The sequence below is a fragment of the Streptomyces sp. NPDC048516 genome (genome assembly GCF_043199875.1).
Lineage (GTDB): Bacteria > Actinomycetota > Actinomycetes > Streptomycetales > Streptomycetaceae > Streptomyces.
The window spans coordinates 225212-281827 of the sequence record NZ_JBICWS010000004.1; the positions used below are offsets into that span (position 1 = coordinate 225212).

The following is a 56616-nucleotide window of genomic DNA, read 5'->3' on the forward strand; positions in this document are numbered from 1 at the left end:
GTCACGCACCGGGACCGCCCCGGGGAAGCCCTCGGAGACCTCCACGCAGTTGGCGTCGCCGCCATTGCTGTAGCTGCTCTTGCGCCACGCGAGGGCGGCCGGGTTCAGGATCGTCTTCACGGCTTGCTGCCTTCCCCTCGTCCTCAACTCAGTTGGTCCGCCTTGACGGTGGCTATGAACGACGTCCACGCCTCTGCCGGGAAGAGCAGCACGCCGCCGGACGGGTTCTTGCTGTCACGGACCGGGACGGCGCCGGGGAAGCCATCGGAGACCTCGACGCAGTTGTCCTCTCCTCCGTCGCTGTAGCTGCTCTTGCGCCATGCAACACCTGACAGGTTGGGGATCGTCTTCATGGCCTGCTGTCCTCCACCAACTGCTGGATGAATGTGGATGAGGCACACGGCGGCAGTGCCGCGTCTCGCAGGCGATCGTAAGACAATCGGTATCGCTCGATTTCTGCTGGATCTTCGACCAACTCCCCTGACCTGTTGCCCTCCAGGTAGGCAACAGCACTGCCGTCCGCCATCCAGAGGAGCGAGAGTGGCCCGCCAGTGAGGCCCTGCACCCCGGCAGACAGCGGAAGCACCTGGATCGTCATAGTCGGAGCTTCGGCAGCGCCCTCGATCCGGGCAAGCTGGTCATGCCAGACCTTGGGATCGGGTGCCGGGCGCCGCAGAACCGCCTCGTCGAGAATGATCCGGACGCTGGGCGGAGGGGTGCGGCGCAACAGTTCCTGCCTACCGATACGAGCAGCGACGTCGTCTTCGAGCTCGTCCGGACTTTTCGAAGTTGGAGACGACGACAGCACGAACCGCGCGAAGCCCTCGGTCTGCAAGAGGCCAGGGACGACCACCGCGTACTTGTGAATAATCGTGGCCTTCGCCTCAAGCTTCATGAACTCCCGGTACTTGTCCTTGAAGGCATCCAGCCGCGCCAGCCCCCACAACCGCACCAGCAGCTCACCCGTCCCGTAGACCCGGTCCAGCGCCTCCATGACCGGGAGCTTGGAGAGTCGTTCGCCGGTCTCCAGGCGGTGCAGGTAGGTGCGGTCGTAGTTGGTCTCCTCGGCGAGCTGGGCCAATGATTTGCCCGACGCCTCCCGTAACCGCTGGAGTTCGCAGGCGAGGACCCAGCGAGCCGAACCCACGTACTCCTCGGAATTCTTTTCGACCATTCCCCAATACCCCTGTTGTCCTGTCCCTACGGCAACGCCAACTCCCTGTCGGAAGCGGCCCGTTGTGACGACTCTAGGAGTGTGAAAGGGCTTTTGCAGCCCAGTCAGGACTCGAACCCAGAAGAGGGAGAAGAAGAAATGGGAATGGCGGAGCGCGGGCCGGCGGCCGGGAAGCGCAGGGACGCGGAGCAGGCGTGCGGCGAGCTGCGGACGGCGCTGAAGGGGGCGGGGATCACCCTGCCGTCGCTGGCCGTGGACCCGGTCTCGCTGGCGGATCACTTTCCGCAGCCGCTCGTGGAGCTGGGCCGCTGCACCCCGGACGTCGCACGCCGGCTCGCGGAAGCGGTGCGGACGTGCGCCCCGTGAGCACCGAGGCAGACGAATCCGCGAGTGCCCAGGAGCCCGGTCGCGAAAACGTGAAGGCCGACCGCGATGACGAGCCTGCGGAATCGGCAAAACGTCGCGAAGAATTAGCAAAAAGGGTCCGCGAGGCCAATCACTTCAGCGTGCATTGGCCTCGCTGAAAAGGCTGCGGATCCATTGCACGGCCTCGTCCGGACCCGCCGCCACCGGCACCCCGTCGGGCAGCGGCGGCCGCCGGACGACCACCACCGGTACGCCCGCCTCACGCGCCGCCGTCAGCTTGGCGGCGGTGGCGGTCGCGCCGCTGTCCTTCGTGACGACGACGTCGATGCGGTGGTCCCGGAGGAGCTGCCGTTCGCCGTCCGGGGTGAACGGGCCGCGGGCCAGGAGGGTCGTCATCCGGGGCGGGTGCGGCGGCTCGGGGGCGTCGACGGAGCGGACGAGGAACCAGAGGTCGGTGAGGTGGGCGAAGTGGGCCAGGCCCATGCGGCCGGTGGTGAGGAAGATGCGGGTGCCGAGGGCGGGGAGGGCGGCGGCGGCCTCGTCCAGGGAGGTGACCTGGTGCCAGTCGTCGCCGGGTCCCGGTACCCAGCCGGGCCTGCGGAGGGCGAGCAGGGGAACATGGGCGGTGGCGGCGGCCAGGGCCGCGTGGTGACTGATCGTGTCGGCGAAAGGATGGGTGGCGTCAATGAGCGCGTCCACCGCATGCTCCCGCAGCCAGCGGGCTTGGCCCTCGGGGCCCCCGAACCCGCCGATGCGGACCTCCCCGGCGGGCAGCCGCGGCGCGGCGACCCGGCCGGCGAGCGAGGTCGTCACGCGCAGGGACGGCTCCGCTGCCAGGGTGGCGGCCAGGCGGCGGGCCTCCGTCGTGCCGCCGAGGATCAGTACGTGGCGCGGCGGGCGGGCTGCGTCGGGCATGGGATGTGGGTTCCTCCGTGGCTGAAGCGCAACCGCAGGGTACGGGGCATACGGGTACCGGGCATACGGGGCCGCAGGGTACGGGCAAGGCCGCGGGCGGGCGCAGCGCGCAGCTCGCGCACACCGGGCTGCGGCACGGCTGGACGACCGGGGCCTGTGCGACGGCGGCGAGCACTGCCGCGTACACGGCGCTGCTGAGCGGCGAGTTCCCGGACCCGGTGACGATCACCCTGCCGAAGGGGCAGACGCCGTCCTTCGCGCTGGCTGTGGAGAAGCTGATGGTGGAGGAGCCGAGGGCAAAGGAGCCGACGGTAAAGGAGTCCGCGCCGGGGTGTACGGCCGCCATGGCGGGGGTGGTGAAGGACGCGGGCGACGATCCCGACGTGACCCACGGGGCGCTCGTCCGGGCCACCGTGCGGGCGCTGCCGCCCGGGTCGGGGGTCGTGTTCAAGGCCGGGCCGGGGGTCGGGACGGTGACCCGGCCCGGGCTGCCGCTGGACGTGGGCGAGCCGGCGGTCAACCCCGTACCGCGGCAGATGATGCGAGAGCACCTGGCCGAGGTCGCGGCGCGCTACGGCGGCGGTCCGGGGGCGGCTGCCGACGTCGAGGTGGAGATCTCCGTCGATCACGGGGAGGAGATCGCCCGCAGCACCTGGAATCCGCGGCTGGGGATCCTGGGCGGGCTGTCGATCCTGGGAACCACCGGGATCGTGGTGCCGTACTCCTGCTCGGCCTGGATCGACTCCATCCGGCGCGGCGTGGACGTGGCACGGGCGGCGGGGCGGCGGCACGTGGCCGGGTGTACGGGATCGACGTCGGAGAAGGTCGCCGTCGCGCTGCACCACCTGCCCGAGGACGCGCTGCTGGACATGGGGGACTTCGCGGGGGCGGTGCTCAAGTACATCCGGCGCCACCCCGTGGAGCGGCTGACCATCTGCGGCGGGTTCGCCAAGCTGTCCAAACTGGCGGCCGGACATCTGGATCTGCACTCCGCGCGGTCCCAGGTCGACAAGGGATTCCTGGCGGAGCTGGCCCGGCGGGGCGGGGCGGACGAGACGCTGGCACAGGCGGTGGCCGAGGCCAACACGGGCCTGGCGGCGCTGCAGTTGTGCGCCGCGGCGGACGTCCCGCTGGGGGATCTGGTGGCGGCGACGGCGCGCGACGAGTCGCTGGCCGTGCTGCGGGGGGCGCCCGTCGCGGTCGACGTCATCTGCATCGACCGGGCGGGCATGGTGGTGGGGCGGGCGGAGCCGCGGGGGCCGGTGGACGCCCGTCAGGGTGGCCGGCTCCGGTGAAGGGCTCGCCCCACCTCCGCACCTGTCAGGTAGTCAGGTACGCAGCCCGTACCGGCTTGCCACGCAGTCGCTGCCGCGGCCGGTGAGCCTGCCCAGCGCCGTGCCGAGGGCACAGGTGGTCAGCTGCAGCGGGTTGTCGCGGAACCGCCCGTTGCGGTCGAAGCCTGCTTGCCTGCGGTCGTAGCGCCCTGCCGGACGGTTGTTCACGCGAAGCGGCCGGTCGTTCATCGCGGCCGGGCTGTCGTGCATCCACGGCGAGCTGTCGTGCGTCTGTGCCGGGGTCTCCGCCGCCGTCGCCTGCGTGGTGTGGTCCCTGCCGTCGGCGCCGGCGACGTTGCCGCCGAAGAGCGTCAGCAGGACGGCGGCGCCGACCGCACCGGCGGCCAGTCTGGTACGCATCGTGGCGCACTCCTTTGCTCGGCCCCCCTTGGGTCTCGCAGCTTCCTTACCGGCCCCCGGTAGCCGAGTAACGGACATTCACCCCTATGCGGTCGTATGGTCAGCCGGACGGGCCCGGGGAAGTCGGGTCTGACGGGGCCGGGCTTCAGACCCGGGGACAGGTCCGGGGACAGGCAGTGGGCGGACAGAGAGAGGGCACCAGGCGGGCGCCCGTAAACGGATGTGCCGCCTTTCGGTGCGGAACCTTCACCGAAAACCCATAAACCGAATCCGGAAAGCGGAAACTGAAAGCGCGACTGCGACTGCCATCGCGAGGGACGTGACGCACCCCCGGCAACCCAAAGGGCATTTCAGGGCTTCGGCGTAAATTCATAATCCCTGCGACAACCAGCATGACAACCCGCGCCACAACCCGCGTTACGCGGAAAATGCAGACATCTCACACCATCCCACTCGGCGGATACCCGGTGCGCCCCATCAGGCAAGAACCGGACAAAGATGCACGTCAGGGCGGTTGTGACGTCGCATTTCACGCCGATGAAAAACGGGCCGGCAAGTTGCCGCGAAACCCCTCGCCGTGATTGCATTTCATGAACACGCGGACGCCATTACGCGCGTCATTCTCCCGGTGTCCGGTTTCCGGTGCCCGGTGCCAGGCGCCCGTGTTGCGGACGGATTACTCCACAATTCGGCCTGTGTTGGTTCAGAATCCACAGCATTGACGAAAAGGGCACACCATGCGCAACGACTTCACCGCCGCCACGGAGATCTCCGACAGCGAGCTCGAGAACATTTCCGGTGGTCTCGTCGCCGGCGGCGCCAACACGGGTGCCGAGATCGCCGGGCACGGCGTCTCCGCGAACGTCGGCGGCTTCCTCGGCGCCGGCGCGTCGGTCTCCCCCGAGGGTGCCTCTGCGCAGGTCTCCGGCTCCGTCATGGGCGCGGTGCACACCACCAGCCTCTGAGAGCGGCACGCCACGCATCAGCAGGACGCAGCGGAACCCCGGGACATCCCGTCCCGGGGTTCCGGTGTGTCTGTGTCTGCGTTTACGTCTGGGTCTGCCCGGGTTCAGGGAGTGGCAGGAGCGCCTGCTCCGGCCTCGCCTGCACCACACCCACCGTGCGGCCGCTCCCGGTCCGCCGAGTAGAGATGGCTGTCGCGGAACTGCTCGGCGCCCAGGGTGCGGCCGACCATGATGACGGCCGTACGGACCACGCCCGCGGCCTTCACCTGGGCGGCGATGTCGGCGAGGGTGCCGCGCAGGACCAGTTCGTCGGGGCGGGAGGCCATGGCGACGACGGCGGCCGGGCAGTCGGCGCCGTAGTGCGGCAGGAGTTCGTCGACGACCCGGTCGACGTACATCGCGGCCAGGTGGAGGACCAGCAGCGCACCGCTGCGGCCGAGAGTGGCAAGGTCCTCGCCCTCGGGCATGGGGGTGGCGCGTTGGGCGACGCGGGTGAGGATGACGGTCTGGCCGACGGTGGGGACGGTCAGTTCGCGCCCCAGGGCGGCGGCGGCCGCGGCGAAAGCGGGCACGCCCGGCACCACGTCGTACGGCACCCCGGCCGCGTCCAGCCTGCGCATCTGCTCGGCGACGGCGCTGAAGACGGACGGGTCGCCGGAGTGCAGCCGGGCGACGTCGTGGCCCTCCTCGTGAGCGCGGACCATCTCGGCGGTGATCGTGTCGAGGTCCAGCTGAGCGGTGTCGATGAGCCGGGCGCCGGGCGGGCACTCGGCCAGCAGCTCGCGCGGCACCAGGCTTCCCGCGTAGAGGCAGACCCCGCAGGAGGCGAGCGTACGGGCGCCGCGCACGGTGATCAGGTCGGCGGCGCCGGGACCCGCGCCGATGAAGTGGACGGTCATGGTTGCTCGGTCTCCTGGGGGCGGGAGGACGGGGGCAAGGACGGAGAAACGGCCGGGGACGGAGAGACGGCCGGCGGCTTCACGGCCGACCACTGGGTGACCGGCATCGCCTGCCGCCAGCCTGTGAAGCCGCCGACCGGCACCGCATGGGCGACGGCGAGCCGGACCAGTTCGCCGCCGTACCGCCGGTGGCAGTCGGCGAGCAGCGCCTCGGACTCCAGCGTCACCGTGTTCGCGACGATCCGGCCGCCCGCGGGCAGCGCCTCCCAGCACGCGGCCAGCAGGCCGGGGGCGGTCAGCCCGCCGCCGATGAACACCGCGTCCGGGGTCGGCAGTCCGTCCAGGGCGGCGGGCGCCGATCCGTGGACGACGCGCAGCGCGGGGACGCCGAGCGCGCGGGCGTTGCGGCCGATCCGCTCGGCCCGTACGGCGTCGCGCTCGACACCGATGGCGCGGCAGGTGTGGTGCGCCCGCAGCCACTCGATGGCGATGGAGCCGGAGCCGCCGCCGATGTCCCACAGGAGTTCGCCGGGGGCGGGCGCCAGCGCGGCGAGGGTGGCGGCACGGACATGGCGCTTGGTGAGCTGGCCGTCGTGTTCGTAGGCCGCGTCGGGGAGGCCGGGGACGGGGGACAGCGGTGGGGTGCCGGGTGCGCGGCGGCAGTCGAGGGCGATGACGTTGAGGGGGTCGGCGGGCGGAGCGTCCCAGCCGTCGGCGGTGCCCTCCGCCATCCGTTCGCGCGAGCCGCCCAGTTGCTCCAGTACCCGCATACGGGTCGGGCCGAAGCCGTGGGCGCGCAGCAGGGCGGCAACCTCGGCGGGGGTACCGGCACCGGCGGACAGCACCAGCAGGCGGTGGCCGTCGTACAGCCCGCGGGCCAGGTTCTCGGTGGGCCGCCCGACGAGCGTGATGACCTCGGTGTCCTCCAGCGGCCAGCCGAGGCGGGCGCAGGCGTAGGAGACGGAGGAGGGGTGGGGGAAGATCCGGAGCCGGGGCCCTGACGGGGGCGCCGCTACCGCTTCCCCTGCTGCTTCCTCTTCCGCGGCGGCTCCCCCTTCCGCTGCCCCTTCAACTGCTGCTCCCCCTGCCGTTTCCGCCAGTACCTCGGTCAGGGTCCGCCCGATCCCGTAGAACATCGGATCGCCGCTGGCCAGCACGCACACCCGGCGCCCGGCGTGCGCGGCGAGCAGTCCGCGGACGGCGGGGCGCAGGGGGGACGGCCACGGGACGCGCTCACCGGCGCACTCGTCGGGCAGCAGCGCGAGCTGGCGGGGGCCGCCGATCAGTACCTCGGCGCTCCGCAGCTCCTGCCGGGAGGCGGCGGGCAGTCCGTCCCAGCCGTCGGCCCCGATGCCGACGACGGACACGGGTTCAGGAGCGGCCGGGGCGGGTGGTGCGGGGCTCACTGCCGAATACCTCAGAGGTCGGGAGGGGCCGGACCCGAGGAACCCGTCGAAGACGAAGGGGCACCGGTCCGGGGGACGGGAGCCGAACTTTACTGACCGGTCGCCTCGCGCGGTCCCGCTGCCCCCCGTCAACCCGCGTCAACCCGCGCGGCGGCCCCATCCCCTCACACCGGCACCACGAGTCACCTCAGCGCCACGAGTCACCCCAGCGCCACGAGTCACCCCAGCGCCACGAGTCACCCCAGCACTGCGAGTCATCTCAGCGCCACCAGCTAACCCAGCACCACGAGCAAGAACTGCCACGCGAACAGAAACGCCGCGCAGAAACCCACTCCGGCCGGCAGCCACTGCCAGAGGCCGCGCGGGGAGTCGAAGCAGACCAGGTAACCGAGCACGGCGACCACACCGGTCAGCGCACCCAGCCAGAAGGGGAGGCCGTCGTGGTAGCCGTACAGGATCGCGACGGCGGCCAGCAGGCCGAGCACCGCCAGGATCTGGCCCTTGCCGGGTGCGGGCCGCACGGTCTCGCCCGTAGCGCTCATAGCGCCGGATGCTACCGGGGCACAAAGGCTCCGGCGGCTTCCCACGCCAGCCGGGAGCGGACATCCGAGTTCCGTTTTCCACCCCGGCTCCCCTTCCCGCCCGCACCGCTCTGACCAGGCACGACAGTCCGTTCGACGGTAATGACAACGGTCACCGATGCAGCCTTTGGATCTTTTGCTGAAGTGCGGTTTGCTTCGGAGCAAGGAGCCAGGAAGGAGCGCGCCCATGACCGGACACGCCCACAGCCACGGGCACAGCCACAGCCACGCCCACGGGGTCTCGCCGGACGCCGACCGGCGCTGGCTGCGCAGCGCGCTCATCCTGCTCACCGCATACATGGCGGTCGAGGTCGTCATCGGTGTCCTGGCGCAGTCCCTGGCACTGATCTCGGACGCCGCCCATATGCTCACCGACGCGGTCTCGATCGTGCTGGCCCTGGTCGCGATGCGGCTGGCGGCGCGGCCCGCGCGCGGTGGGTACACCTACGGGCTCAAGCGCGCCGAAATCCTCTCCGCACAGGCCAACGGCATCACGTTGCTGCTGCTGTCGGTCTGGCTGGCGTACGAGGCGGTCCAGCGGCTGATCTCGCCGCCCGCGGTGACCGGCGGGCTGGTGCTGGTCACCGCGCTGTCCGGGATCGTGGTGAATCTGATCTGCACCTGGCTGCTGTCCCGCGCCAACCGCTCCAGCCTGAACGTCGAGGGCGCCTACCAGCACATCCTCACCGACCTGTTCGGCTTCGTCGCCACCGCTCTCGCCGGTCTGATCGTGCTGACGACGGGGTTCGAGCGGGCGGATGCGATCGCCTCGCTGGTGGTCGTCGCGCTGATGCTGCGGGCCGGTACGGGGCTGGTGCGCGAATCCGGACGGATCTTCATGGAGGCCGCACCGGCCGGGGTCGACCCGGACGCGCTGGGCGAGCGTCTGGTCGCCATGGACGAGGTCGTCGAGGTGCACGATCTGCACATCTGGCAGATCACCTCCGGGCAGCCGGCGCTCTCCGCGCACATCCTGGTGGCGCCGGGCGGTGACTGCCACAAGGTCCGCCGCGGTCTGCAGGAGCTGTTGAGCGGCGAGTACGGCATCAGCCACGCCACCCTCCAGGTCGACCACGTCGGCGAACAGGGCTCGCCGGACGACGTACTGACGCTGGGCCCGCGGCCCGGCGCCGGAGCGGAGGAGCAGGCCGGCCATTGCGAGGACTCCCACGGTCCGGTCCACCGGTCGGGGCCGCACCGGCGTTGACGGGTCCGGTGCGGCGGCCGGGGCCGCACCGGCGTTGAGCGGCGGCCACCGCCCCTCACTCGGGTGAACCCGGCCCGGGAGGAGGCCGCCTGCCGCCGGTGACGGGGGCCGCGGTGCTCGGATGACGGCATGAGAACCGCCGTTGTCTGCGCGCTGCTCTGCGCCGCCCCGCTCCCCGGACCGTCCGCCGCCGCGTACGCCCCGCAGGCACCGCCCGTCGGCGCGTACACCCCGCGGGCACTACCCGTCGCCGCGTACACCCCGCGGGCACTACCCGTCGCCGCGTACATCCCGCAGGCATCGTCCGCTGCCGCGTACATCCCGCAGGCATCGTCCGCTGCCGGGTACGCCCCGGCGCCCCCCGCCGTCTCGGTCACGGTGGCGGTGACGGACGGACGGGACGACGCCGAGGCCGGCAAACGGCTCGACTACCGCATCACTGTGCACAACCTCGGCCCCACCGCCGTCCACGGGGCCCGCATCGAGCAGGAGATGCCGGCCACCACCACCTCCGCCACCGCGCCCGGCGCCACCGTCGAAGGGCGCGGCGTGGGCCGGCAGAAGGCGGTCTGGCGCTCCGACCTGCCCGCACACGACATCCAGGTGTTCACCGCCTCGGCCGTGCTCGGCGACCGTGCCGACCGCGCCGGCAGCGCCGCCCCCGGCACCCTGCGTGCCGCCGCCACGGTCTGTGTCTACGTGGACGAATCCTTCGCCCCCACGGCCTGCTCCGGCGACCTGGACGATCTGCCGGAGACCCGCGCGGACGCCGGGGCCGGCGGCGGCTGGGGGTGGTGGGCGGCGGCGGCCGCGGCCGCCGCGCTGCTCGGGCCGGGAGTGGTGCGGGCGGTACGGCGGCGGCGCGGCGCGGCGCCGCGCTGAGGCCACGGATCGGTCCGAGCCCACGGGCCGCGCGCCGGGTCACCCGTTGGCACCGGCCCCGCTCGCGGGCGGCGGGGGTTCGCACTTGCCTGGAAGCAGGCCGTAGGGCGCGTTGCGGGGGACTTCCCGTGCCCGGCCGGGCCAGGGGCTCACCGGCAGGAACTGCCGGACCGGCACCGAGGTCTTCCCGAGCCCGGCCGGTCCGCGGGACGCGCCCTTGTCCGCCCGCCGGGCAGGAAGGACCAGACGCGATGTCAGCGAACGCTCCCCTACGCCCGGGCGGGCGGATGACGGAGCGGGAGCGCTCGCCGTGGCGGTGCGGGCGGGCGGTGGCCGGTGGGGTGCTGCTGCTGTTGGGTGCCTTGCTGCTGCCGCTGAGTCTGGCGGCGACCTGGGCACGAGCCGAGCTGACCCAGACCGACAGCTACGTGGCGGCGGTGGCACCACTGGCCGGGAATCCTGCCGTTCAGAACGCGGTCGTCGACGATGTGACGGACGGGGTGATGGCGCATGTCCGGCTCGACGGGCTGCTGGACGCCGTACCGCGCGCCGAGCGTCCCGCGCTGCGCAAGCACTTCACCCGCGGCCTGCGCCAGTTCGTGGACAAACAGGTACGGCAGGTCGTCACCGGGCGCGGCTTTCCCGCGGTGTGGAACGGGGTGCACCGGACCGCCCACCGGAGCCTGGACGGCAGTCTGACCGCGTCCGGCCGCTCCGCGGTCACCCTTGATCTCACACCGGTCGTGGAGCGGGTCAAGCGTCAGCTGTCGCACAACGGCATGGGGCTCGACCTCCTCGGCCGGGTGCCGCGGGCCGGGGTGGAGATCGTGCTGCTGAAGGCACCGGACGTGCCACGGATCCGGGCCGTTTACCGGGTCGTGCACACCGGGGCGCTGCTGTTGCCGCCCGCCGCGGCGCTGTGCCTGACCGGCGGGCTGCTGCTGGCCCGGCAGCGGCGGCGGGCGCTGATCTGTACGGGACTGGGCTGCGCGGCGGCAGCCGCCCTGCTGGCCGCCGCGCTCGCGCTGGTCCGCGGCCGGGCCCTGGACGCGCTGCCCGCCGTGATCTCCCGGCCCGCCGCGGGCGCCTACGCCGATGCGCTCACCGGCCCGTTGCTCACCGGCGTCTGGCTGGTCGTCGGTGCCGGCACCCTGACAGCGGCGCTGGCCGCGGCGGGGCCGCCGGCGGCCCGGACGCTGCGGGCGCGCCGCCTCGCCCGCGCCGCCGCAGGCCCCTGAGCTCCGCTCAGATCGCCAGGACCGTCTTGCCCTGCGCCCGGCCGCTGCGGCTGGCTTCCAAGGCCTCCGGCGCCTCCTCCAGCGAAACCTCGCGTCCCACGAGGACCGTCAGACGGCCCGCGTCGACCTGACCGGCGAGGATCTCCAGCAACTGCTGGGAGGGGCGGTTGACGAAGTTGAAGCCGCGCAGGTTGTTGTCGGTCAGCTCGTCGGCGTCGGCCGAGCCGAGGAGCGAGACGGCCGTGCCGCCGTCGCGCACGGTCCGGGTCAGCTCGCCGAACTCGGCGGGCCCGCCGATCATGTCGATCAGCACGTCGACGCCGTCCGGATGAGCCGCGAGGACCTGGTCGGCGAGCGGGCCCGCGGCATGGTCGACGGTCTCCGCGGCGCCCAGCGTCCGCATCAGCTCCGCCTTGGCCGGGCGCGCGGTGGCGATCACCTCGGCGCCACGGCCGGCCGCGAGCTGGGTGACGAAGGTGCCGACGCCGCCGGTCGCGCCGACGATCAGCACCCGGGTGCCCTCGGTGACCCGGGTCTCCTCGACCAGGTTGTACGCGGTCATGCCGGCCGTCGGCAGCCCCGCGGAGGTGGCGTAGGTGACGCTCCGGGCGGCGTGCGCGAGGCGGCTCTCGTCGGCGACGGCGAGCTCGCAGTAGGAACCGCCGCCCTGCTCCGGCCGCTGGAACTGCCCGAACACGGCGTCGCCGACGGTGAATCGCCGTACGCCGTTCCCGATCGCAAGTACCTCGCCCGCCCCGTCCGACCCCAGGACGAGGGGGAAGGCCGCCGGCACGGCATCGCCGAACATGCCGTCGGCGATCTTCCAGTCGACGGGGTTGAGTCCGGCGGCGGACAGCCGCACCAGAACCTCACCGGGCCCTGGCTCGGGCTGGGGCAGATCCATGAGCTGCGGCTTTTCACCGAATGCGCTGACTGCTACGGCTCTCATCGTGGCGTTCCCTTCCACCCTTCCGAACGGTGGCCGAAGGGGATCGTAAGCACGCGGGTGGGGCCGGACGCGGCAGGAGGAGAGGCGGTGCGGCGGAAGCAACTCGTACGGCCCCGCGCACCGGGGCTGTACGGCCCTCCGTTCGACGGGACGCGGTCCCAGGGGCCGTCGGTCCGGCCCGTAGGTCCCCGGCCCCGGCGGCCACCCGATTGCCCGTGTGACGGGTCCGTTCACGAGCCGCGGGATTCAATGGCGCAATGATCCGGTTCGAGTCCGTCACCAAGCGCTACCCCGACGGGACCACCGCTGTCGACGACCTCTCCTTCGAGGTCGGCGAGGGGGAGCTGGTGACGCTGGTCGGACCGTCCGGCTGCGGCAAGACGACGACCATGATGATGGTCAACCGGCTCATCGACCCCACGCACGGCCAGATCTATGTCGACGGTTCGGACGTCGCCGGTGTCGACCCGGTCGCACTGCGCCGCCGGATCGGCTACGTCATCCAGCAGACCGGTCTCTTCCCCCATCGCACCGTCCTCGACAACACCGCCACCGTGCCCTTTCTGACCGGCTGGAAGAAGGGCAGGGCCCGCGAGCGGGCCGCCGAACTCCTGGACCTGGTGGGCCTGGATCCTGCGGTCCACGGCTCGCGCTACCCCGACCAGCTCTCCGGTGGCCAGCGTCAGCGCGTCGGGGTGGCCCGTGCGCTCGCCGCCGACCCGCCGGTGCTGCTGATGGACGAGCCGTTCGGCGCGGTCGACCCGGTCGTCCGCGACCGGCTGCAGAAGGAGTTTCTGCGGCTGCAGGCCACCATGCACAAGACGGTGCTGCTGGTCACCCATGACATCGAGGAGGCCATCCGGCTCGGCGACCGGATCGCGGTCTACGGGGAGGGCCGGATCGAGCAGTACGACACGCCCGCGAGCGTCCTCGGTGCCCCCGCCACCCCCTATGTCGCCGAATTCGTCGGCACCGACCGCGCGTTGAAGCAGCTCTCGGTCACCGGGATCGACCGCGGCGATCTGGAACGCCCTCCGCTCGTGCGGCTCGGCGAACCCGCCGCGGACGCCGGAAGGCGGCTGCGGGCCGAGGGCGCCCGCTGGGCGGTGGTGCTTGACGAGGAGGGCGCGCTGCACGGCTGGGCGGGCACGGAGGAGTTGGCCGGAGTGGCGGGCACGGTCGCCGGGCATGCCCGGCGGATGGAAGCCTGGGTGCCGGTGACCGGCACTCTCAAAGCAGCCTTCAGCGAGATGCTCAAACACGATGCCGGCTGGATCGCGGTCCTGGACGGCCACCGTTTCCTGGGCGTCCTCACCCCGACCAAGCTCCATGAGGCGCTGCGCCGCACCATCGACTCCGACGAGCGAGGGGTGCCGCGCGAGCGGGCCGAGGTGGATTCCGTTCCCACGGAGTGAGGGCGCGGGGCGGAGTGGCCGTTTCACGTGAAACGCCTGCTCTGCCTGCCCGAGGGACCGGCCGGAGTTTCACGTGAAACCCCCCGCCACCTCACCCGCCCGCTCCCTCACCGCCCCGGCAGGCGTCATTCCTTGGGCAACAGCCCTGTGGACCGGAGGTAGTTGCGGGCCACATCCGCCGGCAGCCGCCGCCAGCTGTCCACCTCCTCATTGAGGTGCGCCAGATCGGCGGTGGTCAGGACCTTGTTGAGTTGGTTGAGCGCGGCGGCCGCCCGTGCGCTGCCCGCACGGGCGCGGTTGACGACGGGGACGACGTAGTCGGCGTTCTGGAGCTTCTTGTCATCGGCGAGCAGCACCAGGCCGAACTGGTCGAGGGTGGCATCGGTGCTGGTGGTCAGCACCATCTGGTCCTGGCCGTTCTGGACGGCCTGCTTGGCGGGCGTGGTGCCGACGCCCTTCGGGTCGATGGCGGTGATGTTGATCCCGTACTTCTTCTTGAGCCCCGGTGCACAGAACGGCCGCTGGACACACTCATCGCCCGCCGCCAGACGCACCGGCAGCTTGGCGCGGCCCAGGTCGCTGAGGGTCTTGAGGTGATGTGTGCGGGCGTAGGCGGCGCTCACCGCGAAGGCGTTCTGGTCGACGGCCCGGCCGGCCGGGAGCACGGTCAGACCGCGGGGGCCGGCGAGGCGGCGCAGCGCGGCCATGGTCGTGCCGAGGTCCGGCGAGGCGACCGGGGCCGCCTTGGACCCCTTGCTCTTGGCGTTGAGCCAGTCCGCGAAGGTTGCGGCGTACTCGGGAACGACATCGATCTGCCCCGCCTCCAGGGCCGGTTCGTACAGCTCACGGTTGCCGACCGTCAGGACGTGGGTGCGGTAGCCGGCCCGCTGGAGCAGGGCCGCGTACATCTGGGCAAGCAGCTCGCTCTCCGTGAAGCCCGCAGAGCCGATGGCCAGATCGTGGCTGTCACCCGGGGAGGCGGTGATCGCGGAGCGGTTCTCCAGGGAGGGGCCGCCGGCGCAGGACGAGAGCCCGAGCGCGGTAAGGACCACAAGTGCCGCGCCACCAGCCGCCCTCACCGGGTCCTCCCCCGTGCCCAGCCCGGCGCGCACCGCTGTGCCAGCTCGAATGCGGCCTCCATCAGCAGCGCGAACACCGCGACCAGGACCGCACCGGCGACCACCTGAGGCGTGCTGGCCAGGTTGAACCCCGCGGTGATGATCCGGCCGAGGCCACCGCCGCCCACCAGCGCGGCGAGCGTGGCGGTGGCCACCAGCTGGACCGCGGCGATCCGGATGCCGGTCAGGACGAGCGGGAAGGCCAGCGGCACCTCGACCCGCCACACCAGCTGCGTCCCGGTCATCCCCATGCCCCGCGCGGCCCGCACCACGTTCCGGTCCACCTCGCGCATCCCGACATACGCATTGGTCAGCAACGGCGGGATGGCGAACAGCACCAGCGCAATGATCGTCGGCCACTGCCCGTGCCGTCCGAGGGGAGTCAGCAGAAGCAGGACGAGGACGGCGAAGGTCGGCACCGCGCGGCCGATGTTGGCGAGGTTGACGGCCAGCGCACCGCCCCGGCCGAGGTGCCCGAGGGTCAGCGCGACCGGCAGTGCGATCAGGGCGCTGATGACCAGGCAGGCGAAGGTGAGCACGAGGTGCTGTTCGAGGCGGTGCCAGACACCGTTCTCACCGGACCAGTTGGCAGCGGTGGTCAGCCAGGCCCAGACCGCGGAGAGGGTGTTCATGTCCGCCGCCCGGCGGCTGTGACCAGCCGCTTCACTCCTTCGCCGGCCCGGGTCCGCCGCCGTGCCCGATGTCCGGCCCGGCGCCACGGGGTGAGCAGCCGTTCCGCGCCGAGCAGCAGCAGATCGAAGGCGACCGCGATGATCACGCACAGCACGGACGCGGTGAGCACCTGCGCCTTGAAGAAGGAGTTCATGCCGGCGTAGATGAGGTTCCCCAGCCCGCCGTACCCGACGATCGCCCCGACGGTGGTGAGCGCGACCGCCGAGACGGTGGCGATCCGCAGCCCGGCCATCGCGGCCGGTACGGCCAGCGGCAGCTCGATGGCCAGCAGTTGGCGCGTCGGCCCGTATCCCATGCCGCGGGCCGCTTCCTTGGCCTCGGCGGGAACACCGTCCAGACCCGCCAGGATGTTCCGTACGAGCAGGGTGAGCGAGTACAGGGCGAGGCCGACCACGACGAGGGTGGCGGACAGCCCGTAGACGGGCAGCAGCAGCGAGAACATCGCCAGCGACGGAATGGTGTAGAGGACCGTGGTGATGCCGAGCACCGGCCCGACCGTCCAGCGCCTGCGGCGGGCCAGCAGCGCCAGCGGGACGGCGATCACCAGCCCGAGCGCCACCGAGATCACCGTCAGCTGGATGTGCTGGACGACCGCGTCGAGCAGGATCTGCCGACGGGTGCTCAGGTAGTCGCCGCAGATCCAGTCGTTACGGGCCAGACAGTCGTCCGGCGAGGGTCCCGTCACGGTACGAGTCCACCCCGGCGGGGGCGGGGTGTCGCGGCGGACGCGTCCGATCGGGGTGGGCGCGGACGGCCGCCCCGACGGCCTCGGTGCCCACCCGCTTCCTTTCCTGCCGCACCTGCGCAGCCCACCTAGACACCCCACGTATACACGTGGCGTATACACCCTATGTATAGTCCCTCTCGGTTGGCCCCCTGTGATCGAGGGGCGGCGCGAGGCGGTGATGCCGCCGTACGCGTCGGCTTTGCCATGCGCAAAAACGCAGGTCATGGGCCCGCTGTTGCCCGCACCGCCCGAAGAGAGGCCCGCATGCCGAAGCAGATGCCCACGGCCCGCCGTACGTCCATAGCCGGGCTACTCGCGGCCACCACCCTGACCCTGGCCCTCAGCGGCTGCGCCACCTACGACGTCACCGCCCCGGCCGACGCCCGCGCCGACGCACCGGCCTCCGACATCAAGGCGAAGGACGCCCGCCTCGCCGCGGCCAAGGACGCAAGGAACGCGGACGGCAAGAACGCGGAGGGCAAGAACGGGGACGCGAGGAACGGGGGCGCGAGGAACGGCGGACGGACCACGGCCGGGAACGGCGACGGCGACGGCGACGTCGACTGCCGCAAGGCGAAGTGCGTCGCGCTCACCTTCGACGCGGGCCCCAGTGAGCACACCCACCGCCTGCTGGACATCCTCAAGAAGGAGAAGGTGCACGCGACCTTCTTCATGCTCGGCCAGAACCACGTCGACAAGCGCCCCGCCGAGGTGAAGCGGATCGACGCCGAGGGCCATGAGCTGGCCAACCACACCTGGTCGCACCAGATCCTGACCGACATCAAGCCCGAAGAGGCCACCCGCGAGCTGTCCCGCGTCCAGGACGCGGTCCGCAAGATCACCGGCAAGACGCCGAAGCTGATGCGCCCGCCGCAGGGCCGGACCGACGAAAACGTATCCGGGATCAGCAAGCGGCTCGGCCTGGCGCAGGTCCTGTGGAGCGTGACCGCCAAGGACTACCAGACCAACGACCCGGCCCTGATCACCAAGCGGGTGCTCGACCAGACCGAACGCGACGGCATCATCCTGCTGCACGACATCTACAAGGGGACCGTGCCGGCCGTCCCCGGCATCCTCAAGGAGCTCAAGAAGCGCGGCTACACGGTCGTCACCGTCTCCCAGCTGCTGTCCCCGGCGAAGCCGGAGCCCGGGATGGTCTACCGCCCGTAGTACCCGGCACGGGGCGGACGCCACAGAACAGGGCGGACCGGCGGCACGGGACGGGACGGGACGGGGACGGGACGGGCCGGGGACCGGACGGGCCGGACGGGCCTACGGAGCGGACGCCTTGGAGGCCGTGGGCGGCTGCTGCCCCACCGCCGCCCCCTTCCCGTTGAGCCGGTGCCACCAGTGACTGCGCCGCGGATGCACCGCGCGGCCCAGCCGGCGCCCCAGCAACAGATACCCGATCAGCGCGCCGGCGCAGTTGAGGATCACATCGTCGATGTCGAACGCCCGGCCGGTGATCAGCGCCCCCTGCACCAGCTCCACCAGCAGCATCACCAACGCCGTCGCCACACCGACCCGGAGCAGCCCGCGCGCCTGGGGCAGCAGCACCGGCAGCAGCACCCCGAAGGGCACCCCCAACAGGACGTTGCCGCCGAGCTGCTTGACCGTATCGGCCAGGTGCGGTTGCGCCAGATAGCTCCGGATCGAGTCGCCGGGGCGGAGGTTGGGGTGGGTCAGCGGCACCGAGGCCGCCGACGGGGTCAGCGTGACCCGCGCCAGCGCCACCGCGAAGGCCACCATCGCGGCGAACGCCAGCACCAGCAGAAGGATCCGGACGGCCAGCGGGGCCCGCGCGGCCACGGGGGACCACGCCGCCTCATCGCCCTGTTGCGTACGCGCCATGAGGTCACTCCCGGGGGTGCGAGGTGCGCTGTGCGCCGATGGGACATCCAGTTACCCGGGGTCCCGCGAATCATGTAGCCGGGAACGGACGCCGCGCCACGTGGCACACCCGTCCCCCCACACACACCACAAGGAACGCCACACGCAACAGGGGCGCCGGACAGCTCCGGCGCCCCTGCTCTCAGTTCCGCTGCGGCTCACCCCCGGGGGCGCTCCGCCTCCACCCGTCGACGCCCCTTGTCGTCGGACGCCGTGGGCGCCTTGGACGGCCCGGCCTGCTGCCCGGAGCCCGGAGCGCCGCCCTTCCCCGGTGCACCCGCGCCCGCCCCCGGCTTTTGCGACGGGGAGGCAGCCTGGGTGTCCTGCGGGAACGTCAGCTGCTGGCTCTGCCACTCCAGGGCCGGCACGACCTCGCGCCGCCAGGTCGCGAACTGGTGGCTGCCCTGCGGCAGGATGATCGAGTCGACCGACATCGGCGACTTCGCGGCATGGATGAACTTCATGGTCTCGCCGTAATCCGCCTCGCCCTTACGGCTGCTGGCGACCAGCGCGGAGATCTGCGGCGCGGGCAGGTTCTTCAGCCGCCACAGCAGATCGTGCTCACGCTCCCGCTGGGCGCCCTCGGGGCCGGGGCCGAAGAGGCTGCCGGTGGTCAGGTCGTCCTTGATCGCGTAGTCACCCGAGAGCGAGACCGCCGAGGTGTAGGCATTCGGGTTGCGCATCGCCAGCTGCAGCGAGCAGGAACCACCGGACGAGTACCCGAACGCACCCCAGGCACTGGGGTCGTGGCCCACCCGGTAGGCCGACTTCATGGCGTCCGGCAGGTCCTTGGTGAAGAACGTCTCGGCCTGCGGCCCGCCCGGCACATCCACACACTCGGTGTCCCGCGGCGGCGCGATCGTCGGCCGGACCATCACGATCACCGTCGGCTGCATCTTGCCCTGCGCGATCAGCCGCCCCGCGTTCTGCGGCACCTGGAGGTGCTGCGCGAGGTTCATGATCCCGCCGGGGTAACCGCTGATGACGACCATGACAGGGAACCGCTGACGGCGGAACTGCTGCTGGAAGTACTGCGGCGGCAGGTAGACGAAGCCGGGGTTTATGGCCCGGCTACGACGGCCGACGATCCGTACGGACTCGACCTTGCCCACCTTGTCCGCGGGCCCCTTGGGCAGTCCGGTCACCCGGTCGAGGCCCTGCGGACCGGCCGGCTGGACCAGCCCGCCCTTCATGTTGCCGACCGAGGCGTACTGCCCGCCCCCCTCGCTCACGGACACCGGGGCCTTGTCGTTGTTGCCCAGCAGCTCGTCCCAGTTGCCGTAGAACTCGAAGTTCGTGTTCACGGCGAGGGCGAGCGCACACACGATGGACACCTGGGTGACCATGATGGCGCCCAGTCTGCCCAGGACGGGGCCCACCCCGCGCCGCGACAGCCGAGGCCAGAGCCACACCGTGGCAGCGACGCAGGCCACCGCCAGCACGATCACCGTGTATTCGAGCGACTGACTGGTCAGCCCCATGCGCCCACATCTCCCGTCACCCTCGAAAGGGTTCTTGCCTTCTTACCGGCCGCCTAAGGCACAACGGGCGGCTCTGGACAATGGTCACCGGAGAAGACGGGCACACCTGCCCATCGGATACCTGAGCGACTCACTTCTTACCCAGCTCTTGCCACATCGTTTCCGCGGCGTGATGTGGGCGGGCCCGGAGCCGGTGCCGTGCCGGTGCCGTGGCCGGAGTCGTGGACGGATGTCGTGGGCGGGGCGGTGCCAACACGCCTTCCCCTTCAGTCCATTGCTACACCGGCCTCTGTGCGGCCAAGGTGCCCTGATCGACCGGGCGGGAGCCGGTGCACCGATCCGGGCGGGCGGTGCGTACCGTCGGGCAGCAAGTACGGACACGTCGAGCCGGTGGGTACGGACCGTCGGGGCGGTGGGTGCGCGGCCGTCGGGGCGGTGGGTACGTCCCGGCAGGGCGGCTCGTACGGACTGCGGGGAGGTTTTGTGGACGGCCGAGGAGATGGTGCGGACGACCGGACCACCTCGTACGCAGGGCGAACGCGCCCAGGCCGCGCCGACTGAAACCATCGGCCTCCGCAACACCCCCGGATGGCCCACCGCACAAGGCGCGGGGTCCCACGATGAGGCCGGTGTCGGCGGCTACCCTTACGTATCCGTCCTGGTCAGGGACATGTCCGCGCTTCACGGACATACGCCGCACCCACCACACGCAAGAGAGGTTCGCCGATGGGCATTCGGAGTCTGCTGCGCAACGCTTTCGGTCGCTCCAAGGCGACCCGTGAAGAAACCGGCGCGGCCCCGAGCGGCGCCGACAAGCCGGAATCCGCGACCATCCCGGAGGCTCGCGAAGAGTCCACCCCGGCCGCCACCCCGGAGGCCGAGGTCCCGGCCGCACGGACCGCTCCCACGGAGAGTCCCGACACGGACCTGGCTCCGGCTCCGACGACCGCGACGCTGCCGGCACAGGGCAGCCGGGCGGACCGCGGAGACCGGACGGACCGGGCAGACCGGGCGGCGGAGACCTCCGCGGTGCGGGAGGACGAGGCAGGTGCCGACGCCGGCACCGGCACCAACGCCCACGCCGACGCCGACGCTGGTGCCGGTGCACCCGCGACGACCGAGCCGTCCACCGCGGAGGCGGCCGCGGCCCCCGCTGCCACCCCGGCCGCTGCCGACCCCGTCTCCGACCTGGTGAGCCAGGCCTTCGACAAGCCGGAGCCCGTGGCGGAGGCCGAGAACGAGGCGGAGCCGACGGCCGAGGCCGAGCCGGAAGAGAAGCCTGAAGAGCAGGCGGAGGCAAAGGCCGACATCGAGCCGGAGCCCGAGGACAAGGCCAACACCGAGCCGAAGGCCGACACCGAGCCGAAGGCAGACGCCGACACCGACACCGACACCGAGCCGAAGGCCGAAGCCAAGGCAGAGGTCGCCGACCAGCCGGAAGCCACCCCCGAGGCCGAGCCGGCGACCGCGACGGAGCCGAAGGCGGAGGACCGGTCCGAGGGCGCGGGCTCCCTCCCCACCACGGCCCCCGCGCTCCTCAGCCTCTACAAGTCCGCGGCCGCCACCCTGGACAAGCACGGCCTCGCCACCCAGCGCGCCGCCGTCTACCTGGTCCTCGACCGCTCCGGCTCGATGCGCAACTACTACAAGGACGGCACGGTCCAGAACCTCGCCGAGCAGGCCCTCGGCCTCTCGGCCCACTTCGACGACGACGCCACCGTCCCTGTCATCTTCTTCTCCACCGACATCGACGGCACCGCCGATATCGACCTCACCAACTACGAGGGCCGCATCGCGGAACTGCACGCCGGCCTCGGCCACATGGGCCGTACGAACTACCACTGGGCCATCAACGCCGTCGTCGAGCACTACAGGAAGTCCGGCTCCACCGCCCCGGCCTTCGTCATCTTCCAGACCGACGGCGCCCCGACCTCCAAGCCGGCCGCCGAAAAGGCGCTCTGCGAAGCGGCCGGACTCCCCATCTTCTGGCAGTTCATCGGCTTCGGGGACCCGGACGCCAAGGGCTTCGACTTCCTCCGCAAGCTCGACGACCTGGCCGTCCCGGAGAAGCGCGTCGTCGACAATGCCGGCTTCTTCCACGCCGGCCGCGACCCGCGCGGCCTCTCCCACGACGAGCTCTACCAGCAGCTGATGGTCGAGTTCCCCGAGTGGCTCGCCGAGGCCCGCACCGCGGGCATCATCAAGGACAACTGACCGCTCTCCCGCTCCCCTGACGACACCTCACCGGCCGCGGCCGGGCCCCGGGCCCGCCGCGGCCGACCCCTTTCGTGCCCGGCTGCCCGGGGCCGCTCCCGCGAGAAAGAAAAGAACCTCTGGGACGGCTATCCGCCGGACGCCCCCAATGGCATTACTGATGCCGTATGACAGAGTGCTCCCCGAAATCACCGACCGCGAATACACCAGGGTGTCGCGCCATGACACCCGCCCATGCCGAATGCGGCGGACGGAATTCGACACCGGAATGCACTTATCCGTGAATGTTGAACAAGTCCGTCGATGTGGAACGAGGGGGAATAAATGAATATGCCGCAGCAGCCTCAGCCGGGTTCGGAAACGTGCCCGCACACGGTTTCCCGCCCGGCACGCCACTACCCGCGCAGCCGGTCGGCTCCCAGCAGCCCGGCGGCCCCCAGCAGCCGGCTCCGGGCGGCTGGATACCCGCGGGCCCGGCGCCGGGTCCTTACGGACCGCACGACCCCTATGGACAGCAGGGACCTCATGGACAGCCAGGGCCCCACGGACAGCAAGGCCCCTACGGCGTCCCGCAGCAGGCCCCGTTCGGGTACGGCAGGCCGGGGCTGCCGCAGCCGGTTCCGCCCAGGAAAAGCGCCGGAAAGGTGTGGGCGATCATCGGAAACACGGACGTCGCGGTGCCGGACCGGAAATACACCCCGAGCGGCGGCGCAGACCCGCTGACCTGTGGTGTGGATGTGCGCCGGCAGGCGGGACAGAAGATCACCCTGCCGTATTGCGTCTGGGCTGATTCCCGTACGAACGTGAGCGTCGCCACGGCCGACGGCGCCAACCCGGCGCAGGACCCGCAGTCCGTCGACCTCCAGGCGCTCGCCGACCGGACGGCCAAGATCCGCAGCGAGGTCCGGAAGCCCGCGGACTGAGATCCGGCAGCCCTGGGGCCGAGGCCCCAAAGCCCCAGGACGAGGCGCCCGGGTACGGCACGGAGCACCGGAGACGGACCGTGCGCGGCCGCCCCACGCCCTGCCCCGGCACAGCAGGCGCCACCCCGCCCCACTGCCTACGCTGAATGGGGGAAATGCCCTGTTTTCTCCCTGCCGCGCTCATGCGCTGGCCGGCGGGGCGTTCGGGGGTGGCCGTACCAGCGAGCGAGGTGGGTCGTGATGGGTGAGGCGAGCCGAGAGGGGGGCGGCGAGCCGCCTCCGGCGCCGCGCAGGCCCAGCGTTCCCTCCTGGGCCACCGCGGCCGAGCCCGATCCACGGCGCTGGTGGGCGCTGGTGGTGATCGCGATTGCACAGTTGATGGTGGTGCTGGACGCGACCATCGTGAATATCGCGCTGCCGTCGGCCCAGCGGGACCTGGGGATGTCGGATGCGAACCGCCAGTGGGTGATCACCGCGTACACGCTCGCTTTCGGCGGGCTGCTGCTGCTCGGCGGGCGGATCGCCGACCTGGTGGGACGGAAGAAGACCTTCATGATCGGGCTGGTCGGCTTCGCCATCGCGTCCGGCCTGGGCGGCGCGGCCACCGGGTCCGGGCTGCTGTTCGGGGCGCGGGCACTGCAGGGCGCCTTCGCGGCGCTGCTGGCGCCCTCCGCGCTGTCCTTGCTGACCACCACCTTCACCATCGGGAAGGAACGCAGCAAGGCCTTCGGAATCTACGGGGCGATCGCGGGCGGGGGCGCGGCCATCGGGCTGATCGCCGGCGGGCTGCTGACCGAATATCTGGACTGGCGATGGTGTCTGTACGTGAACGTCCCGATCGCCGTGATCGCCCTCACCGGCGCCGCCGTATTTCTGCGCGACCGGTCCGAGCGGGGGCGCGTCTCGCTGGACGCTCCGGGTGTGGTGCTGGGCTGCAGCGGTCTGGTCGCGATCGTTTACGGGTGCAGCGAAGCGGAGCCGCGGGGCTGGGGGGACGAGCTGGTCCTCGGGCTGCTGGTGGGGGGTGTGGTGCTGCTGGGTGTCTTCGCCTGGTGGCAGACGAGGGCACGTCACCCCCTGCTGCCGCTGCACATCGTCCGCAACCGGAATCGTGGCGGCGCCTTCCTGACGATGGCGCTGGCGGTCATCGGACTGTTCGGAATGTTCCTGTTCATGACCTATTACCTGCAGACCGTGCTCGGATATTCGCCGGTCAGGACCGGAGTGGCCTTCCTGCCGATGGTGGCGGCGATCGTCGTCGGGTCGACGCAGATCTCGGCGAGGCTGCTGCACCGGATCCCGCCACGGTTCCTGATGGTCCCGGGGGCCGTCCTCGCCTCCACGGGGCTCTTCACCCTGACATTCCTGACGGCCGAGCCCGCGTATGTCTCCCATGTGCTTCCGGCCATGCTGCTCGTCGGCCTCGGCATGGGCCTGACCTTTATGCCGGTGCTGGCGACGGCCACGTCCGGGGTGGCTCCGCACGACTCCGGAGTCACGTCCGCGACGGTCAACACGGCACAGCAGGTGGGCGGTTCGATCGGTACGGCGCTGCTGAACACGATCGCGACCTCGACGAGTGCGGCGTACATCGCGGATCACCTGGCGGCCGCGGCCCGCAGCAGCGGGGCGCTCGGCCTCACCCCGGCGGTGCGGGAGGGGATCGTGAAGAGCGGAGTGGTGCACGGGTTTACGGTGGCCATCGGGGTGGGTTCGGCGATCATGCTGCTGGCCGCGCTCGTCGCCGGGCTGCTGGTCAACGGCCGGCCCGCCAGGCAGGGCCAGGTCTCGGCGGCGGACAGCGAGGAATCGGCGGACGCGGCGGCGTGAGGCCCCGAAAAGCCCGCGCGGGCACCCCCACCCCGTCCAGTACGATATTGACGTTCCGTAAAGCAAATCCTCACTCACCGTAGCGACTTGGGAGCAGCCGGCAATGGCTCGACACCTCATCACCAGCGCCCTTCCGTATATCAACGGGATCAAGCACCTGGGCAACATGGTGGGGTCCATGCTCCCGGCCGATGTGTATGCGCGGTATATGCGGCAGCGCGGGCACGACGTGCTCTACATCTGCGCGACGGACGAGCACGGGACCCCCGCCGAGCTGGCGGCGAAGGACGCGGGCCAGTCGGTCGACGCGTTCTGCGCGGAGCAGCACGACAAGCAGAAGGCGATCTACGAGGGCTTCGGCCTCGAATTCGACTACTTCGGCCGGAGCTCGTCGCGGGAGAACGTGGAGCTGACGCAGCACTTCGCGCGCAAGCTCCACGAGAACGGCTTCATCGAGGAGCGGGCGATCCGCCAGGTCTTCTCGATCGCCGACGACCGCTTCCTGCCGGACCGCTACATCGTCGGTACGTGTCCGCACTGCGGCTACGACAAGGCGCGCGGCGACCAGTGCGAGAACTGCACCCGGGTGCTCGACCCGACCGACCTGATCGACGCCCGCTCGGCGATCAGCGGCAGCGGTGAGCTGGAGGTGCGCGAGACCAAGCACCTCTTCCTGCTCCAGTCGAAGCTGCAGCACGAGGTCGAGGGCTGGCTGGACGGCAACGGCAGCAAGGACTGGCCGACGCTGGCCTCGTCCATCGCGCACAAGTGGCTGACCGAAGGCCTTCAGGACCGGGCGATCACCCGTGACCTGGACTGGGGCGTTCCGGTGCCGGCCGATGTGTGGCCGGAGCTGGCGGCCGAGGGCAAGGTCTTCTACGTCTGGTTCGACGCCCCGATCGAGTACATCGGGTCGACCAAGGAGTGGGCGGACGCCGTCTCCGACGGGAGCCGCGACTGGAAGTCGTGGTGGTACGAGGCCGAGGACGTCCGGTACACGGAGTTCATGGCCAAGGACAACGTGCCGTTCCACTCCGTGATGTTCCCGGCGACGCAGCTGGGCACCCGCGAGCCGTGGAAGAAGGTCGACTTCCTCAAGGCCTTCAACTGGCTCAACTACTACGGCGGGAAGTTCTCCACCTCGCAGCGGCGCGGCATCTTCACGGACGCGGCGCTGGAGCTGCTGCCCGCCGACTACTGGCGCTACTTCCTGATCGCCAACGCCCCGGAGTCGGACGACACCTCCTTCACCTGGGAGCTGTTCTCGGCATCGGTCAACAAGGACCTGGCGGACACCCTCGGCAACTTCGTCAACCGGGTGCTGTCGTTCTCGCGCAAGCGGTTCGGTGACGAGGTGCCCGCCGGCGCCGAGGCCGGGCCCGCGGAGCAGAAGCTCGGGGAGGAGATCGCCGGGCTGCTGTCGGAGTACGAGGGCCACATGGAGGCCCTGCAGTTCCGCAAGGCCGCGGCCTCGCTGCGCGCCCTGTGGAGCGCGGGCAACTCCTACCTGGAGGAGAAGGCCCCGTGGCTGGAGATCAAGACCGACAAGGACGCGGCGGCGCTGACGCTGCGTACGGCGATGAACCTCATCCACCTGTACGCGATCGTCTCCAAGCCGTTCATCCCCTCGTCGGCCAAGGCGATGCGCGGGGCCTTCACCCTGGAGAACGACACCGCGGTGTGGGTCCGTGCCGAGGAGGCGAAGGCGCTGGCCTCGGTGCCTGCCGGAACGCCCTTCACGGTGCCGCCGGTGCTCTTCGCGAAGATCACCGAGGAGGACCTGGAGTCCTACCGCGAGCGCTTCGGCGGCGCGGAGCAGTAGGCCAGGACCGCCCGCACGCGTCGGTTCTGGCCGGCGCCCCGGGACGGTAACTCAGTAACCCCGTCCGGGCGCGGGTGTGTTCGCGCCGCGGATCTCTCAGCACCGCACCGCACCGCGCCCGTCCGGCCCTCCGGGGCGGACGGGCGCCGTGCGTCCGGGCACCGGCCGGTCCCCGGTCGGGACGTCGCTCAGCGCCTGCGCGGTGCGGACACGTAAGCGGTCAGCCGTCCGAAGTCCGGCACCGGCGGCAGGATGACCCGCCGCCAGCCACGGGCGTAGGCCGGTGGCCGCTGACCGCCTGCCACCACGACGGCGACCGGACGGCGCGTACCCAGCCGGACCAGGCCCGCGGGGGTGATGCTGGCGTCATGGCCGTGGGGCTGGCGGGACGCACAGCCCGCCCGGTACGCCAGCCGTACCGCCTCCTCGCCGCTCACCACACAGGGCGGCCGTACGCCGGCCGCCCGCAGCGACGTGGCGACCCGCTCGACACCGGCCTGTGCCCGTGCGGTGCTCTGCGCCATCTTGTGCCAGACCGTCAGTTGGATGACCTCGTGGGTCAGCAGCGCAAGGACGAGGACGGCCACCGCCCAGGCGTGCCCGCGGCGCGGCAGGAGGGTCAGCCAGTACAGGAACCAGGCGGCCGGCATCATCAGCAGGGCGTAGGCGGGCAGCAGGAAGCGCGGGGCGGCGTAGTCCACCGTCAGAAGGTAGGGGGCGGCGAGGCAGAGGCCGACCAGAGCCGGGAGGACGACGGGAGCAGGGCCGTACCGGTGCAGCGGGCCGCGGGGGTCGCTCAGGCGCACCAGCGGCCACGCGGGACCGCGGCCGTGCCGCCCGCCGCCGGGCGCAGGATCGTCCGCCGGGTCCGGGCCGAGGCTGCCGGGCCGGATCGGCGCCAGGCCGAGCGGGTGCCGGGCCCCGCTGCGCTCCGCCGGTCCGTACCCGTGCAGTCCGCCACGGGGCTCGCGGGCGCGCAGCGCCGCCCACACCGCTCCGGCGACCGCCAGGGGCAGCACCAGCCACCACACCGCCGTCACCGGATGGTCCCAGCTCAGATGGCAGGGACGGCACAGCGTCTTGCCCTGGAGTGCCCGTGCGTGGTCGTCGAAGGTCAGATGCCAGCCGAGACCACCCTGAATCTGCGCGGCCCGGTGCAGCCGCGCCAGGAGCCCGCCGTAGGACAGATACGCCTCCACGACCCAGGGGGCACACCCCAGGGCCAGGCCGGCCGGCAACGCGAGCAGCACGGCGGGGCGCCGCCAGGACGGGACGCACAGCGCGGCGGCGCAGAGCGGCACGGCCAGCCAGATGGCGTCGGTCGGACGCATCAGCGCGGTCACGGCGACCGCGACGGCGAGGCCGGCCGCGGCCCCCCGGTCGCGGCGCGGGGCCAGTTGACGGGGCGGCTGCCGTACGGCCCGCAGGAAGCAGCCGGTGGCGGCGAGCGCGGCGTAGCCGACCCACAGGTTGGGCATCGCCTGCCCGCCGTAGAAGAGCGTGATCCACAACCCGGCGAACAGCGCGCCGCCCAGGGCCGGTACGGGGGCGGGCAGCACCCGGCGCCAGATGCACAGGGTGAGCAGGAGCGCGGCGCCGGAGAGCACCGCGAGGTAGCAGTGCAGCACGGTCGCCGAGGTCGTCAGCGCCGCCACCGGGGCGAGCAGGAAGGTGACACCGCGAGCGCGCGGGGCGCTGAAGAACGCGGCCGGCGTATGAGGGGCGACCTGGCTGACGTACACCGTCTCGTCCCACCCCAGGCCGGGGGCGGCGACGGCGGAGGCGAGCAGACAGGCGGTGAAGACGACGGCCACGACGGTGAGCCACCGCAGGTCACCGGCCGGGACGGGGCGGGTCACCCGAGCCGGCGGCCCCAGGGCGGACCTGGCGGTGAGGAGACTTGCTTGCTGCATGGGCACCACAGTGCGTGCCCTGCCGGGGCCCTGCCACACGGATGGGGCGGTCGGGGCACACCGCCGGATCCGGAACCGTCCCCGGGGGCGTACCGCTGCTGGCCGCCAAGGCCCGCCCGAGGGGCACACGCTGCCGACGCCCGCCCGACGGCAACGGTGCCGGAAACGGGCCGGGGCGGCGTTTCACGTGAAACGCCGCCCCTCAGCCTGTTCGAGGCTTCTGGTCCCAGGCGATGCCGCCTACTTCGCCTGCGGCTTGCGGAGGGAGAGGTGCAGCTCCTTGAGGCGCGCCTCCTCGACCTCGCTCGGGGCCCCCATCAGGAGGTCCTGGGCATTGCCGTTGAGCGGGAAGGCGATGGTCTCGCGGATGTTGGGCTCATCGGCCAGCAGCATGACGATGCGGTCGACGCCGGGGGCGATGCCACCGTGCGGCGGGGCGCCGAACTTGAAGGCACGGAGCATGCCGCCGAACTCCGCCTCGACCGTCTCCTTGTCGTAGCCGGCGATCGCGAAGGCCTTGTACATGACCTCGGGCTCGTGGTTACGGATGGCGCCGGAGGACAGCTCGGTGCCGTTGCAGACGATGTCGTACTGCCAGGCCAGGATGTCCAGCGGGTCCTTGGTCTCCAGCGCCTCCAGGCCGCCCTGCGGCATGGAGAAGGGGTTGTGCGAGAACTCGATCTTGCCGGTGTCCTCGTCCTTCTCGAACATCGGGAAGTCGACGATCCAGCAGAAGCGGAACTCGTCCTCGACGAAGCGGCCGACGCGCTTGGCGGCCTCGACGCGGACCGCGCCCATGATCTTGGAGACCTCGTCGAACTCGCCGGCGCCGAAGAAGACGGCGTGGCCGGGCTTGAGGCCCAGGGCGGCGACCAGCGCCTTGACGTCGTCCTCGGTGAGGAACTTGGCGATCGGGCCGCTGAGGGCGTTCTCCTCGCCCACACGGACCCAGGCCAGGCCCTTGGCGCCCTGCTGGACGGCGAAGTCACCCAGCTGGTCGAAGAACTTGCGCGACTGGTCGGCGGTGTCCGGCACGGCCAGGGCGCGGACGTGCTTGTCGGCGAAGGCCTTGAAGCCGGAGCCCGCGAAGACGTCCGAGACATCGACCAGCTCCAGCTCGGCGCGCAGGTCCGGCTTGTCGGAGCCGTACTTGAGCATCGCCTCGCGGAACGGGATGCGCGGGAAGGGGGAGGTGACCGTACGGCCGTTGCCGAACTCGGTGAACAGCTCGGTCATCAGCTTCTCGACAGGCCGGAAGACATCTTCCTGCTCGACGAAGCTCATCTCGATGTCGAGCTGGTAGAACTCGCCCGGCGAGCGGTCCGCGCGGGCGTCCTCGTCACGGAAGCAGGGCGCGATCTGGAAGTAGCGGTCGAAGCCGGCGATCATCAGCAGCTGCTTGAACTGCTGCGGGGCCTGCGGCAGCGCATAGAACTTGCCGGCGTGCAGACGCGAGGGGACCAGGAAGTCGCGGGCGCCCTCGGGGGAGGTCGCGGACAGGATCGGGGTCGCCATCTCGTTGAAGCCGAGGGTCACCATCTTGTGGCGGATGGCGGAGATGACGGCGGTGCGCAGCATGATGTTGCGGTGCATCCGCTCGCGGCGCAGGTCGAGGAAGCGGTACTCGAGGCGCCGCTCCTCGTTGACGCCGTCGTCCGCGTTGATCGTGAACGGGATCTGGTCGGCGGCGCCGAGCACCTCGACGTCGGAGACCTCGATCTCGATCTCGCCCGTCGGCAGATCGGGGTTGACGTTGTCGGCGCCGCGCGCGCTGACCTTGCCGTCGATACGGACGACGGTCTCCTTGGTCAGGGAGCCGAGGGCCTCGTTGGCGGGGGTGCCGGGGCGGGCGACGAGCTGAACGAGACCGTAGTGGTCGCGCAGATCGATGAAGAGGATGCCGCCCAGGTCACGTCGATTGTGCAGCCAGCCGCTGAGGCGGACGTCGGTGTCGACGTCCGCGGCTCGGAGCTCGCCGCAGTTATGGGACCGGTACCGATGCATCGCTCATCCAAGTCGTCGCGAGGTCGAGGTGAGGAGTTGTCGGGAGAGGGAGAGGAAAAGGAGTACGGGCGCGGATGCCCGGTCGCTCTCCCCGTGGATCACCCGAAAGGCCACCCCAGGATTGACATAACCGCTCCAGGTTACCGTCCCGGCCCGCACGTCTTCGTTGACGTATACGCATCAACGAAGCGGGGTGTCCCCACTGGGACGATGGTCACGTCCGGATCGCTGGTCCGGTCCCGCTAAACACACATAAAGTGAGGCAATGCGCACCGAGGATCTCCTGGCCGCCATCGCGACCGGCCTGTGGCGCTGGGACAACGCGGCGGGACGGGTGACCCTCGACTCCGAAGCGGCCCGGCTGCTCGGGCTGCCCGCCGCCCCGGTGGAGCTGACCGAGGCCGCGGTGCGCTCCCGTTTTCATCCCGTCGACTTCGCCGAGATCAACGGGATCGTGCAGCTCGCGCTCGCCGAGAAGACGCTCGCCGAGGCCCGGCTGCGCATCGTGGACGAGCGCGGGCGGGTGCAGCGCATCGTCCGCTCCCGCTCCCGCCCCCGCATCGTCGACGGCGGCTTCGAGCTGGTCGGCACCCTTCAGGAGGTGCCCGAGCCGCAGCCCGGGACCTCCGCCGCGCACACCCCGATCACCGGCGACTGGCGCCGGTCACGCGAGGCGTTCCTGCTGGACGCGGGCCGGGGGCTGGCCGAGGCGCGGTCCACCGCGGAGGTGCTGCGGGTCGCGGCCGGACTGTCCATGCCCGGGTTCATGCCGGACGGGCTGGCGGTCTTCGGCATCGAGGGCGACCGGCTGTCGGTCATCGGCCATCACGGCCATCACGGCGACGACGAGCGGCCGTTCGTCGCCATGACGCTGGAGACCGACTATCCGGCCGCCGAGGTCATCCGTACCGGCCGGGCCATCTATCTGCCCACGCCCGAGGAGTACAGCCGCCGTTACCCCGGCACCTGGCCGCTGGCCGCCCGCTTCCGCCGGACGTCCTGGGCCTTCCTGCCACTGGTGAACGCGGGCCGGACGATCGGCGCCTGGATGGCGGCGTTCGCCCAGCCGGTGGCGTTCACGCCCGATGAGCGGTCGGTGCTGACCACCGTCGCCCGGATGCTGGCACAGGCGCTTGCCAGGGCCGGTATGCAGGAGGAGCAGCAGGAGCTGGCACTGGGGCTGCAGCGCAGCATGATGCCCACGGTGCAGCCGGACATCCCGGGGATGACGGTCGCGGCCCGCTACGTCCCGACCGGTGGCGGGCTGGCGGTCGGCGGCGACTGGTACGACATGATCCCGCTGCCGTCCGGCCGGATCGCGCTGGTCATCGGGGATGTCCAGGGGCACGACGTACGGGCGGCGGGCCTGATGGGGCAGTTGCGGATCGCGCTGCGTGCCTACGCCTCCGAGGGTCACCACCCCGATGCGGTGCTCTCCCGTGCCTCCCGGTTCCTGGCCGGGATCAACGAGACCGAACTCCGCGGCCACGGCGAGGACCAGCGCTTCGCGACCTGTCTCTACATCGAGGTGGACCCGGCGACGGGACTGCTGGACATCGCACGGGCCGGCCACCCCGACCCGGCCATCCGGATGAGCGACGGCACGGTGCTGGTCCGGCCCACCGCGGGCGGGCTGCCGCTGGGCATCGTCCCGGACGCCGACTACCCGACCACCCGGCTCGTCCTGGAGCCCGGCGAGACCATGATGGTGTGCACCGACGGGCTGATCGAGACCGGCGGCCACGATCTGGAGACCGGCTGGGCACGGCTGCGCGACATCATCGAGGCGCATCGGCCCGGCGGGGACGGCGGGGACGGCGGGGACGGCGGGGACGGCGAGAGCCTGGAGCGACTGGCCGACGCCTTGGTCCAGGCCGTGCACGGACCGTCCTCGCACCACACCACCGGACCGCTGGTGGACCGCCGCGAGGACGACATCGCCGTGCTGCTGCTGAGCCGCGAGGCCGCCGGCTGCGGGGTCGGAACCGGCGGACTGCTCGCGCCGCAGCCCATACGGCGCACCGTGCTCTCCGTCGCGCAGGCCGAACCGGAGCGGATAGCCGAGGCGCGCCGTCAGGTCCGTGACGTGCTGCACGACTGGGCCGACCCGGACCAGGTGGACTCGGCGGTGCTGATGGTCTCCGAGATGGTCACCAACGTCTTGGTGCACACCGACGGAGAGGCGCTGTTGGTCGCCGAGATCACCGGCGAGCGGGGCGCCCGGCGCATCCGCGTCGATGTCGCCGACAGCAGCGATGAGCTGCCGCACCGCCGCTGCCCCGGCGAACTGGCGTCGTCGGGGCGCGGTCTGATGCTGCTGGAGCTGCTGGCCGGCTCCTGGGGTGTGGACCCGCGCGGGGACGGCAAGTCGACGTGGTTCGAGCTCTATGAGGACGCGGGGGACGCGGCGGGTCCGGTGTCACCGGAGTCCGGGCCCGTGGCGTAGTACTCCCGCAGCTCGTGGAGGACGCCGGTGACGGCGGCGGTCAGCGGTACGGACAGCAGCATGCCGAGGATTCCGGCGACGCTGGCGCCCGCGGTGATCGCCAGCAGCACCGTCGCCGGATGCATCTTGACCGTCCGGCTCTGGATCATCGGCTGCAGTACGTGCCCCTCCAGCACCTGCACGGCCAGGACGACGCCGAGCGCCCAGAGCGCGATCACGAAACCGCGGTCGGCCAGCGCCACCAGGATCGCCACGGCGCCGGAGATGAAGGCGCCGAGGTAGGGGATATAGGCGCCGACGAAGACCAGCGCGCCCAGCCCGACGGCGCCCGGCACCCGGAGGATCAGCAGTCCGACGGTGATGCAGACGGCGTCGATCAGCGCGATGAAGGTGGTCCCCCGCATAAAGCCTTCGATGGACTGGAAGCCGCGGCGGGCCATCCGCTCCAGCTGCGGTGCGGAGTTGCCCGGCGCCCAGTGTTTCAAGGTGCGTACGGCCTTGTCCGCGTCGCGCAGGAAGAAGAAGGTCAGCAGCAGGGCCAGAACCGAGGCGGCGAGGAACTGGCCGACCGCGCTGACACCTGTCAGCAGCCCCGAGGCCGCGGTGCCGCCGAACTTGGTCACCAGCCCCTTGGACCGGGAGGCGAGATCGTCGAGCGAGGTACCGGCCGCACCGAAGTGCTGGGAGAGATCCTTGGCGGCTTGCCTGAGCGAGGAGATGATCTGGTCACCGGTGTCGACCAGCGCGCTGACGACGATGTATCCGGCGCCGCCGACCACCACCAGAAGGACCGCACAGGTCAGCCCGGCGGCCAGTGAGCGGTTGAGCTTCATCGCCACCAGCCGCCGGTAGAGCGGTCCGAGCAGCCCGCTGCCGAGCAGCGCCAGCAGTACGGGCGTGACCGCCGCGCTCAGTTCGATGCACAGCCACACCACGAGGGCCGCCACGGCCGCGAGCAGCAGCCCCACCAGGCACCAGGCCGCGGCACGGCGGGCCTGGACCGGCAGCAACGGCGGCGAGGACCGTGGCCGTTCGCGTCCCGCGCCGGGCCCGTTTTCCTCCGAGTCTTTTTGCACCCGGACAGTCCACCACGGCCACAGGCCCGGACCCGGACCCCGAAACGGGTCAGGGGCGGCGTTTCACGTGAAACGCCGCCCCTGCTGCCGACCGGGCGTCAGTGCCCGTCGGCGGGGATCGTCCCGAGCCGGCCGGCCTGGAAGTCCTCGAAGGCCTGCGCCAGTTCGGCGTGGGTGTTCATCACGAACGGGCCGTAATGCATCATCGGCTCGCGGATCGGCAGCCCACCGAGCAGCACCACCTCGAAGTTCGGACTGCGCGACTCCTGGGACTCGTCCGCCCGGATCGTGATCGAGTCCCCGGCACCGAACACGACCGACTGCCCCATGCGGAAGGGGCGCCCCTCCGTACCGGCCGAGCCGCTTCCGGCCAGGGCGTAGGCGAGGGCGTTGAAGTCCTTGCGCCAGGGGAGGGTCAGCTCCGCACCCGGGTTCACCGTCACATGCATCATCGTGATCGGCGTGTGCGTGATGCCCGGACCGTTGTGGCCGTCGAGGTCACCGGCGATCAGCCGCAGCAGGGCTCCGCCGTCGCCCGAGGTCAGCAGCTTGACCTGGCCGCCGCCGATGTCCTGGTAGCGAGGGGCCATCATCTTGTCGCTCTTCGGCAGGTTCACCCACAGCTGGAGGCCGTGGAAGAGACCGCCGGACATGACCAGCGACTCCGGCGGCGCCTCGATGTGCAGCAGCCCCGAACCGGCCGTCATCCACTGGGTGTCGCCGTCGTTGATGACGCCGCCGCCACCGTGCGAGTCACGGTGCACGAAGGTGCCGTCGAGCAGATAGGTCACCGTCTCGAAGCCGCGGTGCGGGTGCCAGGGCGTGCCCTTGGCCTCTCCGGGCGCGTACTCCACCTCGCCCATCTGGTCCATCATGATGAACGGGTCGAGGTGCTTGTAGTCGATGCCGGCGAACGCCCGGCGCACCGGGAAGCCCTCGCCCTCGAAGCCGCTCGGAGCGGTGGCAACGGCCAGCACCGGACGGACGTGCGCCGCGACGGGCGCCGCCACACGCGGCAGGGTCAGCGGGTTCTCTACGGTCACAGCGGGCATGACGGCCTCCTCGGTCGTTCCCTCAACTTAGTTGAATGGTGAACAACCCGCAAGGCGTGCGGCATTCCCGTACCTGTTTCCGCAGGTCAAAGGGGTCGTTCCGGACGAGCTCCCCCCGGACCGAGACACGAATCGAGCCGGCCCCCATCCCGGGACCGGCCCTCGACGCCGCCGCGGTGGCGGCCCTCAGCCCTCTGCGCGGCAGGGGCGGTCAGCCGTACATGCGCCGCATCGCGAAGTCGACCATCTGCTCCACGGCCTTCGCGTCGAAGACCATCCGGTGGTCCCCCTCCATATCGAGGACGAACCCGTAGCCGGTCGGCAGCAGGTCCAGCACCTCGGCGCCGGTGATCACGAAGTACTTCGACTCCTTGCCCGCGTACCGCCGCAGCTCCTTGAGGGAGGTGAACATCGGGATCACCGGCTGCTGGGTGTTGTGCAGCGCCAGGAAGCCGGGGTTGTCACCGCGCGGGCAGTAGATCTTGGACGTGGAGAAGATGCCCTGGAAGTCCTCGGCCGACATCGAGCCGGTGGTGAAGGCACGCACCGCATCGGCGAGGGAGGGCGGGGACGGCTCGGGATACAGCGGCGCCTCGCCGTAGCCCCCGGGGGGCGATTGCTGCGGCGGGGGCTGCGGCGCTCCGTATTGCTGCTGCCCGGCACCCGCGTTCTGGTCGTAGCCGTACATGCGCCACAGCGTACTGAGTCGGCGATTCGCCGGGGGACGCTCGTCACAGATGGGCGGTAGGGGTTGATTCTTATTACCGGTGGGTAGCATCATCGTAGGCACTTGCTACTTGCTGGTATTTGCGTTTGAGGTCCTCCCTCCCGAACCCTTACGGAGCCGTATCCATGGGGCACTACAAGTCGAATCTCCGCGACATCGAGTTCAACCTCTTCGAGGTGCTCGGCCGTGACAGCGTGTACGGCACCGGACCGTTCGCGGAGATGGATGTCGACACCGCCAAGAGCGTGCTGTCCGAGATCGCCCGGCTGTCCGAGAACGAACTGGCCGAGTCGTTCGCCGACGCCGACCGCAACCCGCCGGTCTTCGACCCGGACACCAACACCGCGCCGGTTCCGGACACCTTCAAGAAGAGCTACCAGGCCTTCATGGACGCCGAGTGGTGGCGGCTGGGCATCCCGGAGGAGCTCGGCGGCACCACCGCGCCGCGCTCGCTCCTCTGGGGCTTCGCCGAGACGATCCTGGGCGCCAACCCGGCCGTGTGGATGTACGCGTCCGGCCCCGCCTTCGCCGGTGTGCTCTTCGAGGAGGGCACCGAGGAGCAGCACCGCATAGCCCAGCTGATGGTGGACAAGCAGTGGGGCTCCACCATGGTGCTCACCGAGCCGGACGCCGGTTCGGACGTCGGCGCCGGCCGCACCAAGGCCGTGCAGCAGGAGGACGGCTCCTGGCACGTCGAGGGCGTCAAGCGCTTCATCACCTCCGGTGAGCACGACATGTCCGAGAACATCGTGCACTTCGTCCTCGCCCGCCCCGAGGGTGCCGGTCCGGGCACCAAGGGCCTGTCGCTGTTCATCGTGCCGAAGTACGACTTCGACTGGGAGACCGGCGAGCTGGGCGAGCGCAACGGCGCCTACGCCACCAACGTCGAGCACAAGATGGGCCTGAAGGCCTCCAACACCTGCGAGATGACCTTCGGCGCCAACCACCCGGCCAAGGGCTGGCTGCTCGGCGAGAAGCACGACGGCATCCGCCAGATGTTCAAGATCATCGAGTTCGCCCGGATGATGGTCGGCACGAAGGCCATCGCCACCCTCTCCACCGGCTACCTCAACGCGCTGGAGTACGCCAAGGAGCGCGTGCAGGGTCCGGACCTGGCCGCCTTCACCGACAAGACCGCGCCGCGCGTCACGATCACCCACCACCCCGACGTGCGCCGCTCGCTGATGACGCAGAAGGCGTACACCGAGGGCATGCGCGCCCTGGTGCTCTACACCGCCACGGTCCAGGACGAGATCATCGTCAAGGAGGCCGCGGGCGAGGACGCGAGCGCCGCGATCCGCCTCAACGACCTGCTGCTGCCGATCGTCAAGGGCTACGGCTCGGAGAAGTCCTACGAGCAGCTGGCGCAGTCGCTGCAGACCTTCGGCGGCTCCGGGTACCTGCAGGAGTACCCGATCGAGCAGTACATCCGGGACGCCAAGATCGACACCCTCTACGAGGGCACCACCGCGATCCAGGGCCAGGACTTCTTCTTCCGGAAGATCGTCCGCGACCAGGGCCAGGCGCTCACCGCCCTCTCCGACGAGATCAAGAAGTTCCTCGCGGACAACACCGGCGGCGAGGAGCTGGAGCAGGCCCGCGGCGAGCTGGCCAAGGCGGCCGCCGACCTGGAGGCGATCGTCGGCGCCATGCTGACCGACCTCGCGGCGACCGAGAAGGACGTCAAGTCCATCTACAAGGTCGGTCTGAACACCACCCGCGTGCTGATGGCCTCCGGTGACGTCGTCATCGGCTACCTCCTGCTCAAGGGTGCGGCCGTGGCCGCCGAGAAGCTGGCCGGCGCCTCGGCGAAGGACAAGCCCTTCTACACCGGCAAGATCGCCGCGGCGAAGTTCTTCGCGCACAACGTCCTGCCGGGCGTCGGCGTCCAGCGCGGTCTGGCCGAGTCCGTCGACCAGTCGCTGATGGAGCTCGACGAGGCCGCGTTCTAGGAGCGCCTTCCGCGGCCCTGCCGCGGCGGGTCTCTCAGGAAACTCTCAGACGGGCCGTCCAGACTGATGGTGCCCGCCTCTCTTCCCCCGGAGAGGCGGGCTTCGTCATGTCCGGCAGGCAGCGGGACCGGCCGCCGGGACCGCTGCGGGACGGCGCGGACGGGGCGGACGCGCGGGGCGAGGCGCGGGCGGGGGGCGCGATGCGGACGGCACGAAGAGGGCAGGGACAATGGGGACGGCACGGAAAGTGCGCGGCGTACGCCGGGTCATCGCCTCGGAGCAAACCCGGAATCCTCCGCTCCGGAGCGCTTTCGGTCCCGAATACTGAAATCCTGGCCGGAAGGGAGCGGAGTCACCATGCATGCGCACGGGGAATGCGGCCTCCGGCTCCTTATGCTGAATCCATGACCAACTCCGCCCGCTTCGATCGCGGCCACACCGACGACCTGATGTCCTTCCTCGCCGCCAGTCCGTCGCCCTACCACGCAGTGGCGAATGCGGCGGAGCGGCTGGAGAAGGCCGGGTTCCGGCAGGTCGCCGAGGTCGATGAATGGGACGGCGGAACCGGCGGGAAGTTTGTGCTGCGCGGCGGCGCGATCATCGCCTGGTACGTGCCCGAGGGTGCAAGCGCCTCGACTTCGTACCGAATTGTCGGTGCTCACACAGACTCTCCCAATTTGCGCGTCAAACCGATCCCGGACACCGGCTCACGCGGCTGGCGGCAGATCGCCGTCGAGATCTACGGCGGCACGCTGCTCAACACCTGGCTCGACCGCGACCTGGGACTGAGCGGCCGGGTGACGCTCGCGGACGGCAGCCACCGGCTCGTCCATGTCGACCGGGCGCTGCTGAGAGTGCCGCAGCTGGCCGTGCACCTCGACCGCTCGGTGAACGCCGACGGCCTGAAGCTCGACAAGCAACGCCATATGACGCCCATCTGGGGCCTGGGCGAGGTCGCCGAGGGCGATCTGATCACCTTCGTCGCCGAGGAAACCGGCATACCGGCCGACGACATCAAGGGCTGGGACCTGATGGTGCACAGCATCGAGGCGCCCGCCTATCTGGGCCGCGACCGCGAGCTGGTGGCCGGGCCGCGGATGGACAACCTGCTGTCGGTACACGCCGGTACGGCCGCCCTCACCGCGGCGGCGGCCGCGGGCAGCGAGCTGACCAGCATTCCGGTGCTGGCCGCCTTCGACCACGAGGAGAACGGCAGCCAGTCGGACACCGGCGCGGACGGACCGCTGCTCGGCACGGTCCTGGAGCGCTCGGTGTTCGCCCGCGGCGGCTCGTACGAGGACCGGGCGCGGGCCTTCGCCGGCACCGTCTGCCTGTCGTCCGACACCGGGCACGCCGTCCACCCCAACTACAGCGAACGGCATGAGCCCGGGCACCACCCGATGCCCAACGGCGGGCCGATCCTCAAGGTCAACGTCAACCAGCGCTATGCGACGGACGGCAGCGGACGGGCCGTCTTCGCGGCGGCCTGCGAGCGGGCCGGTGTGCCGTGGCAGAGCTTTGTGTCCAACAATTCGATGCCGTGCGGCACCACCATCGGGCCGATCACCGCGGCCCGGCACGGCATCGCCACGGTCGACATCGGAGTGGCGATCCTGTCCATGCACTCGGCGCGTGAACTGTGCGGCTCCGAGGACCCGTATCTGCTGGCGAACGCCCTGACGGCCTTCCTGGAGGGCTGAGTTGGAATTCTCACTGCTCGGTCCGATCTCCGTGACGACCGGCTCCGCGGAGCTGTCGCTCGGGCCCGCCAAACGGCGCAGTGTGCTGGCGCTGCTGTTGCTGCAGCCCAACACCACTGTCCCACTGGAGCAGTTGATCGACTCTCTATGGGAGGACGAGCCCCCCGAACACTCCCGCACCGTCGTCCAGGGTCATGTCTCGCGGCTGCGCGCCACGCTCGCCGAGGGCGGCGCGGAGGCGTACGGCATCGAGCTGACCACCCATGGTTCCGCCTATCTGCTGCGGTTGCCGGAGGAGTTGATCGACGCTCACCGCTTCGGTGAGCTGGTGGCTCTGGCGCGCCCCGAGGCGGCGCCGGGCGATGCCGTACCGCTGCTGCGGGAGGCGCTGGGACTGTGGCGCGGGCCCGCGCTGACCGGCACGGTCACCAGCCCGCCGTTCGCGGCCGCCGCGCATGCGCTGGAGGAGCGCCGGCTGACGGCCGTGGAGGCGCTGGGCCGGGCCCACGGCGCCCTCGGCGAGCACGAACAGGCCGCCGCCATCCTCTACTCCGCCGCCGTCAACCACCCCTTGCGGGAGGGCCTGATCGCCGGGCTGATGCGGGCGCTGTTCCATACGGGACGGCAGTCCGATGCCCTGGAGTGGTTCCACCGCACCCGACGGCTGCTCAACGAGGAGCTGGGCGTCGATCCCGGCGAGCGGCTGCGCCAGGCGTACGAGGAGATTCTGCGCGCGGAGGCGGCCGGCGGGAACCGGCAGGGCGCGGCGAAGCCCGGGGCACCCGGCGCGGGCTCCGCTTCGGGCGGGGCGCCGTCCGGAGGGGCTGGTTCCGGGGCGGTTTCCGGAGGCGGCCGTACCGGTGCTCCGGCAGCGGACCGCTCCACAACGGGCGCCGGGTCGCCCGTTGGCAGTGAGGGGCAGGCCCCCGCCCAGGGGGTCGCCGGCCGGAGTGCCGCGGGTGGTGGTCCTGAGGCACCGGGTACCGGCCAGACGCTGCCCGGCACGACGGCCGAGGTGCGTGACGGGCCGGGCTCCGGGCGGGGCGGCGCGGCGCCGCGGCTGCTGCCCCGTCCGCCCGCCCGCTTCCTGGGCCGGGAGGACCAGCTCTCCGCACTCACCGCGGTGCTGACGGACCGTACGACAGGGGAGAGCCCGCTCGCGGTGGTGGCGGGACCGGCCGGTGTCGGCAAGACCGCTTGCGCCGTGCAGTGGGCGCATCTGCATGCCGGAGCCTTCCCCGACGGGCAGCTCTTCGCCGATCTGCGCGGCTTCGGCGAGGGCGACGAGGCGCCCCCGGCCGAGATCCTGCGTGACTTCCTGCTGGCGCTGGGCACTCCGCCGGAGCGGGTGCCCGGCTCGGCGCAGGCCGCATCGGCGCTGTTCAGGTCGCTGGTCGCGGAGCGCAGGCTGCTGGTCGTCCTCGACAACGCCAGCAGTTCGGCACAGGTACGGCCGCTGCTGCCCGGTGGTCCGCACTGCGCCACGGTCGTCACGAGCCGCAGCCGTCTCGACGGCCTGGTCGCCACCGACTGGGCCCGGCCGGTCGGTCTCCAGACGCTCGGCCACGAGGAGGGCGCGGCGCTGCTCGGCGCCATGCTCGGCCCGGAGCGGGTCGCCGAGGACCCGGCCGCCGCGCGAGAACTGGTCGATCTGTGCGACGGTCTGCCGCTGGCGCTGCGGGCCGCGGCCGCCCAGCTGACCGCCCGGCCGCGCTGGCGGCTGGCCCGGCTGGCGGCGGCGCTGCGCGACGAACGGCGGCGGCTGGCGCTGCTGTCGGCGGAGGACACCGGCATCGCGGCGGCGCTGCGGATGTCCGTCGCCCGGCTGTCGGCGGACGACGCACGGCTGCTCAGCGCACTGGCGACCAGCGCGGACGGCCACCTCAACGCCTCGTTGGCCGCGGCCCTCGCCGGGTACGACCCGGAGCGCACCCAGGACGGTCTGGACCGGCTCGCGGAGATGCATCTGGTGGACGAAGAGGCCACCGATGTCTACACGATCAGCACGCTGACGCAGCTGTTCGCCCGGGACGATCGCGGTGAAGGCGGCGAGGGGGGCACGAGCGGAACGGGTGACAGGGGCAAGGGGGAGTGACGGGAGCAAGGGGGAGTGACGGCCGCGGCTGAGCTGTGGCCGCCGCTCCCGGCCCCCACCCCGGGGCGGCACTGCGCGGGGCGGCACAGCGCGGGGCGGCGCGGGGGCGGCGCGGCCGGAACGGCGCGGCCGGAACGGCGCGGACGATCGGAACCGCGCGGACGGCCGGAACGGCCCGGTCGGTCGGCACGGCCCGAACGCGGAAACGTTAGGCGCACGTTAGTGGCACGGCAGCGGTGGGCGGCAACCTGGTGTTCAGGCCGCAGGACAGAGTCGGCCGGACCGCAGGACGTACCGCCGGGGCGGTGCGGACCACCGACCGGGGGAGACCGGACATGCCGCGCAGCCACGCCCGATCCGAGGCCGCCGTCGAGACCGGCGCCCGGAAGGTCACCGGCGCCCCTCGTGGGTCCCGTACCGTCCGCCGCCGTACGCTGCGGATCGCCGCGGCCGGGCTGACCGCCGCCGCCGCGCTCACCCTCACCGCCTGCGGTGGTCAGGACAACCCGCTCAAGACGAGCGCGGCCAAGCCGTACAACCCGTCGCCCGAGGTCGCCCAGGCCCCGGCGGCGCAGGGCGACGAGGCCGGGCAGGACGGCACCCGGACCAACGGCGGCCGGACGGAGCGGGCTTACGCGGAGCACGGCGGCAACGGGACCGGAACGGAAGCGGGGACGAAGGCCTCCGGGACGGGCTCGCACCGCGCGACCACGCCCGGCGACGCCTCCGGCAACACCTCCCGCGTCCGGCACACCGCGTGCGACGCCGCGAAGATCCATATCGTGGCCGAGCGGCTGACCCGGCCGGTCAACCACCTTCTCCTGAAGGCCACCAACACCTCCGGTGCCGTCTGCGACCTCTACTTCGCCCCCTACCTGCGGTTCGACCAGGCACAGTCCCCGCTCGCCGAACTGCCGGCCAGCAGGCCGCAGTCCGTGGTCACGCTCGCCCCCGGCGAGTCCGGCTACGCCGGCGTGCTGACCTCGTCCGCCGACGGCTCCGGCCGCAACGGCCGCTCCGTGACCTCGCTGTCGGTCAGCCTGCCCGGCCGCGACGGCAAGGGCAGCATCGGCGGCTCGGCGGCGGTGGCGCTCCCCTCAGGCCAGGTACACCTCGACGACAGCGCGTGGGTGACGTACTGGCAGTCGGACGCCAACGACGCAGCCGCCTGGTGAGCCGGGTCCGCTGACCCGGGTCGCGCGACGCGACCACCGAGGATCCCCCTGAACCAGGGCGCCCGCATCCCCCAGCGGGCGCCCTTTCTCTTGCCCGGCGGGGCGGGCAGGCCTCCGGCGCCTGCCCCGGAGGCCTGCCCGCCCCCCAAAAAACTGATCTTCACCCCTGCCACGGGCGGATGTCCGCCGCGCGCGAACCATCTGCCCCGCTTTGATGCCACATCGGCCGGCGGCCCGGCGAACCCACCCTGGCGCATCCGCCGGCAATGGATATCGTGGCCGTGCCATGACAGACACACCTCGCTGATTGCAGCACTCCACTGGGGGAACCACCCATGACCGCACGCCGCTCCCGCAGCCGATCCGCCGCGTACGCCGCACTGGCCCTCGGACTGGCCGGCTCCCTCGCCCTGACCGGCTGCAACAGTCACTCCTCGAAGAAGTCGAAGAAGTCCTCCTTCTCGTCTTCCAAGACTTCCAAGACTTCCAAGACCAAGAAGCGCAGGATCATCGGCGGGGGCGCGGCCGCGGCCGGCACGGCGGGGGCGGCGTCCCGGCGGGTGTCCGACTGCTACCCCAGCACGTACAAGGTCACGTTCTCGCAGCAGACCGGCCCGAAGAGCCATGTGGCGGTGAAGTTCAAGAACTCCACCAGCCGCGACTGCAAGCTCTACAACGCGCCGCTGCTGCGCTTCAACAACGCCAAGGCCCCGCTGCCCCTGCTGCAGGGCACGCCCGGCCACCTCGACGGCACCCGCATCACCGTGCCCGCCCACGGCTACGCCTACGCGGTCATCCCGACCAACACCGCGGCCGCCAAGGGCACTGAGCAGAAGTCGGTGACCATCGACTTCATGGGCATCTCGGCGAGCTCGGTCACGCACGGTCCGGTCACCGTCAACTTCGCGCAGAAGCGGCTCCACGTCTCCGTCGGCAAGAGCAAGGTCACCAACTGGAGCTCCAGCCTTCACGGAGCACAGCTGGCGGGCGGCGTCGGGAACTGATCCGCCGGCGCACCGGCCCGCCGGCACGACCACGTCCCGGGCCCGGCCGACGGGCCCGGGATTCCGCTCCTACCCGGCGTCCATACCTGCCAGGACGAGCCCCAGCCGGGCCACCCCGCCCTCGGCGATCTCGACCGGGACGCCCCAGTCCTGCTGGTGCACATGGCAGGCGGGGTACTCGATGTCCGGGGCGTCGTCACAGGACGCGGCCATCGCCGAGACATGCAGCACCCCCTCGGTCACGCCGTCCGCGAGCACCAGCTCCCGCGCGAGGTCGGTGCCCGCGCCCGCACCGTCGGCGAGGAGTTCCGGCGGCGTCGCGCTGACCAGCAGCCGCGTCGACGGGCCGTAGCGGGTGTCGAGCTTCTGACCGGCCGGGGCCTGGAAGACCACCTCCAGCCGCAGCGCGCCCGGAGCGACCTCGGTGGCCGCGCGCTGGGTGCGGTGCGCCAGCGATTCGACGCGGACGGCCTCCTCGGGCAGCCGCAGCCGGGTCAGCCGGTGCCGCGCCGATTCCACCACCACGATGTCGTCGTCGACGAGCACCGCGGCGGACGGTTCGCGCAGATCCGTCGCCAGTGTCGTCACCTCGCCGGTCGCGGGATCGAAGCGGCGCAGTGCGTGGTTGTAGGTGTCCGCGATGGCGACCGAGCCGTCGGGCAGGGCGGTCACGCCCAGCGGGTGCTGGAGCAGCGCCTGGTCCGCGGCGCCGTCGCGGTGCCCGAAGTCGAAGAGGCCGGTGCCGACGGCCGTACGGATGACATAGCCGTCACCTGCTGCGGAGGGCTCCACCCAGCGGACCGCGCTGGTCTCCGAGTCCGCGATCCACAGCCGGTCGCCGGCCGCGGCGAGGCCGGACGGCTGGGCGAACCACGCCTCCGCGGCGGGACCGTCCACCAGGCCCTCATTGGTCGTGCCGGCCGCGGCCTCGACCGTGCCCGCGGCCGGGTCCCAGGTCCACAGCTGATGCACCCCGGCCATCGCGATCCACAGCCGGTCCCGCCACCAGGCGAGGTCCCACGGTGAGGAGAGATCCACCGCACGCGCCGGCCCGGAGACCGGCGAGCCCTGCCACCACTGCTTACCGGTACCGGCCACGGTCTCCAGCGCACCGGACGCCGGGTCGAAGACGCGGATGGCGTGGTTGACGGTGTCCGCAACGGCCACCCGGCCATCGGGCAGCAGGGCCAGGCCCTGCGGTTCGTTGAAGGAGTCCGGCGTCAGACCGCGCTCGCCGGTGCCGATCCGCCGCAGCACCCGCTCGCCGTCCGCGGCCAGCTCCACCAGCTGATGCCGGGTGGTGTCCGAGACGAGGAAGCTGCCCGCGGGCAGCCGGACCGCCTTGCCGGGGAAGCGCAGATCGGTGGCGACCGGCTCCGGCGGTACGTAGGGGCCGTCGCCGCGGCACAGGGTGCCCTTCGCCCCGTGCTCGGCCTCCAGCTCCTCGACAAGCTTCTCGATGGCGTGCGCATGGCCCTCGCCGGCGTGCTGGGCGACGACATACCCCTCGGGGTCGATCACCACGAGCGTCGGCCAGGCCCGTACCGCGTACTGCTTCCACGTGGCGAGCTCCGGGTCGTCGAGGACCGGGTGCTCGACGCCATAGCGCTCCACGGCATCCACGACCGCCTGGTGCTCGGCCTCGTGCACGAACTTCGGGGAGTGCACGCCGATGATCACGACGGTGTCGCGGTGCCGCTCCTCCAGCTCCCGCAGCTCGTCCAGGACATGCAGACAATTCACACAGCAAAAAGTCCAGAAATCCAGGACGACAATGCGTCCCCGCAGGTCAGAGAGGGTCAGATCCTTGTTACCGGTATTCAGCCAGCCGCCCTTGCCGATCAGCTCGGGGGCGCGGACGCGTGCACGTGAAGCCATGTGGACATTCAACGTCACTCCGGTGCGTGCGCATTCCGCAGGTCCCGGCGGGAACACGTCAGCCATGCAGCAATCCCCCGGGGGGCCACCCCCGCACTCGGGCAAGTACATGGTGCGCGACCGCATCTTCGGCATCGGCGACGACTACTGGATCGACGACGAGCACGGACGGCACGTCTTCCTCGTGGACGGGAAGGCGCTGCGGCTGCGGGAGACCTTCGAGCTGAAGGACACCGAGCGGCGGGTGCTGATCACCATCCGCAAGAAGATGCTCAGCGTGCGCGACACGATGACCATCGAGCGGGACGACCAGCCGCTGGCCACCATCAAGCGCAAGCGGCTCTCGCTGCTGCGCAACCACTACCGCGTCGCGCTGGTGGACGGCACCGAGCTGGATGTCAGCGGAAAGATCCTGGACCGGGAGTTCGCGATCGAGTACGACGGCGAGCTGCTTGCGGAGATCTCGCGGCGCTGGCTGACCGTGCGCGACACCTATGCGGTCAATGTCGTACGGGACGACGCGGATCCGGCGCTGCTGATCGCCGTCGCGGTGTGTGTGATCCGGCTGGCGGAGCGGGAGCGCGGAGACGACTGAGGAGCCGGCTTCCCGGCCGTACGGCCCTCTGCGGCCCCGCAACATCGGCCTACGATGGTCACCCGAAAGCACTGCCGGGGTGCCCGTGCGCAGCGTAACTTAACTGCACAGACAGCAGCCCGCGTACGAACCGTCCGAGGGGTCCCGTGACCGTCCATCCCAGCCTTCAATCCTCCATCGATGCCTGGACTCACTCCATAGAAGCGATAACCGAGCTGGTCACCCCGCTCGTCGAAGGCGAGTGGAACGGGGCGACGGGCCTCCCAGGATGGTCCGTTCGCGATGTGGTCTCCCATGTCATCGGCCTGGAATGCGAAATGCTGGGTGACCCGCGGCCGATCCATACGCTGCCGCGCGATCTCTACCACGTACGCAGCGAGTCCGCGCGACGCATGGAGGTGCAGGTCGACGTCCGCCGGCACCACACCGCGCCGGAGATGCTGAGCGAGCTCGAATACACCGTCATCCGCCGCTCACGGCAGCTGCGCAACGAGTCCCGGCAGCCGGACGCCGTGATGCGCAGCCCGCTCGGTGAGGACCGTACGCTGGAATTCGTGCTGCAGCAGCGGGCGTTCGACGTCTGGGTCCATGAGCAGGACCTGCGCCGGACCCTCGGTAAGCCCGGCAACCTCGACTCCCCCGGCGCGTATGTGACCCGCGATCTGCTGGTGAAGGCACTGCCCGGCATCGTGGCCAAGAGGGCCCAGGCACCCGCCGATTCGGCGGTGGTCTTCGATGTCAGCGGGCCGCTGGAATTCCTGCGCACGGTCCGCCTCGACGCGGAGGGCAATGCCACGATCGATGGCAGTGTCTCGCTCGGCCCGACCGTGACGCTCGCCCTGGAGTGGGACACCTTCCACCAGCTGGCCTGCGGCCGCGTCCGCCCGGCGGCCGTCGCCGAACAGATCAAGATCGACGGCGACGATGAGCTGGCACAGGCGATCCTGGGCAACTTCGCCATCACGCCGTAGCGGGGCGGGCCGGTGGGCCCCTCATTGATGCCCTGACTGTCGGCCGGCCACGAGCAGTTGGCCCCGGAGCGAGCCGTTTCACGTGAAACAGCCCTGTCCGTTCCACGTGAAACGGACCCCCGGCTGCCGACCGATCGGCCTGCAGGCCTCATGCGGGCACGTGGACCGCTTCCACCCGGCTGACCACCAGCCGTTCGCGCTCGCGCCGCGCCGCGCGCCGCCGCAGCCGCAGGATCTGGGAGACCCCGGTCGCTTCCAGGACGAAGATCGAGGCAAAGGCGATCCGGTAGTTGTCGCCGGTCGCGTCCAGCAGGACACCGATGGCGAACAGAGTCGTCATCGAGGCCGTGAAGCCGCCCATGTTGACGATGCCGGAGGCGGTGCCCTGGCGCTCCGGCGGGTTGGCGGGCCGCGCGAAGTCGAAGCCGATCATCGATGCAGGGCCACAGGCGCCCATCACCGCACAGAGCACGATCAGCAGCCCCATCGGCGCATGATCGGCCGGCCAGCACAGAACCGTCGCCCACATCAGTGCCGTGGCGCCGGCGGTGCCCAGTGCCAGGGGCATGCGGGCGGCGTGGTGGCGGGCGATGACCTGGCCGTAGATCAGGCCCACCGCCATGTTGGAGAGCACCACGAGCGTGAGCAGTTCACCGGCGGTGCCACGCGACAGGCCCTGCGCCTCGACAAGGAACGGCAGCCCCCAGAGCAGCAGGAACACCATGGCGGGGAACTGGGTGGTGAAGTGCACCCACATGCCCAGCCGGGTGCCGGGCTCCCGCCAGGCATCCATGATCTGCCGGCGCACGAACCCCGTGCCGGTGTGCTCGGCGGATGCGGGCGGCGGCTCGAAGCCCTTGGGGTGGTCCGTGAGGAAGAGCAGCAGCACGATCAGCACGACGATGCCGCCGACGGCGCTGGAGGCGAAGGTCGGGGTCCAGCCGAAGGTGTGCAGGAAACGGGCGAGGACGAGCGTGGAGACCAGATTTCCCGCCATACCCACGAGCGCGGCGATCTGCGCGATCATCGGGCCGCGGCGGGCCGGGAACCACCGCGAGCCCAGCCGCAGCACGCTGATGAAGGTCATCGCGTCCCCGCAGCCGAGCAGCGCACGGGAGCCGAGCGCCATGGCGTACGACGAGGACAGCGCAAAGCCGAGCTGCCCGACGGTGTAGAGCACCACGCCGAGGGTCAGCACCTTCTTGGCGCCGAGCCGGTCGACCAGCAGACCGACGGGGATCTGCATCCCCGCGTACACCAGCAGCTGAAGGATGGAGAACGTCGACAACGCCGAGGCGTTGATGTGGAAGCGCTCGGCGGCGTCCAGGCCCGCCACGCCGAGGCTGGTGCGGTAGGTGATGGCGACGAAGTAGACCGCAACGCCGATGCCCCAGACGGCCATGGCCTGACGGCCGCCGGGCGGGTCGGCGGGCAGCAGCCGGGCGGAGCCGCCGCCTATGCCGGAACTGCTGGAGCCGCCGGCGCTGCCGGGACTTTCGGAACCACCACTCATCGCACGTCCCCCTGCGCGAGGTGACGGACCCAGCTGACGTGCCGCTGCACGGCGTCGGTCGCGGCGTCCGCATCCCCTGCGCGCAGGGCCTCAAGGATCTCCGCATGCTCGGTGATGTTCTTGGCGATCCGGTCCGGGTGGGCATGCATCACGGCCACGCCCATCCGCAACTGGCGGTCGCGCAGCTGCTCGTAGAGCCGGTCCAGGATCTGATTGCCGGCGCTGCGCACAATGGCGGCATGGAAGGCGCGGTCGGTGACGGAGACGGCAGCCAGATCACCGGACGCGGCCTGCTCCCGCATCATCTCCAGCAGTTCGGTCAGCTCGCCGACCAGCGCCTCGCTCACGGGCACCGCCTTGGCCGCGGCATGCTTCTCCACCAGCAGCCGGGTCTCGACGACATCGGCGATCTCCTGCGCGGAGACCGGCAGCACCAGCGCGCCCTTCTTGGGGTAGAGCTTGATCAGCCCCTCGACCTCCAGCCGCAGCAGCGCCTCACGCACCGGCGTCCGCGACACCCCCACCGCCTCGGCCAGCTCGCCCTCGGTGAGCAGCATCCCGCCCTCGTAGCGGCGGTCCAGGACGGCGTCCTTGATGTGCGCATAGACCCGCTCGGCGGCGGGCGGCTGCTTGGCGGCGGGCTCTCTGACAGGTGCGGTGGACGTGGAGGCGGAGGGCATGCACACAGGATAGATACAACAGGTATGCGTCCGATACTTCATTCCGCGATGCGGACACGGTGGAGTGGGGTGGGGTGGGTGCGGTGGGTGCGGTGGGGCGCGGTGGGGCGGAATGTCCAGGTGGGGGCTGTCGGAGTCGCGGCCACCTCGGAGGGGCGGCCGGGCGGCGGGCGCCCCCGGCCCAGCCGCCCGGCCCGGCCACCGCCTGCCAGGACGCCCCCGGCCGCCGCGTCCTCAGCCCGGCATCCACCCCTGGGCGATCAGCCGGTTCACCACCTGCGAATGAGCGGGGGCACAGCGCTCACGCGCCTCCTGGCGGTCGAACCAGGCGAACTCGGCAATCTCCCGGCCGGGGACCGGTGTGATGTCCTGGGGCCCGCCGGTGAAGCAGGTCATCCGCAGCCGGCGCCCGTTCTTGCCATGGGCCACGTCATGGATGACAAACGCCTCAGAAAGGTCCTCCACCGGCACCACCAGGCCGAGCTCTTCCCGGAGCTCACGCGACAAGGCCTCCCGCGCGGTCTCTCCGGGCTCGTACTTGCCACCGGGGAGGTAGAACGTGTCATTCCCCCGCGTCCGTACGCTCAGCAGCCGCCCGTCGCGCACATGCAGCCAGCCCACCGACTTCAGCGGCGCGGCACGCTCCAGGGCGATCAGCGGATGACCGGTCTCCTCGTCCGCCCGCCGCCCCCGCTCCGTGAAGCCCAGATGCGTGAAGAAGCGCCGGGCTGTGCCGTTCCCCTCGAAGATCTCCAGGGCCAGCGCACCGTGCAGCGCCGCCGCATGTTCCAGCAACTCCCGTCCGATGCCGGCCCCTTGGGCTTCCGGGGCCACAACGAGCCCACCGACCCCGGTCCCGGGACCGTCGTCCCCGCTTCCGCCCCCGGACCCGTCGGGCAGCAGTCCGAGCAGCCCGACGACGCTGCCCGCACGCTCGGCGACCCAGTTCTCCGCCCGGACGAGATCCGCCGCACGGAGGATCCGAGGCCGTTCGTCCCGGTCCTCCCCGTCGAGAAAGGGATGCGCCCGCCGCACGGCCCGGTCCCACAGATCGGTGACCACGTCCTGGTCGGATGCGCGGTAGCGCCGGATGATCATTTCGCTGCTCATTTCGCCGACCGTAGGCAGCACCGCCGACCGCCGCAAACCCTTTCCCGCAACGTGTCCGATCTCTGCCGAAAGGGGTACCGGAGAGCGATGTCGGATCCGCCTCAAGTCTGACAAGAGTCCATACCTGCCGCGTACGGTCCGGCGCGGATTCCGTGGGTGAATAGAGGCACGGAGCCGGGGAGGCTCCGACATCCAAGGGGAGTTGACCATGCAGCCCAGGACGAACGCCGGCCGCCGTACGCGGAACACCGTCGTGCTGGCATTGATCGTCGCCGGCCTGTGGGCGGGCGTCGCCCTGACCCGCGGCGCCACGCACCCCCATGAGTCCGCCCCGGTCGGGCCGGTGGCTCACTTCAGCCGCGCCGTGGAACTCATCCGCGGCTGACCGGCACCGGCGCGCTGCGGCGCCCGCCAGGGGGTGTCTCCCTGCTCCGGCCTGACCGGGGAGGCACCCCTACGCCTTCCGCGGCTCACCGCGATAGGTACCGAACGACCAGCGGTTGCCCTCGGGGTCGCGAGCGCCGAAGCCCCGCGACCCGTACTCGGTGTCGGTCAGCTCATCGGTGATCTCCGCGCCGGCCGCTCGTGCGCGGGCACACAGCTCGTCGGGGTGGGCGGTGACCACATAGGCACCGAACGTCCCCGGCCGCAGCGGCCAGCGATCGTCGTCCGGGTCCTTGACGGAGCCGAGCATGATGCCCCCGCCTTCCGGCCAGGAGAGTTGGGCGTGCTCGACACGCTCGCCCTCGCCGTGGACCACGGTCTCCTCAAATCCGAAGGCAGCGACCAGGAAACGGATCAGCCCGCGGGCGTCGTGGGCCCGCAGCGTCGGCCATACCTGGGGTGCGGGCGTGGTGTCGGACGGGTTCTCGGGCATGGTCGCCCCTCCTGGATCGGGTATGCGCCCCCTGACGGGCCGCTGACCTCGGCATTCCTCGATGGTGTCCCGGGGGCTTGGACGTTTCGGAACTCCTCGGTGGGCCACTGGCTGGGCCTGCAGCCGCCCGGCGAGCGGAACTCCCGGGCGAGCTGGGCCCGGACGAAGTACGACATGGGCCTGGTCGAAGTAGCCGCGGCGGATGAGCCGTTCACCGAGGTCCGCGCCGTGCCGGCCGAGCATCGCATCCGCGAGGCGGTCGAGCGGATGCTCGTCCACGGGTCCGGGGCGGTCCCGAGACGGCGTTTCACGTGAAACACCGCTCCGAACCGCCCGGCCCCGCATCCCGGCTCATCCCCAGGTGATCAGACGCTTGGGCCGCTCCAGCACGGCCGCGATATCCGCGAGCAGCTTGGAGCCGAGCTCGCCGTCGATGAGCCGGTGGTCGAAGGACAGCGCGAGAGTGGTGACCTGGCGCGCCTTCACCTTGCCCTTGTGGACCCACGGCTGCAGCTTGACCGCGCCGAAGGCAAGGATCGCCGACTCCCCCGGGTTGAGGATCGGCGTCCCGGTGTCGACGCCGAAGACGCCGACATTGGTGATGGTGACCGTACCGCCGGCCATCGCCGCCGGGGACGTCTTGCCCTCGCGGGCGGTGGCGACCAGATCGCCCAGTTCCGCGGCGAGTTGGGGGAGGGTCTTGACCCCGGCGTCCTTGATGTTCGGGACGATCAGACCGCGCGGGGTGGCCGCCGCGATCCCGAGGTTCACGTAGTCCTTGTAGACGATCTCCTGACGCGCCTCGTCCCAGGCGGCGTTGACCTCCGGGTGACGCTTGATGGCGACAAGGAAGGCCCTGGCGACGAGCAGCAGCGGGTTGACCCGCAGCCCCGCCATGTCCGGGTCCTGCTTGAGTTCCTGGACCAGCTTCATCGTGCGGGTCACATCGACGGTGATGAACTCCGTGACATGCGGCGCGGTGAAGGCGCTGGTGACCATCGCCTGCGCGGTGGCCTTGCGTACGCCCTTGACCGGCACCCGCCGCTCGCGGGCAGCGGCATCGACGAGGCCGGGCTCGGCCGGGGCGGCCGCCGGAGCGGGGGCAACCGTCCCCGGAGCCTCGGTCGTGGACGGCGCCGCTGCCGGGGTGACGGCCGCATGGACGTCCTCGCGGGTGATGACGCCGTCCGGGCCGGTCGGGACGATCGCCGCCAGGTCGATACCGAGGTCCTTGGCGAGCTTGCGCACCGGCGGCTTGGCCAGCGGCCGGCCGGCGTGCCCCGTACCCGCGCCGTTGGCGGCCGCAGCCACGGGAGCGGCCGGGGCGGCGGAAGCGGCCGGGGCGGCGGCGGGAGCGGCCGGGGCGGCGGCGGGAGCGGCGGCCGGGGCGGATGCGGCCCGTCCGTTCAACTCCGCCTGGAGCGCGGCACGCGCGGGCTCCGGCTGGGCCGGCACCCCTGCCTGGGGCTTGCGCGCCCGGCGCTTGGTCGAGGACGGCGCGGCACCGTAGCCGACCAGCACCGCCTGCCGGCCCTGGGGCTCGGCGTCCTCCTCGGGGGACGCGGCGGCCTGCGGCGCCTGCGGCGCGCCCGCGGGCCCGGCGCCGGGGTCCGTGTCCACGGAGATGATGACGGTGCCGACGTCGACGGTGACGCCCTCGCCGAAGTTCAGCTCATGCACCACTCCGTCGTAGGGAATGGGCAGTTCCACGGCGGCCTTGGCGGTCTCGACCTCACAGACGACCTGGCCATCGGTGACGGTGTCACCCGGCTGGACGAACCACTTGAGGATCTCGGCCTCGGTGAGGCCCTCGCCCACGTCGGGCATCTTGAACTCGCGGAAGCGCTGGGCACGGGCGGTACTTGCAGTCATGGTTACGAACTCTCCTCAAACCCTCAGTACGCCAACGCACGGTCGACGGCGTCGAGCACCCGGTCCAGTCCCGGAAGGTACTCGTCCTCCAGACGGGAGGGCGGATACGGGGAATGGAACCCGCCGACCCGCAGGACGGGGGCCTCCAGGTGGTAGAAGCACCGCTCGGTGATCCGGGCGGCGATCTCCGCACCCGCACCGAAGAAGACCGGGGCCTCGTGCACCACGACCAGCCGTCCCGTCTTCTCCACCGACGACTGCACGGTGTCGAAGTCGATCGGGGAGAGCGAGCGCAGGTCGACGATCTCGATCGACTTGCCCTCCTCGGCCGCGACATTGGCGACGTCCTGGCAGACCTTCACCATCGGGCCGTAGGCGGCCAGGGTGAGGTCGGAGCCGGTCCGGGCGACCCGGGCCTTGTGCAGGGGGTCGGGGATCGACTCGGTGTCCAGCCGCGACTTGTCGTGGTAGCGGCGCTTGGGCTCGAAGTAGATGACCGGGTCGTCACCCGCGATGGCCTGCTGGAGCATCCAGTAGGCATCGGAGGAGTTCGAGGGAGAGACGATCTTGAGCCCCGCGACATGCGCGAACAGCGCCTCGGGCGACTCGGAGTGGTGCTCGACCGCACCGATGCCGCCCGCGTACGGGATGCGGATGACCACCGGCACCTTGACCTTGCCCAGCGCGCGGGCGTGCATCTTCGCCAGCTGGGTGACGATCTGGTCGTAGGCGGGGAAGACGAAGCCGTCGAACTGGATCTCGACGACCGGGCGGTAGCCGCGCAGCGCCATGCCGATCGCGGTGCCGACGATGCCGGACTCGGCGAGCGGGGTGTCGATCACCCGCTCCTCGCCGAAGTCCTTCTGCAGACCGTCGGTGACCCGGAAGACGCCGCCGAGCTTGCCGACGTCCTCACCCATGACGAGGACCTTGGGGTCCGCCTCCATGGAGGCACGCAGCGATTCGTTGATCGCCTTGGCAATGGTGATCTTCTCGAAGACGGCCATGGTCAGTTCTCCTCCGCGACGGCATCGGCATCGACGAACGATGCCTGGTACGCGGCGAACTGCGCGCGCTCCTCATCGACGAGCGCATGCCCGTCGGCATAGACGTTCTCGAAGATCGCCATGGTGTCCGGGTCGGGCATGGCACGCACGGCCTCGCGGACCCGCTTGCCCAGGGCCTCGCTCTCCTCGTCGATCGAGGCGAGGTACGCCTCGTCGACCAGGCCCTCGGCCTCCAGATACGTCCGCAGCCGCAGGATCGGGTCCTTGGCCTCCCAGGCCGCCCGCTCCTCGTCCTCCCGGTACTTCGTCGGGTCGTCGGAGGTGGTGTGCGCACCCATGCGGTAGGTGAACGCCTCGATGAGCATCGGGCCCTGGCCGGTGCGCGCCCGCTCCAGCGCCGCCTTGGTCACCGCGAGACAGGCCAGTACGTCATTGCCGTCGACCCGTACGCCGGGGAATCCGTAACCGCGGGCGCGCTGGTAGAGCGGCACCCGGGTCTGCTTCTCGGTGGGTTCGGAAATCGCCCATTGGTTGTTCTGGCAGAAGAACACGACCGGGGCGTTGTAGACCGCGGAGAAGGTGAAGGATTCCGCGACATCTCCCTGGCTGGAGGCACCGTCACCGAAATACGCGATGACCGCGGAATCCGTGCCGTCCTTCTGCACACCCATCGCATAGCCGGTCGCATGCAGCGTCTGCGAACCGATGACAATGGTGTAGAGGTGGAAGTTGTTGCTGTTGGGGTCCCAGCCGCCGTGATTGACGCCGCGGAACATGCCCAGCAGATTCGTCGGGTCGACGCCACGGCACCACGCCACACCGTGCTCGCGGTAGGTCGGGAAGACATAGTCGTCGTCGCGCAGCGCCCGGCCGGAGCCGATCTGGGCGGCCTCCTGACCCAGCAGCGACGCCCACAGACCCAGTTCGCCCTGGCGCTGGAGGGTGGTCGCCTCGGCGTCGAACTGCCGCGTGAGAACCATGTCGCGGTAGAGCCCGCGCAGCTCGTCGGCGGAGAGATCGATCGCGTAATCCGGGTGCTCGACCCGCTTCCCCTCGGGGGTCAGCAGCTGTACGAGCTGGTCCTGCTCCGCCTGCTCGGGCCGACCGGAGTTCCGGGTCTTGGCCGGGGACGCCTTCTTCGCCGACGTCGCCTTTTTGGCGGTGGTGCGCTTGCTGCTGCCGCGGGCGTTTTTCCGCTGCGCAGTGCCTTCCACGGTCACGTGCTGCTCCTCCGTCTGTCCGGCCCCCGGGGTCCGCCGGTGGCCGTATTGCGGCTCACCCGGTATCCGATACGGCGCACGGGGTGTGTGCGAACGCGGCCGGTTCCGGGTGGAACAAAGCTCCCGGAAGGTGGCCTGCTCATTGCACGTTACCCATTGTCAAAGCCGAAGTGGAAACGGCGCTGACCTGCGATTTTGCTTGGATTTCCAAGTAAACCGCGGAGGCTTGGAACAACTCCTGGTCACAGCGTTGCAGGCCGCCGGGACAACGGCACGTTATATCGCTGACCTGGAGCACGGGAAGGGTTGATGTGTGAGACTGGTGTGGTGCGCGAAGACGGAAAAATCACGGTATTCCTGCTCGATGACCATGAAGTTGTCCGGCGTGGCGTTCACGAAATGCTGTCGGTCGAGGACGACATCGAGGTGGTCGGCGAAGCGGGTACCGCCGCAGATGCCCTGGTCAGGATCCCGGCGACGCGTCCGGACGTGGCGGTGCTCGATGTCCGGCTGCCTGACGGGAGCGGTGTCGAGGTCTGCCGTGAGATCCGTTCGCAGGACGAGGACATCAAATGCCTGATGCTCACCTCGTTCGCGGATGACGAAGCCCTTTTCGATGCGATTCTGGCTGGTGCGGCCGGTTATGTCCTCAAGGCCATCCGGGGCAATGAACTGCTCTCCGCGGTACGCGAGGTGGCTGCCGGGAAGTCCCTCCTCGACCCCGTGGCCACCGCCCGGGTGCTGGAGCGCCTGCGCGACGGCAATACCGCGAAGGGTGACGACCGGCTGGCGAGCCTCACCGACCAGGAGCGCAGGATTCTCGACCTGATCGGCGAGGGGCTGACCAATCGCGCCATCGGCGAGCGGCTCCATCTCGCCGAGAAAACGATCAAGAATTACGTCTCCAGCCTGCTGTCCAAGCTCGGCATGGAGCGCCGCTCGCAGGCCGCCGCGTACGTCGCACGACGGCAGGCGGAGCGGCACTGAAACAGCCGGGCGCCGCCCTGCCCGGTTCATGGCGATTCAGGACCCTCGTCCCGGTCCCCCGGGGCTCCCGGCCCCTACTTGCCGCCCGGAACCGCCCGGCAAGGTGGTGACATGCCCACCGACAACTACCGTGCCATCGACCTGCTGAGCCGCACGCCCTACGGGCGCGTCTCGGCCAGTCGGCGGGCGCTGCCCTTCACCACCGTCACCCGTCATCTCGTCCTCGACGGGCGGCTGGTCCTGCGGCTGCACCGCGGCTACGGCTACCACCAGGCCCTGGACGGCAGCGTGGTCGCCTACGAGGCCGACAACGTCAACAGCGGTGAGCCCGACACATGGTCGGTGCAGTTCACCGGCACCGCCCGGGTCATCG

At 71.0% G+C, this 56616-nt stretch carries 51 protein-coding genes (2 of these 51 only partly in view); 24 read left to right on the plus strand and 27 right to left on the minus strand.

The window, feature by feature from the left end; genetic code table 11:
* The 3 genes in view from ACGFR7_RS10590 to ACGFR7_RS10600 are tightly spaced (at most 23 nt apart) and all read right to left on the minus strand, a layout consistent with a single transcriptional unit that may run on beyond the window.
* Window positions 1-120, minus strand: the 5' portion of a protein-coding gene (locus ACGFR7_RS10590; RefSeq protein WP_393315933.1) for a DUF397 domain-containing protein. It extends 90 nt beyond the left edge of the window; 120 of the gene's 210 nt are visible here — the first part of the coding sequence; it begins with the start codon at window positions 118-120; its stop codon lies off the left edge, out of view.
* A 23-nt stretch (window positions 121-143) separates the two neighbouring features.
* Complete coding sequence (locus ACGFR7_RS10595; protein WP_393315936.1) at window positions 144-353, minus strand: DUF397 domain-containing protein; 210 nt, start codon at window positions 351-353, stop codon at window positions 144-146.
* Entirely contained in the window at window positions 350-1174 is an 825-nt protein-coding gene (locus ACGFR7_RS10600) for a helix-turn-helix domain-containing protein (RefSeq protein WP_393315939.1), read from the minus strand. The genes ACGFR7_RS10595 and ACGFR7_RS10600 overlap by 4 nt, the downstream gene beginning before the upstream one ends.
* A gap of 144 nt (window positions 1175-1318) precedes the next feature.
* Here ACGFR7_RS10600 and ACGFR7_RS10605 point away from each other — a divergent pair, with 144 nt between their 5' ends.
* The gene (locus ACGFR7_RS10605; protein ID WP_393315942.1) at window positions 1319-1540 is read left to right on the plus strand and encodes a hypothetical protein; all 222 of its coding nucleotides are present in this window, start codon (window positions 1319-1321) and stop codon (window positions 1538-1540) included.
* A gap of 135 nt (window positions 1541-1675) precedes the next feature.
* Here the strand turns inward: ACGFR7_RS10605 and ACGFR7_RS10610 are convergent, their stop codons facing one another.
* Window positions 1676-2455 (minus strand): cobalt-precorrin-6A reductase, encoded by a 780-nt coding sequence (locus ACGFR7_RS10610; protein ID WP_393315945.1) that lies wholly within the window; start codon window positions 2453-2455, stop codon window positions 1676-1678.
* A 17-nt stretch (window positions 2456-2472) separates the two neighbouring features.
* Here ACGFR7_RS10610 and ACGFR7_RS10615 point away from each other — a divergent pair, with 17 nt between their 5' ends.
* Window positions 2473-3750 carry a cobalt-precorrin-5B (C(1))-methyltransferase gene (locus ACGFR7_RS10615; RefSeq protein WP_393315948.1) on the plus strand — a complete coding sequence of 426 codons (1278 nt, stop codon included), beginning with the start codon at window positions 2473-2475 and terminating at the stop codon, window positions 3748-3750.
* 33 nt (window positions 3751-3783) lie between these two features.
* On the opposite strand, the gene ACGFR7_RS10620 is transcribed toward ACGFR7_RS10615, so the two are convergent.
* Window positions 3784-4149 (minus strand): hypothetical protein, encoded by a 366-nt coding sequence (locus tag ACGFR7_RS10620; RefSeq protein ID WP_393315951.1) that lies wholly within the window; start codon window positions 4147-4149, stop codon window positions 3784-3786.
* 737 nt (window positions 4150-4886) lie between these two features.
* On the opposite strand from ACGFR7_RS10620, the gene ACGFR7_RS10625 reads away from it, so the two are divergent.
* Window positions 4887-5114, plus strand: a complete 228-nt coding sequence (locus tag ACGFR7_RS10625) for a bacteriocin (protein WP_393315954.1) — start codon at window positions 4887-4889, stop codon at window positions 5112-5114.
* A gap of 104 nt (window positions 5115-5218) precedes the next feature.
* Here the strand turns inward: ACGFR7_RS10625 and cobM are convergent, their stop codons facing one another.
* From cobM to ACGFR7_RS10640, 3 genes are all read right to left on the minus strand, one after another.
* Window positions 5219-6013 (minus strand): precorrin-4 C(11)-methyltransferase, encoded by a 795-nt coding sequence (gene cobM, locus ACGFR7_RS10630; protein WP_393315957.1) that lies wholly within the window; start codon window positions 6011-6013, stop codon window positions 5219-5221.
* Complete coding sequence (cbiT, locus tag ACGFR7_RS10635; protein WP_393315960.1) at window positions 6010-7419, minus strand: precorrin-6Y C5,15-methyltransferase (decarboxylating) subunit CbiT; 1410 nt, start codon at window positions 7417-7419, stop codon at window positions 6010-6012. Before cbiT ends, cobM begins: the two co-directional genes overlap by 4 nt.
* 272 nt (window positions 7420-7691) lie before the next feature.
* On the minus strand, window positions 7692-7961 hold the full coding sequence (locus ACGFR7_RS10640; RefSeq protein WP_393315963.1) for a hypothetical protein: 270 nt from the start codon (window positions 7959-7961) through the stop codon (window positions 7692-7694).
* 226 nt (window positions 7962-8187) lie between these two features.
* Between ACGFR7_RS10640 and ACGFR7_RS10645 the strand changes: the two genes are divergently transcribed.
* The 3 genes from ACGFR7_RS10645 to ACGFR7_RS10655 all read left to right on the plus strand — a co-directional run bounded on the left by ACGFR7_RS10645 (window position 8188) and on the right by ACGFR7_RS10655 (window position 11327).
* The gene (locus ACGFR7_RS10645) at window positions 8188-9207 is read left to right on the plus strand and encodes a cation diffusion facilitator family transporter (RefSeq protein ID WP_393315966.1); all 1020 of its coding nucleotides are present in this window, start codon (window positions 8188-8190) and stop codon (window positions 9205-9207) included.
* A gap of 129 nt (window positions 9208-9336) precedes the next feature.
* On the plus strand, window positions 9337-10089 hold the full coding sequence (locus ACGFR7_RS10650; protein WP_393315969.1) for a hypothetical protein: 753 nt from the start codon (window positions 9337-9339) through the stop codon (window positions 10087-10089).
* Between the two features lie 251 nt (window positions 10090-10340).
* Window positions 10341-11327 carry a hypothetical protein gene (locus ACGFR7_RS10655; protein WP_393315972.1) on the plus strand — a complete coding sequence of 329 codons (987 nt, stop codon included), beginning with the start codon at window positions 10341-10343 and terminating at the stop codon, window positions 11325-11327.
* Between the two features lie 7 nt (window positions 11328-11334).
* On the opposite strand, the gene ACGFR7_RS10660 is transcribed toward ACGFR7_RS10655, so the two are convergent.
* Window positions 11335-12276, minus strand: a complete 942-nt coding sequence (locus ACGFR7_RS10660; protein ID WP_393315975.1) for an NADP-dependent oxidoreductase — start codon at window positions 12274-12276, stop codon at window positions 11335-11337.
* Between the two features lie 257 nt (window positions 12277-12533).
* Between ACGFR7_RS10660 and ACGFR7_RS10665 the strand changes: the two genes are divergently transcribed.
* Window positions 12534-13691: an ABC transporter ATP-binding protein gene (locus ACGFR7_RS10665; RefSeq protein WP_393315978.1), complete on the plus strand. Its 1158-nt coding sequence runs from the start codon at window positions 12534-12536 to the stop codon at window positions 13689-13691.
* Between the two features lie 125 nt (window positions 13692-13816).
* Here ACGFR7_RS10665 and ACGFR7_RS10670 read toward each other — a convergent pair whose 3' ends face one another.
* Genes ACGFR7_RS10670 through ACGFR7_RS10680 form a run of 3 tightly spaced genes read right to left on the minus strand, consistent with a single transcriptional unit; the run spans window position 13817 to window position 16187 of the window.
* Window positions 13817-14770, minus strand: coding sequence for an ABC transporter substrate-binding protein (locus tag ACGFR7_RS10670; RefSeq protein ID WP_393315981.1), 954 nt, complete (start codon window positions 14768-14770; stop codon window positions 13817-13819).
* Window positions 14767-15441, minus strand: a complete 675-nt coding sequence (locus ACGFR7_RS10675; RefSeq protein ID WP_393315984.1) for an ABC transporter permease — start codon at window positions 15439-15441, stop codon at window positions 14767-14769. Before ACGFR7_RS10675 ends, ACGFR7_RS10670 begins: the two co-directional genes overlap by 4 nt.
* Window positions 15438-16187 (minus strand): ABC transporter permease, encoded by a 750-nt coding sequence (locus tag ACGFR7_RS10680; protein ID WP_393315987.1) that lies wholly within the window; start codon window positions 16185-16187, stop codon window positions 15438-15440. Before ACGFR7_RS10680 ends, ACGFR7_RS10675 begins: the two co-directional genes overlap by 4 nt.
* Window positions 16188-16493: 306 nt before the next feature.
* Between ACGFR7_RS10680 and ACGFR7_RS10685 the strand changes: the two genes are divergently transcribed.
* Window positions 16494-17399, plus strand: a complete 906-nt coding sequence (locus ACGFR7_RS10685) for a polysaccharide deacetylase family protein (protein WP_393315989.1) — start codon at window positions 16494-16496, stop codon at window positions 17397-17399.
* 102 nt (window positions 17400-17501) lie between these two features.
* Here ACGFR7_RS10685 and ACGFR7_RS10690 read toward each other — a convergent pair whose 3' ends face one another.
* Both ACGFR7_RS10690 and ACGFR7_RS10695 read right to left on the minus strand, forming a co-directional pair.
* Window positions 17502-18080: a VanZ family protein gene (locus ACGFR7_RS10690; protein ID WP_393315992.1), complete on the minus strand. Its 579-nt coding sequence runs from the start codon at window positions 18078-18080 to the stop codon at window positions 17502-17504.
* 197 nt (window positions 18081-18277) lie between these two features.
* The gene (locus tag ACGFR7_RS10695) at window positions 18278-19600 is read right to left on the minus strand and encodes an alpha/beta hydrolase (RefSeq protein ID WP_393315996.1); all 1323 of its coding nucleotides are present in this window, start codon (window positions 19598-19600) and stop codon (window positions 18278-18280) included.
* 726 nt (window positions 19601-20326) lie between these two features.
* On the opposite strand from ACGFR7_RS10695, the gene ACGFR7_RS10700 reads away from it, so the two are divergent.
* The 4 genes from ACGFR7_RS10700 (at window position 20327) to metG (ending at window position 26389) form a co-directional block, all read left to right on the plus strand.
* Window positions 20327-21814 carry a VWA domain-containing protein gene (locus ACGFR7_RS10700; protein WP_393315999.1) on the plus strand — a complete coding sequence of 496 codons (1488 nt, stop codon included), beginning with the start codon at window positions 20327-20329 and terminating at the stop codon, window positions 21812-21814.
* A 644-nt stretch (window positions 21815-22458) separates the two neighbouring features.
* Window positions 22459-22737, plus strand: coding sequence for a hypothetical protein (locus tag ACGFR7_RS10705; RefSeq protein WP_393316002.1), 279 nt, complete (start codon window positions 22459-22461; stop codon window positions 22735-22737).
* Between the two features lie 354 nt (window positions 22738-23091).
* Window positions 23092-24567, plus strand: coding sequence for an MFS transporter (locus ACGFR7_RS10710; RefSeq protein ID WP_393316531.1), 1476 nt, complete (start codon window positions 23092-23094; stop codon window positions 24565-24567).
* A 103-nt stretch (window positions 24568-24670) separates the two neighbouring features.
* Window positions 24671-26389, plus strand: a complete 1719-nt coding sequence (gene metG, locus ACGFR7_RS10715) for a methionine--tRNA ligase (RefSeq protein WP_393316005.1) — start codon at window positions 24671-24673, stop codon at window positions 26387-26389.
* Between the two features lie 188 nt (window positions 26390-26577).
* Here the strand turns inward: metG and ACGFR7_RS10720 are convergent, their stop codons facing one another.
* Together ACGFR7_RS10720 and aspS are read right to left on the minus strand one after the other, a co-directional pair.
* Entirely contained in the window at window positions 26578-28302 is a 1725-nt protein-coding gene (locus ACGFR7_RS10720) for a hypothetical protein (RefSeq protein WP_393316008.1), read from the minus strand.
* A gap of 240 nt (window positions 28303-28542) precedes the next feature.
* Window positions 28543-30306, minus strand: coding sequence for an aspartate--tRNA ligase (aspS, locus tag ACGFR7_RS10725; protein ID WP_393316011.1), 1764 nt, complete (start codon window positions 30304-30306; stop codon window positions 28543-28545).
* Window positions 30307-30571: 265 nt separating this feature from the next.
* Between aspS and ACGFR7_RS10730 the strand changes: the two genes are divergently transcribed.
* Entirely contained in the window at window positions 30572-32752 is a 2181-nt protein-coding gene (locus tag ACGFR7_RS10730) for a SpoIIE family protein phosphatase (protein ID WP_393316013.1), read from the plus strand.
* Here ACGFR7_RS10730 and ACGFR7_RS10735 read toward each other — a convergent pair.
* From ACGFR7_RS10735 to ACGFR7_RS10745, 3 genes are all read right to left on the minus strand, one after another.
* Entirely contained in the window at window positions 32692-33828 is a 1137-nt protein-coding gene (locus tag ACGFR7_RS10735; RefSeq protein ID WP_393316016.1) for an AI-2E family transporter, read from the minus strand. The genes ACGFR7_RS10730 and ACGFR7_RS10735 overlap by 61 nt on opposite strands.
* A gap of 98 nt (window positions 33829-33926) precedes the next feature.
* Window positions 33927-34880, minus strand: a complete 954-nt coding sequence (locus tag ACGFR7_RS10740; RefSeq protein ID WP_393316018.1) for a pirin family protein — start codon at window positions 34878-34880, stop codon at window positions 33927-33929.
* A gap of 211 nt (window positions 34881-35091) precedes the next feature.
* Window positions 35092-35568: an SseB family protein gene (locus ACGFR7_RS10745; protein ID WP_393316021.1), complete on the minus strand. Its 477-nt coding sequence runs from the start codon at window positions 35566-35568 to the stop codon at window positions 35092-35094.
* A gap of 164 nt (window positions 35569-35732) precedes the next feature.
* Here ACGFR7_RS10745 and ACGFR7_RS10750 point away from each other — a divergent pair, with 164 nt between their 5' ends.
* From ACGFR7_RS10750 to ACGFR7_RS10770, 5 genes are all read left to right on the plus strand, one after another.
* Window positions 35733-37559, plus strand: a complete 1827-nt coding sequence (locus ACGFR7_RS10750; protein ID WP_393316024.1) for an acyl-CoA dehydrogenase — start codon at window positions 35733-35735, stop codon at window positions 37557-37559.
* 404 nt (window positions 37560-37963) lie between these two features.
* Window positions 37964-39259: a M18 family aminopeptidase gene (locus tag ACGFR7_RS10755; protein ID WP_393316027.1), complete on the plus strand. Its 1296-nt coding sequence runs from the start codon at window positions 37964-37966 to the stop codon at window positions 39257-39259.
* A 1-nt stretch (window position 39260) separates the two neighbouring features.
* Complete coding sequence (locus tag ACGFR7_RS10760) at window positions 39261-41354, plus strand: BTAD domain-containing putative transcriptional regulator (protein ID WP_393316030.1); 2094 nt, start codon at window positions 39261-39263, stop codon at window positions 41352-41354.
* Between the two features lie 335 nt (window positions 41355-41689).
* Window positions 41690-42529 (plus strand): DUF4232 domain-containing protein, encoded by an 840-nt coding sequence (locus ACGFR7_RS10765; RefSeq protein ID WP_393316032.1) that lies wholly within the window; start codon window positions 41690-41692, stop codon window positions 42527-42529.
* Window positions 42530-42864: 335 nt separating this feature from the next.
* Window positions 42865-43533: a DUF4232 domain-containing protein gene (locus ACGFR7_RS10770; protein ID WP_393316034.1), complete on the plus strand. Its 669-nt coding sequence runs from the start codon at window positions 42865-42867 to the stop codon at window positions 43531-43533.
* Window positions 43534-43602: 69 nt separating this feature from the next.
* Here the strand turns inward: ACGFR7_RS10770 and ACGFR7_RS10775 are convergent, their stop codons facing one another.
* Window positions 43603-45411, minus strand: coding sequence for an NHL domain-containing thioredoxin family protein (locus ACGFR7_RS10775; RefSeq protein WP_393316037.1), 1809 nt, complete (start codon window positions 45409-45411; stop codon window positions 43603-43605).
* Between the two features lie 64 nt (window positions 45412-45475).
* On the opposite strand from ACGFR7_RS10775, the gene ACGFR7_RS10780 reads away from it, so the two are divergent.
* Together ACGFR7_RS10780 and ACGFR7_RS10785 are read left to right on the plus strand one after the other, a co-directional pair.
* Complete coding sequence (locus ACGFR7_RS10780; RefSeq protein ID WP_393316039.1) at window positions 45476-46006, plus strand: LURP-one-related/scramblase family protein; 531 nt, start codon at window positions 45476-45478, stop codon at window positions 46004-46006.
* Window positions 46007-46152: 146 nt separating this feature from the next.
* Window positions 46153-46977: a maleylpyruvate isomerase family mycothiol-dependent enzyme gene (locus ACGFR7_RS10785; protein WP_393316042.1), complete on the plus strand. Its 825-nt coding sequence runs from the start codon at window positions 46153-46155 to the stop codon at window positions 46975-46977.
* Between the two features lie 148 nt (window positions 46978-47125).
* Here ACGFR7_RS10785 and ACGFR7_RS10790 read toward each other — a convergent pair whose 3' ends face one another.
* The 3 genes from ACGFR7_RS10790 to ACGFR7_RS10800 form a co-directional block, all read right to left on the minus strand.
* Window positions 47126-48379 carry a nitrate/nitrite transporter gene (locus ACGFR7_RS10790; RefSeq protein ID WP_393316533.1) on the minus strand — a complete coding sequence of 418 codons (1254 nt, stop codon included), beginning with the start codon at window positions 48377-48379 and terminating at the stop codon, window positions 47126-47128.
* 107 nt (window positions 48380-48486) lie between these two features.
* Entirely contained in the window at window positions 48487-49170 is a 684-nt protein-coding gene (locus ACGFR7_RS10795; RefSeq protein ID WP_393316045.1) for a GntR family transcriptional regulator, read from the minus strand.
* Window positions 49171-49404: 234 nt separating this feature from the next.
* Window positions 49405-50280 carry a GNAT family N-acetyltransferase gene (locus ACGFR7_RS10800; protein ID WP_393316048.1) on the minus strand — a complete coding sequence of 292 codons (876 nt, stop codon included), beginning with the start codon at window positions 50278-50280 and terminating at the stop codon, window positions 49405-49407.
* A 208-nt stretch (window positions 50281-50488) separates the two neighbouring features.
* On the opposite strand from ACGFR7_RS10800, the gene ACGFR7_RS10805 reads away from it, so the two are divergent.
* Complete coding sequence (locus tag ACGFR7_RS10805; RefSeq protein ID WP_393316051.1) at window positions 50489-50665, plus strand: hypothetical protein; 177 nt, start codon at window positions 50489-50491, stop codon at window positions 50663-50665.
* A 69-nt stretch (window positions 50666-50734) separates the two neighbouring features.
* Here the strand turns inward: ACGFR7_RS10805 and ACGFR7_RS10810 are convergent, their stop codons facing one another.
* Window positions 50735-51157 carry a VOC family protein gene (locus ACGFR7_RS10810; RefSeq protein WP_393316054.1) on the minus strand — a complete coding sequence of 141 codons (423 nt, stop codon included), beginning with the start codon at window positions 51155-51157 and terminating at the stop codon, window positions 50735-50737.
* Between the two features lie 99 nt (window positions 51158-51256).
* On the opposite strand from ACGFR7_RS10810, the gene ACGFR7_RS10815 reads away from it, so the two are divergent.
* Entirely contained in the window at window positions 51257-51472 is a 216-nt protein-coding gene (locus ACGFR7_RS10815) for a hypothetical protein (RefSeq protein WP_393316057.1), read from the plus strand.
* Between the two features lie 36 nt (window positions 51473-51508).
* Here ACGFR7_RS10815 and ACGFR7_RS10820 read toward each other — a convergent pair whose 3' ends face one another.
* Genes ACGFR7_RS10820 through pdhA form a run of 3 tightly spaced genes read right to left on the minus strand, consistent with a single transcriptional unit; the run spans window position 51509 to window position 55256 of the window.
* On the minus strand, window positions 51509-53029 hold the full coding sequence (locus ACGFR7_RS10820; protein WP_393316060.1) for a dihydrolipoamide acetyltransferase family protein: 1521 nt from the start codon (window positions 53027-53029) through the stop codon (window positions 51509-51511).
* 23 nt (window positions 53030-53052) lie between these two features.
* Complete coding sequence (locus tag ACGFR7_RS10825; protein ID WP_393316063.1) at window positions 53053-54036, minus strand: alpha-ketoacid dehydrogenase subunit beta; 984 nt, start codon at window positions 54034-54036, stop codon at window positions 53053-53055.
* A gap of 2 nt (window positions 54037-54038) precedes the next feature.
* Entirely contained in the window at window positions 54039-55256 is a 1218-nt protein-coding gene (gene pdhA, locus ACGFR7_RS10830) for a pyruvate dehydrogenase (acetyl-transferring) E1 component subunit alpha (RefSeq protein WP_393316066.1), read from the minus strand.
* A 327-nt stretch (window positions 55257-55583) separates the two neighbouring features.
* Between pdhA and ACGFR7_RS10835 the strand changes: the two genes are divergently transcribed.
* Window positions 55584-56243, plus strand: a complete 660-nt coding sequence (locus ACGFR7_RS10835) for a response regulator transcription factor (RefSeq protein ID WP_129295375.1) — start codon at window positions 55584-55586, stop codon at window positions 56241-56243.
* A gap of 111 nt (window positions 56244-56354) precedes the next feature.
* Window positions 56355-56616, plus strand: the 5' portion of a protein-coding gene (locus tag ACGFR7_RS10840; RefSeq protein WP_350252003.1) for a pyridoxamine 5'-phosphate oxidase family protein. It continues 155 nt past the right edge of the window; 262 of the gene's 417 nt are visible here — the first part of the coding sequence; the start codon lies at window positions 56355-56357; its stop codon lies off the right edge, out of view.

Coding starts and splice junctions, on each gene's coding strand:
- ACGFR7_RS10595 (WP_393315936.1), bottom strand. CDS start 353: ATGAAGACGATCCCCAACCTGTCAGGTGTTGCATGGCGCAAGAGCAGC.
- ACGFR7_RS10600 (WP_393315939.1), bottom strand. CDS start 1,174: ATGGTCGAAAAGAATTCCGAGGAGTACGTGGGTTCGGCTCGCTGGGTC.
- ACGFR7_RS10605 (WP_393315942.1), top strand. CDS start 1,319: ATGGCGGAGCGCGGGCCGGCGGCCGGGAAGCGCAGGGACGCGGAGCAG.
- ACGFR7_RS10610 (WP_393315945.1), bottom strand. CDS start 2,455: ATGCCCGACGCAGCCCGCCCGCCGCGCCACGTACTGATCCTCGGCGGC.
- ACGFR7_RS10620 (WP_393315951.1), bottom strand. CDS start 4,149: ATGCGTACCAGACTGGCCGCCGGTGCGGTCGGCGCCGCCGTCCTGCTG.
- ACGFR7_RS10625 (WP_393315954.1), top strand. CDS start 4,887: ATGCGCAACGACTTCACCGCCGCCACGGAGATCTCCGACAGCGAGCTC.
- cobM (WP_393315957.1), bottom strand. CDS start 6,013: ATGACCGTCCACTTCATCGGCGCGGGTCCCGGCGCCGCCGACCTGATC.
- ACGFR7_RS10640 (WP_393315963.1), bottom strand. CDS start 7,961: ATGAGCGCTACGGGCGAGACCGTGCGGCCCGCACCCGGCAAGGGCCAG.
- ACGFR7_RS10645 (WP_393315966.1), top strand. CDS start 8,188: ATGACCGGACACGCCCACAGCCACGGGCACAGCCACAGCCACGCCCAC.
- ACGFR7_RS10650 (WP_393315969.1), top strand. CDS start 9,337: ATGAGAACCGCCGTTGTCTGCGCGCTGCTCTGCGCCGCCCCGCTCCCC.
- ACGFR7_RS10655 (WP_393315972.1), top strand. CDS start 10,341: ATGTCAGCGAACGCTCCCCTACGCCCGGGCGGGCGGATGACGGAGCGG.
- ACGFR7_RS10660 (WP_393315975.1), bottom strand. CDS start 12,276: ATGAGAGCCGTAGCAGTCAGCGCATTCGGTGAAAAGCCGCAGCTCATG.
- ACGFR7_RS10665 (WP_393315978.1), top strand. CDS start 12,534: ATGATCCGGTTCGAGTCCGTCACCAAGCGCTACCCCGACGGGACCACC.
- ACGFR7_RS10675 (WP_393315984.1), bottom strand. CDS start 15,441: ATGAACACCCTCTCCGCGGTCTGGGCCTGGCTGACCACCGCTGCCAAC.
- ACGFR7_RS10685 (WP_393315989.1), top strand. CDS start 16,494: ATGCCGAAGCAGATGCCCACGGCCCGCCGTACGTCCATAGCCGGGCTA.
- ACGFR7_RS10690 (WP_393315992.1), bottom strand. CDS start 18,080: ATGGCGCGTACGCAACAGGGCGATGAGGCGGCGTGGTCCCCCGTGGCC.
- ACGFR7_RS10695 (WP_393315996.1), bottom strand. CDS start 19,600: ATGGGGCTGACCAGTCAGTCGCTCGAATACACGGTGATCGTGCTGGCG.
- ACGFR7_RS10700 (WP_393315999.1), top strand. CDS start 20,327: ATGGGCATTCGGAGTCTGCTGCGCAACGCTTTCGGTCGCTCCAAGGCG.
- metG (WP_393316005.1), top strand. CDS start 24,671: ATGGCTCGACACCTCATCACCAGCGCCCTTCCGTATATCAACGGGATC.
- ACGFR7_RS10720 (WP_393316008.1), bottom strand. CDS start 28,302: ATGCAGCAAGCAAGTCTCCTCACCGCCAGGTCCGCCCTGGGGCCGCCG.
- aspS (WP_393316011.1), bottom strand. CDS start 30,306: ATGCATCGGTACCGGTCCCATAACTGCGGCGAGCTCCGAGCCGCGGAC.
- ACGFR7_RS10730 (WP_393316013.1), top strand. CDS start 30,572: ATGCGCACCGAGGATCTCCTGGCCGCCATCGCGACCGGCCTGTGGCGC.
- ACGFR7_RS10740 (WP_393316018.1), bottom strand. CDS start 34,880: ATGCCCGCTGTGACCGTAGAGAACCCGCTGACCCTGCCGCGTGTGGCG.
- ACGFR7_RS10745 (WP_393316021.1), bottom strand. CDS start 35,568: ATGTACGGCTACGACCAGAACGCGGGTGCCGGGCAGCAGCAATACGGA.
- ACGFR7_RS10750 (WP_393316024.1), top strand. CDS start 35,733: ATGGGGCACTACAAGTCGAATCTCCGCGACATCGAGTTCAACCTCTTC.
- ACGFR7_RS10755 (WP_393316027.1), top strand. CDS start 37,964: ATGACCAACTCCGCCCGCTTCGATCGCGGCCACACCGACGACCTGATG.
- ACGFR7_RS10765 (WP_393316032.1), top strand. CDS start 41,690: ATGCCGCGCAGCCACGCCCGATCCGAGGCCGCCGTCGAGACCGGCGCC.
- ACGFR7_RS10770 (WP_393316034.1), top strand. CDS start 42,865: ATGACCGCACGCCGCTCCCGCAGCCGATCCGCCGCGTACGCCGCACTG.
- ACGFR7_RS10775 (WP_393316037.1), bottom strand. CDS start 45,411: ATGGCTTCACGTGCACGCGTCCGCGCCCCCGAGCTGATCGGCAAGGGC.
- ACGFR7_RS10780 (WP_393316039.1), top strand. CDS start 45,476: ATGCAGCAATCCCCCGGGGGGCCACCCCCGCACTCGGGCAAGTACATG.
- ACGFR7_RS10790 (WP_393316533.1), bottom strand. CDS start 48,379: ATGGCCGTCTGGGGCATCGGCGTTGCGGTCTACTTCGTCGCCATCACC.
- ACGFR7_RS10795 (WP_393316045.1), bottom strand. CDS start 49,170: ATGCCCTCCGCCTCCACGTCCACCGCACCTGTCAGAGAGCCCGCCGCC.
- ACGFR7_RS10800 (WP_393316048.1), bottom strand. CDS start 50,280: ATGAGCAGCGAAATGATCATCCGGCGCTACCGCGCATCCGACCAGGAC.
- ACGFR7_RS10805 (WP_393316051.1), top strand. CDS start 50,489: ATGCAGCCCAGGACGAACGCCGGCCGCCGTACGCGGAACACCGTCGTG.
- ACGFR7_RS10810 (WP_393316054.1), bottom strand. CDS start 51,157: ATGCCCGAGAACCCGTCCGACACCACGCCCGCACCCCAGGTATGGCCG.
- ACGFR7_RS10820 (WP_393316060.1), bottom strand. CDS start 53,029: ATGACTGCAAGTACCGCCCGTGCCCAGCGCTTCCGCGAGTTCAAGATG.
- ACGFR7_RS10825 (WP_393316063.1), bottom strand. CDS start 54,036: ATGGCCGTCTTCGAGAAGATCACCATTGCCAAGGCGATCAACGAATCG.